We start from the raw sequence: 57,671 nt of genomic DNA, 5'->3' as shown, positions 1-57,671 counted from the left end.
TTCTGATATCAGAGCTGGCAACACTTTGTATTGGACTGCATCTATTGCGCATGTCACAGTCATAGGACAGCAGAGAACGAGCAGGAGTTCGCTATGGCCGCAGACAAAGTCATGACGATGCGCGACGCCGTCGCCACGTACGTGCAGGACGGGATGACGGTCGCCCTCGAAGGCTTCTCGCACCTGATCCCGTTCGCGGCCGCCCACGAGATCATCCGGCAGGGCCGCAAGGACCTGACGCTGTGCCGGATGACGCCCGACATCATCTCCGACCAGCTCATCGCCGCCGACTGCGTCTCGAAGCTGGTCGCGTCGTTCTTCGCGAGCGGCTCCGCCGGATCGCTGTACGAAATTCGTCGAAGCATCGAGAAGCACGACCCCGTGAAGCTCGAGGTCGAGGAGTACAGCCACTACGGGATGGTGTGCCGCTACCAGGCCGGCGCGGCCGGACTGCCGTTCTTCCCGCTGCGTTCCTACGCCGGCAGCGACCTGCCCGCTCTCAACCCGCAGATCCGCCTCGTCGACGACCCGTACGGCGAGGGCAGCATCTACGTTGTGCCACCGCTGAATCCGGACGTGACGATCATCCACGCGCAACGCGCCGACCGGTCCGGCAACGTCCAGATCTGGGGCATCGCCGGTGTCCAGCAGGAAGCCGTCTACGCGGCGAAGCACGCGATCGTCGTGGTCGAGGAGATCGTCGACGACGACGTGATCCGCTCCGACCCGAGCCGCACGCTCATCCCGTCCCACGCGGTGGATGCCGTCGTCGTGTGCCCGCGCGGCGCGCACCCGTCCTACGCGCAGGGCTACTACGACCGCGACTGCGCGTTCTACCGCCGGTGGACGGCGATCAGCAAGGACCCGCAGGCACTGCGCACGTGGCTCAAGGAGTGGGTGTTCGAACTCCCCGACCACGACGCCTACCTCGCCAAGCTCGGCGACGACTACTGGAGCGACCTCGAGGTCGCACCGCGCCATTCCGGTACCGTCAACTATGGGAGCCGAAAGTGACTGCTGCCGAAACCTTCTCCACGACAGAGCTGATCGTCTCGGTCGCCGCACGCGCCCTGGCCGGTAAGACCCGGGTCTTCGCGGGTGTGGGACTTCCGACACTCGCGGTGGACCTCGCGGCCCGCACGTCGAACCCCGACGTGGAGTTGATCTACGAATCCGGTGTGTGCGGTGCACATCCCGAAGCGATGGCCGAGGGGATCGCCGACTCGGTGGTGGTGTCCGGTGCCGAGTCCGTCGTCTCGATGGCGTCGCTGTTCGGATACGTGCTGCAGGGCGGCAACGTCGACGTCGGGTTCCTCGGCGCCGGCCAGATCGACCGGTACGGCAGCCTGAACACCAGCATGATCGGCGACTGGGACAAGCCAACCGTGCGATTGCCGGGGGCGGGCGGCGCCGCCGAGATCATGCCGAATGCGGGTGAGGTCTTCGTGGTGATGCGCCGGCACGACCCGAGCTCCTTCCCCGCCGAGCTCGACTTCTGCACGTCCCCGTCCCCGGTGCGCGCCCGCGAGGCCGGTGTCGGGATGATGCCGCGCGGCAGGGGCGTCACCAAGGTGTTCACGAGCCTGGGTGTGCTCTCCCGCAGCGGTCCGTTCGACGAACTCGAACTCACCAGCGTGCACGAAGGCGTCACCGTCGACGAGGTGCGCGCCGCGACCGGCTGGGATCTGAAGGTCTCGGACACCCTGACCGTGACCGAACCTCCCACCGCCCACGAGATCCATCTGCTGCGCGACGAGATCGACAAGGTGCGTCTCTACCTGCGCTGACCCTGCCCCTCGTGCGCGTTTTCGGTAGTTGCTGCTACCGAAAACGCGCACGGGTCAGGGGGCCACGGGGTAATGGCTTCGGACCGCGATGCGGTTCCACGCGTTCATGACGATCGCGAGCCACGTGATCGCGGAGACCTGCTCGTCGTTGAGCGAGCCGTCGTCCCATTCGTGACGACCGGGCTCCATGGGGTGCGTGACCTCCTCCGCGAGCGCGAGCGCGGCCCGCTCCTGTTCGGTGAAGTACTGCGACTCCCACCAGGCCGCGAGGACCGCAAGACGGTCCGTGGTCTCGCCCTTGTCGAGCGCATCGCGGGTGTGCATGCGCAGGCAGAACGCACATCCGTTGAGCTGCGACACCCGGATCTTCACCAGTTCGGCCAGCTTCGGATCGAGCCCGGCCCGCGCGACGGCCTCCTCGACCTCCTTGTTCAGCGCCAGCACGCTCTTGTACGGGGCCGGATGCTGCTTACCGAGATTCACGTGCGCCATCGTCGAGGTCCTTCCGGCGAGCGAAACCGGCCCGGATGCGACCGGCCGTTTCATTCTGCCAGTCGCACCCGGGCCGCCGGGGCAGCTACGCGGAACCTCCGGTGAGCAACGCCCACACGTCGCCGGACGCGACCGCGGTGTCGAGCAGTTCCGCGTCCCACGACGCGAGTGATCCGAATTCACTGCGCCACGACAGGATCCGGTTCGCGTGCCGGTGTAGTTCGTGTTCCATCGTGAATCCGATCGCACCGAGCGCCTGGTGTGCGTTCCGCGCGATCTTCCCCGCCGCATGCCCGGCACAGGACACCGCCGCGGCGATGTCGAATCGTGTTGCCGCGTCGTCGAATCCGCGTTCGACGGCGGAATCGACCGCGGCGTCGGCGGCAGCCCGTGCGAGTGCCGCCTCGGCGGCCAGATCCGACACCAGCGCCTGGACGGCCTGGAACTTGCCCAGGGCGCGTCCGAACTGCACGCGGGCGGTGGTGTGTTCGACGACCAGTTCGAGGATGCGGTCCATCGCGCCGGCCGACATCAGCGCGCGTGCCAGCGCGCCGCGGTACCGGAACTGCCCGGCGACGGTCTCGGATACCGGCGTGCCGGACAGTTCGGACAGATCGACACGCACGTGGTCGCGGGGTTCGGCCGCGAGGTTGACCGCTGCGGTCAACTCGATGCGATCGCGCGGCACGTCGGCCACCGACCATCCGTCGGTGCCCTGCCACAGCACGACGACGGCATCCGCGTAGCGCGCCCACGGCACGTACCGGGCCTGCCCGTCGGCGTCGAGCACCGCGGCGGTGCGCACCCCCTCCTCGACGGGAAGGCCGGCCTGTTCGAGCAGCCATCCGGCGAGCAGATCGTGTTCGGCGACGGGGACGGCTGCGGCGGCGCGCCCGGCCGCGGAGAGCAGCAGCGCGGCCTCGGTCCAGCCGGCGGCGCTGCCACCGCTGGCCTCGTCACCGGTGAGCCGGGTCAGGCCGAGCTCGGCGAGCGTGGTCCACAGCGGACGGTCGAGCTCGACGACCTCCCCGATCCGGTGGTCGTCGCCGGCGGTGAGGACCTCACCGAGCATCTTTTCGAAGTCCTGCAATTCGGTCGACTGCGTCATCTCAACCCCAATCCTCGTGCGATGACCCCGCGCAGGATCTCGCTCGTACCACCGCGCAGCGTGAAACCGGGTCGCTGCATCACACCCGCACGGACCAGCTGCGCGAGCTGGTCGTCGCCGGGGCCGTAGCCGACGAGTTCGTCGGCGAGGTCGGCGATGTCGCCTTCGAGCCCGGTGCCGAGCACCTTCACGACCGACGCCGACAGGGCCGCGTCCTCACCGCGCTGCAGCGATTCGGAGACGGCACGCGACATGCGGCGCAGCCCCGCGATCCGGCCGATCGACGCGCCGATCCGCGGATCGCGGTCGACGCTGCCGGCGCCCGCGCCGCGCACGAGCTCCTCGAGGAGACCGAACGTGGACAGGAATCGTTCCGGCCCGCTGCGCTCGAAGCCCAGTTCGCTGGTGACCTGCTCCCAGCCGGAGCCGATGGTGCCGAGCACCAGGTCGTCGGGAACGAACACGTCGTCGAGCAGCACCTCGTTGAAGTGGTGCTCACCGGACATCGACAGGATGGGGCGGATCGTCACACCGGGCGAGTCCAGCAGCACGATGAACTGGCTGAGCCCGTCGTGTCGGTGCGCCGGGTCCAGCGGCGCGGACCGGGCCAGGGCGAAGAACGCGTCGGCGTGATGCGCACCGGAGGTCCACAGCTTGGTGCCGCTGATGCGCCAGCCGCCGTCCACCTGCGTCGCCCGGGTCTTCACGCTCGCGAGGTCGGAACCGGAGTCGGGTTCGGACATGCCGATGGCCCAGCAGATTTCACCGGCCGCGATGCCGGGGAGGAACCGCCGCTTCTGCTCCTCGGTGCCGTACTTCAGCAGCGACGGCGCGGCCTGCCGGTCCGCAACCCACTGGGCCGCGACCGGGGCACCGACCGCCAGCAGTTCCTCGGTGACGACGAACCGCTCCATGAACGTGCGCCCGTGCCCGCCGTACTCGGTGGGGATCGTCATGCCGATCCAGCCCTTCGCGGCGAGCGACCGCGTGAAATCGGGATTCCACCGCGTCAGCCAGGTGTCGATGCCGGGGGTGAAGACCCCCTTCTCGATCTGCTCGTGCAGGAACTCCCGCACCTCGGCCCGCAGTTGCGCGAGCGTGGGATCGGGGGCGCCGGCCGGCGGCACCAGTTTCGTACTCATGTCCTAACCTTTCTTCCCGGCCGACGATTCCGGTATTTCCCCGGGGCACAGGAGGTTCAATGCCATCTCCGCGTACCGTTCGCCGAGTTCGGCGGGAGTGTCGGGTCCGTTCGGGTCGTACCAGTTCGCGATCGCGGCCGTCATCGCGAGAATCGACTTGCGGCAGTCGTCCGGGTACTTCGTCGTGAAGACCCCCGCCCCGACACCGTCGTCGATGATCGTGCGGATCCGCTGCCGCCCCACCCGTCGCCGCTCGTCGTAGAGCCGCGCACCCTCGGGTTCGAGGTTGCGGATCTCGGTGGCGATCATGCGCCCGTGTTCGGGGAACCGCGTGCGGAATTCGACGTTCGCGCGGACGAATGCGCGCAACTGCTCGACCGGATCGTCACCGGCGGCTTCCAGCGCCTTCTCCCACAGCGAGTCGTAGGTGTCGACGCCGTCCATGAGGATGGCGAGCAGCAGATCCTGCTTGTTCTTGTAGTGGTAGTACAGGGCGGACAGGCTCACGCCCGCCTCCTGCGCGATGGTGCGGATGGACGAGGAGCCGTATCCGTTGCGGACGAACTCCTTTCGCCCCACCTCGACGAACATCCGCTGCCGCGGTGACAGTGCCATCAGTGCGCCTCGGCATCCGCGTACGTGTCGATCAGCTCCCGCAACGCGCCCTTGACCATCTTGCCGGTGGGGGTGCGCGGCAGGTCGCCGACGAACCGCACCCGGCGAGGGCACTTGAACGACGACAGCCGGTCGCGGCAGTAGTCGATGATGTCGCGTTCGGTGTCGTCGCCGGTGGCCACACCGGGGACGAGGTGGACGAATGCCTCCACCCGTTCCCCGAAGTCGCGGTCCGGCACCCCGACCACCGCGACGTCGGCGACGGCCGGGTGCAGTGCGAGCAGGTTCTCGATCTCTTGAGGGTAGATGTTCACGCCACCCGAGATGATCGTGAAGTTGTCGCGTCCGGTCAGGAAGAGGAAGCCGTCGGCGTCGAGGTAACCGAGGTCGCCGGTCGTCATCCAGTCCTCGTGGACCGGATGCCGTGTGCGCGCCGTCTTCTCGGGATCCTTGTGGTACTCGAGCCGATAGTCCTGTCGCTCGAAGTACAGGACACCGATCTCCCCCGACGGAAGTTCGTTCCCCGCCTCGTCGCAGATGTGCGCGATGCCGAGTGTCCCCGGCCCGCCCGTCCGGCCGACGCTGCCCGGCTTGCGGAGCCACTCCTGCGGGGTGATCACCGTGCTGCCGATGGCCTCGGTGGACGAGAAGTACTCGTACACGATCTCACCCCACCAGCGGATGAGCGCCTGCTTGACGTCGACCGGGCACGGCGCCGCCGAGTGCAGCGCGTACTTCATCGACGACAGGTCGTATCGGTCCCGCACCTCCTGCGGAAGCCGCAGCATCCGAACGAAATGCGTGGGCACCCACTGGCTGTGGGTGACGCGGTACCGCTCGATGTACTCGAGGCAGCGCTCGGCGTCGAACCGGTCCGTGAGCACGACCGTTCCGCCGAGCGCCTGGGTCGACGCGCCGTAGCGCAGCGGCGCGGCGTGGTAGATCGGCGCCGGCGACAGGTAGACGGTGTTCTCGTCGAATCCGAAGCCCCGCACCGTGTTGAGCAGCGGGGGGCCCGGCTCGTCACCGACCTGTGCGCCGCTGAGGGGCGGCCGGATGCCCTTCGGGCGTCCGGTGGTTCCGGACGAGTACAGCATGTCGCTGCCGCGGGGCTGGTCGGCGGGCGGGACCGTCGGCAGGTCCGCCACCTCGTCCTCGTACACCAGGTGGCCGGGCACCGGACCTCCGAATGCCAGGCGGTGCGCCACCTTCGGCGTGAGCGGCACGATGTCGCGGGCGAGCTGCGCCAGCGGCGCGGACACGACGAGCACCTTCGCGTCGCAGTCGTCGACGATGTACGCCGCCTCGGCGGGTGCGAGGTGCGTGTTGACCAGGGTGATATACACACCCGAACGCACTGCGCCCCAGTACAGTTCGAACACCGTGGCGTCGTTGACGGTGAGGACGGCGATGTGGTCGCCGACCCCGACGCCGTGCCGGCGCAGCCAGTGCGCGAACCGTACCGACGCGTCCTCGAGCTCGCGATAGGTGATCACGCGTCCGGTCGCGGCCTCGTGTACCGCCGGACGGTCCGGGGTGGTGGCGGCGTAGCGACCCGGATACATTCCTACAGCCCCAGATCCTTGGAGATGATCGTCTTCATGACCTCGCTGGTGCCGCCGTAGATGCGGGTGACGCGGGTGTCCGCGTACAGGCGGGCGATGGGGTACTCGGTGATGTAGCCGTATCCGCCGTGCAGCTGCAGGCACTTGTCGATGACCCGCCCGGCGATCTCGGTGCACACGAGCTTCGCGCGCGCCGCGTCGGCGACCGTCAACTCCTTGCGGTCGAGCAGTTCGAGGCAGTGGTCGACGTAGACGCGGGCCATCTGGGTCTCGGCCGAGCACTCGGCGAGAACGAACTTGGTGTTCTGGAACGCGGCGACGGGCTTGCCGAACACCTTGCGGTCCGAGGTGTAGGCGATCGCGTGCGCGATCGCGGCCTCGGCGAATCCGACCTGGTTCAGGGCGATGCTCAGGCGTTCCTGCGGCAGGTTGTGGGTCAGGTACGAGAAGCCCTTGCCCTCCTCGCCGAGGAGGTTCTCGACGGGAACCTTGACGTCGCTGTAGGACAGCTCGGCGGTGTCCTGCTGGTGCAGCCCGATCTTGTTGAGCTTGCGTCCGACCGAAAAGCCTTCGTTCGCAGTCGGAACCGCGATGATGGAGAGGCCGCCACGCCGGTTCTCGGGGTCGAACGGCGAGGTGCGGCACACGGTGAGGATCAGGTCGGCGGTGGCGCCGCCGGTGATGAACGTCTTGGCGCCGTTGATGATGTAGTGGCTGCCGTCCTCGGACAGCTTCGCGGTGGTCGCGATGTTCGCCAGGTCGGAGCCGGTGCCGGGTTCGGTCATCGCGATGGCGGTCATGATCGAGCCGTCCGCGAAGCCGGGCAGCCAGCGCTTCTTCTGCTCCTCGGTGGCGTATTCGAGCAGGTACGGCAGGATCAGGCAGGCGTGAACTGTGTAGCCGCCGAAGGAGACTCCCGCGCGCGCGACCTCCTCGAACACGATGGTGTTGTAGACGAAGCTGGATTCGCCGCCGCCACCGAATTCTTCGGGGACCTGGATGCCGAGGATGCCGAGTTCGCCCAGGCGCTTGAAGAATTCGCGGGGCGGGTGGCCGATCTCGTCCCATTCCTCGCGGTGCGGTGCGACTTCACGTTCGATGAAGTCGCGCACCATCTTCCGGAACTGCTCGTGCTCTTCGGTGAGGATTGTGCGCTTCATGTCGTGGTCCTTTTCGAAAGTGTGGGCGGTGCCGGGGTCACTCGCCGGTGAAGTTCCCGGTGCGGCGTTCGAGGAAGGCGGACAACGCTTCCCGGTGATCGGCGGTGTGGTGGGACAGTGCCTGCAGCGAGGCGGAGAGCTCGAGCAGCGTGTCGAGGTCGACGCGCTGGCCTTCACGCAGAAGCTTCTTGGTCATACGCAGGGCGTTCGGCGGGTTGACGGCGACACGCTCGGCGAGTTCGTGGGCGGCGTCGAGCAGGTTCTCCGGCTCGACGACACGCGAAACCATGCCCCAGTCGAGGGCGGTGGCCGCGTCGACGCGGTCCCCGGTGAACGCCATCTCGGCCGCCCGGGCCGCACCGATCGCGCGCGGCAGCAGCCAGGCGCCGCCGTCACCGGGGATGATGCCGAGCTTGACGAAACTCTCGGCGAAGAACGCGGTGTTCGACGCAATCCGCATGTCGCACATCATCGCCAGGTCGCAACCGGCTCCGACCGCGGGGCCGTTGACAGCCGCGATGATCGGGACCTCGCAGTGGTAGATGGCCTTCGGCAGGCGCTGGATGCCGCGGCGGTAGCCCTCGCGCAGCGCGTGCGGCGCGCCGGCGAACATACCGGTGCGGTCGACCATGTCCTTGACGTTGCCGCCGGCGGAGAACGCGCTGCCGGCGCCGGTCAGGATCACGACGCGGGTCTCGATGTCGGCGTTCGCCTCGTCGACGAGTTCGACGAGGCGTTCGACGACGTCGTCGCCGGAGATGGGATTGCGCAGGTCCGGGAGGTTGATCGTCCAGGTGACGACGTTGCCTTTGCGGGTGCTGAGTACGACGTCGTTCGCGGTGCTCATGGCGAGGAGATCCCTTCCCGAAAAGTTTGAGTCGAACGATCGTTAAAATTAGGGGAGCAGGCGCGGCCTGTAAAGAGCCGCGAACGTTGTTGATCAGTCGGGCAGGCTAATGCCCGATTCGGCCGCGCCTATCGCCACGTCCTCCGGGAAGATGTTGCGGAACAGGTACAGGTCCTGGCCGAGCACCCAGCCCGGCGCCAGCGCCCGCGCATAACGCTCGAAGTACCCGAGCTGCTTGCCGAACAGCACCATTTCCTCCGGGCTCGCGACACCCCACCGTTTGCCGAGCCGGATCAGCGCCATGATCAGGTCGCTCAGCCGCAGTTCGCCCAGTTCCCGCCCCAGCAGCGGTGCGAGCGCCTCGGCGACCTCCATCCCCAGCGTCTCGTCGTCGAGATCCGTCCCGGTTCCGTAACCGAGTTCGCGGATCCCGCGCGCCACGCCGGCGAAATCGCCGTCGACGGCGGTGGCATGGAACAGATCCCGGAGGATCACCCGCCAGGGCTCGGGCAGCTCACCGACGATCCCGAAATCGAGGAGCGCGAGCCGGCCGTCGTCGAGCAGCCACAGGTTTCCGGCGTGGACGTCGCCGTGGAACGGGCCGTGCAGCACGACCGATTCGATCCACACCTTGACCCCGCGCCGGATCAGCAGCCGCGTGTCGACGCCACTGTCCGGATCGGCGGCGACGCGGTCCATCGGAATCCCGTACAGGCGTTCCATGCAGATCACCCGCGGACCGCAGTAGTCCCAGTACACCTCGGGGGTGGTGACACCCTTGTTGTCACCGAACGCACCGATCCGGTCCCGGAACCGCGATTGCCGGTCCGCTTCGACGGCACTGTTCAGTTCGGTCATGGTCGCGGAGTAGAGGTCCCGGATGATCGCCGGTGCATTCGCGATCCGGAAGAACTCGAAGACCTGCAACAGCCGCGCACCCGCATACGCGGCGCGCAGATCGACGAGCATGCGGTGACGGATGCCCGGCCGCTGGATCTTCACCACCGCGTGGCGCCCGTCCCGCAACACACACGCGTGCACCTGCGCGACCGAGGCCGCAGCGAGCGGGGTGTCGTCGAACTCGGCGAACAACTCGTCGATGCGGTGTCCGAGATCCTCCTCGAGCACCGCGCGAGCTTTCGCGGCCGGGACGGGCGGAACGTCGTCGAGACAACGCAGGCACGCGTCGGCGAGGGGCTTGGGGAACAGGCCCGACGACGACGCGACGAGCTGACCGAGCTTCACGAACGTCGGCCCGAGTGTCTCGAACGCGTCGACGACACCCTCGGCGGCCGCGTCGACGATCCCGCGACCGTCCGGCCGCATCGGCCAGGCCAGCACCTTCGTCAGCACGGCGACGACGATGACGACGACGACGACGACCGCGCGGCCGAGTTCGGCCGGGCCGAACCTGTCGAGCGGCGGCATGGCCACCTGCAGTGCCTCGGGCGGCGGTCCGCCGGCGTACGGGCCGACGGGATGCTGCTGCCCGTCACCGACGTGCGCTGCAACGTGCACGAAATCCCCCTCGTGTCCGGCGCCGGCGTCTTCGTAGTCCTGCGCAAGGTGCGACGGTACCCGGCGTGCACAGATACTTCGAGAGGCTGTTTCTGTCGGTGCCGCCGACTACCCTCGGTCGGGTAGCCGAGAACATTCGTGTCGACCGAGGCGGGCAGGGGCCATGACCGAACAGGCGCTCGACGTAGTACAGGACATTCCGGAGTCGGTGGACGGTGCCGACGAGACCGACTTCATGAGCCGCGCGGATCCGTATCGCCGGGAGCTGCTGGCGCACTGCTATCGGATGAGCGGGTCGATCCACGACGCCGAGGACCTCGTGCAGGAGACCTATCTGCGCGCGTGGCGCGGGTACGAGAACTTCGGGGAGCGGGCGTCACTGCGGACGTGGCTGCACCGGATCGCGACCAACGTCTGCCTCACGGCGCTGGAGGGCCGCTCACGCCGTCCGCTGCCCACCGGCCTGGGCGCACCCAGCTCGGATCCCACGGAGGATCTGGTCCAGCGCCCCGAGGTGCCGTGGCTCGAACCGATACCGGGCACCTTCACCGACGACGGCCACTCCGACGATCCGTCCGATCCGGCCGTGATCGTCACGTCGCGGGATTCGATCCGGCTGGCGTTCATCGCCGCGCTGCAGCACCTGTCGGCGCGGCAACGCGCGGTGTTGCTGCTGCGGGAGGTGCTGCAGTGGCGGGCGTCCGAGGTCGCCGCAGCGCTCGGCACGACGACCGCTGCGGTCAACAGCCTGCTGCAGCGTGCTCGCGCACAACTCAACGAAGCCGAGGTCACGCGGGACGAACTCGCCGAACCGGACAGCGCCGAGACCCGCGAACTGGTCCAGCGATGGGTGGACGGTTTCGAGAACTACGACATCGACTCGATCGTCAAGATGCTCACCGAGCAGGCGGTCTGGGAGATGCCGCCGTTCGAGGGCTGGTATCAGGGTGCGGAGAACATCGGCACGCTGATCCGGGTCAACTGCCCGGCGAAGGGTCCCGGCGACCAGATCCTGATCCCGACGGTCGCGAACGGGCAACCGGCGCTCGGGTTGTACATGCGCGGCGAGGACGGACAGCACCGTCCGTTCCAGTTACAGGTCCTCGACATCGTCGACGGCCGGGTCGTGCACGTGACCGTGTTCTTCGACGTCGATCTGTTCGAGAAGTTCGGGCTGCCGCCGACGCCGCAGGCACGCGACTGATACCTCAGCCCCGGTAGCGCACCGGTTCCCCGCGATCGACCCGCTCCCGTTGGGGCACGACGGTGTACTTCGGATCCTTCGCCGAGGCGATGCCGGCCTCGTAGACGCCGAGGCGAGTGCACAGCGAGCCAGCCATGAGCGCGGCACCGGAGACCATCGAGAGCACCCGACTGCGGTGTCCGGCAAGGGCACCCACGGCCCCTGCCGCAGTAAGGGCCTTGGCGGCCCCCATCAGCCGTCCTGCCCTCCCCCGGTGAAGCGTCTCGGCCGCAAGTCCCATCGACCGCTCCATCCGGTGCTCCGTCGCCAGTTCGACGAGCGCGCCGCCGACGGCGAAGGCGCGTGCAGGCCCGGCTTGGGCGACCGGTGCACCCAGAAGACCGAGACCGCCGGACGCTGCGGCAGCCGATCCGCAGAAGACGAACGGCAGCTCTTTGTAAGCGGAATGCCATGCAGGAGTAGCAGTGTCGGAAAGAAGTACCGCAGTGTAGGCGGCCACGGGCGGCGCGGTCACGGCCCCCACGATCCCGGCGGGCCGGCCGAGGGCGAGCAGAAGCCGGACCGGCCCCCGCTTCCACCGGGTGGGCAGCACTGCGGCCAGTTCCGCCGCGGCAGCGATACCGGCGAACGGACCGTGCAGAGACAGGATCCAGGTGCCCACCGACATCGGCGAGGTCGGCTTGGCCACCCGCAGCATGTTGAGGAAACGAGCCGGTTTGCCCAGGTCGCGAACGAGGGCGACGATGCTGACGAGCAGGGAGGCGAGCGAACCGAACCGGGCGACCCGGCGCAGCGCAGGGCGGCCGGTGAGATCCGCGCCCGCGGCCAGCAGCGAACTCCCGGCCGCCACGCCTCCGGAGAACAGGTAGACGGCGATGTCGTGTTCCCAGGGCGCCGGCTTCACGACCTGCCGCCCGTAGTAGGACTCGAAGGCGGCTTCCGGCACCATCACCCGGTCGCCGCCGCCTCCGGCTCCCGATCGGCGTGGGTTGCCTGGGCTGCCGCCGTGCTGCGTCTGCGTCACCCGCGCCTCCTCAGGAACGACACGGCCGCGCCAGTCAGCATCGCGACCGCCGCGACGGCGGCCCGGGTCCACATCTCCGGCAGGTCCTTGGTGGTCACCACCGGGTCCGGAGGCAGACCGTAGACCTCGGGCTCGTCGAGGAGCAGGAAGAAGGCACCGGTTCCGCCGACCCCGTCCTCGGGGTCGTTGCCGTAGAGCCGGGCGTCCGTGACGCCTCGCTCGCGCAACGACGCCAGCCGTTCCTCGGCCCGCGCGCGCAACTCCTCGACGTCGCCGAACTGGATCGACTGTGTGGGGCATGCCTGCGCGCACGAGGGGGTCTGCCCGTCGGTGAGCCGGTCGTAGCAGAGTGTGCACTTCTGGGCGATACCGACTTTCGGGTTCCCCTCCGGTCCCTTGCGGCGGTCGATGACGCCGTACGGGCAGGCGGCGACGCAGTAGCCGCAGCCGTTGCAGATGTCGTCCTGCACGACCACGGTGCCGAATTCGCTGCGGAACAGGGAACCGGTCGGGCAGACGTCGAGGCAGGCGGCGTGGGTGCAGTGCTTGCACACGTCCGAGGACATCAGCCACCGGAAGTCGGGTTTCTCCTCGTCCGGTCGGTCACCGGGCGCGGCTCCGACGGTGGGCATGCCCAGAGAAACCGGTTCCCGCTTCTGCGCCGGTCGCTCGATGAACGCGACGTGACGCCACTGGTTGGCGTTGAGCGAATGGCTGTTGTCGTAGGACGTGCCCAGCATCGCGAACACGTTCTCGGGGACGTCGTTCCACTCCTTGCAGGCGACCTCACACGCCTTGCAGCCGATACACACGCTGGTGTCGGTGAAGAAACCCTTCCGCGCCGGCGAATCCTCGTAACCGGCGTCGGGTGCGGGGTCGAGCGGTCCGAAGAAACTGTTGCGGCCGATCACTCGTCGTCCTCCTCGGGGGTGGATGCGCCGTCCGTGCCGGTGACGGTGACGATGGGCGGGTAGGTGCCGGTTACCCCGGCCCGGCGCGCGTACCCCTCGACGTACTTGCGCAGCGCCGCGCCGGTCGGCCGACGTCCGGCGCGGACGTCGCAGGTACCGACCTTGGTCTCCTGGATGAGCACGTTGGGGTCCAACGTGATCCCGAACAGGTCGTTCGCCGAATCGCCCTTCACCTTGCCGCCTGCGCCCCAGTGATACGGCAGCCAGATCTGGTGGACGGTCCTGCCCTCGACCTTCAGCGGACGCAACCGGTCGGTCACCAGCACCCGGCCCTCGACCACCGAGCGGGCGGTGACCACGTGGCACCAGCCCATGTGCTCGAGTCCGCGCTCGGCCGCCAGAACGGGCGAGACCTCCACGAACATCTCCGGTTGCAGTTCGGCGAGGTGCTCGAGATAGCGGCTCATCGCGCCCGCCGTGTGGTGCTCGGTGAGCCGGCTGGTCGTGAACACGAACGGGAAGACGTCGACGTGTTCCTCCGGCGGCGCGGGATTCATCCGGTTGTCGTCGCGGCGGTATTCCACGCGCGTCGGATTGGCCTGCTGCCCGTAGAGCAGGTTCCGGAACGGCGATTCGACCGGTTCGTAGTGGGTCGGCATCGGGCCGTCGACGAGTCCCTGCGGCGCGTACAGGGCACCCTTGCCGTCGCCCTGCATGATGAACGGATCGTTGCCCTCGATCGCCTCGACGCCCTGGGCACCGACCGGCGACCGGTAACTCGGTGGCTTGGTCTTCTCGAAGTCCGGCACGTCCTCGCCGGTCCACCGGCCGGTGTCGGCGTCCCACCACACGTAGGCCTTGCGTTCGCTCCACGGCCTGCCCTCGGGGTCGGCGGAAGCCCGGTTGTAGAGGATGCGACGGTTCAACGGCCACGCCCAACCCCACTCCGGCGCAACGAAAGACTGATCGTGGCGTGATTTTCGGCGGTTTGCCTGGTTGACGCCGTCGGCGAACACACCGGTGTAGATCCAGCAGCCACCAAGTGTGGAGCCGTCCGCCTTCATCTCGGTAAACGACGACAGCGGCCGGCGCGTCGCCACGCCGTAACCGTTGATCTCCATCAGCACCGCCTCGGCGCTGGGCTCGTCGTGCGTGCCGTGCACGGGGTAATCCCATGCCAGGTCGAGCAGTGGGCGGTCGCGCTCGTCGGTCGACCCGGCCAGCCGCTCCCGCATCATGCGCCCGAGATGGTAGAAGAACCACATCTCCGAGCGGCAGTCCTCCGGCGGCTCGACCGCCTTCTCACGCCACTGCAGCATCCGCTGGGTCTGCGTGAAGGTGCCTTCCTTCTCCGTGTAGGCGGCGGCGGGGAACAGGAACACCTCGGTACCGCACTCCTCGGGCACGATCTCACCGGTCTCGACCTCCGGTGAGTCCTTCCAGAAGCTCGCGCTCTCGATCTCGAACAGGTCGCGCACCACGAGCCAGTCGAGGTTCGCCATCCCGAGCCGCTGCGCCCGGCCGTGGGCGGACCCCACGGCGGGGTTCTGGCCGAGGAGGAAGTAGCCCTTGACCTTTCCGTCGATCATGTCGAGCACCGTGCGGTAGGTGCCGTGGTCTCCGGTGATCCTGGGCAGGTAGTCGAAGCAGAAGTCGTTGTCCGCGGTGGCAGCGTCGCCCCAGTAGGCCGCGAGCAGGCTGACGGCATACGCATCGGCCTTCGACCAGAAGCCCTTGCTGCCCGGGTTGCGGACGCTGTCGATCCAGTCCGACAGCGACCGGTGCCGGTCGGCGTCGGGCATCGGCAGGTAGCCGGGGAGGAGATTGAACAAGGTCGGGATGTCGGTGGAGCCCTGGATGCTGGCGTGCCCGCGGAGGGCCATGATGCCCCCACCGGGGCGGCCCATGTTGCCCAGCAGCAGCTGCAGGATCGCGCCGGTGCGGATGTACTGCACGCCCACGCTGTGCTGGGTCCAGCCCACGCTGTAGACGAGGGCGGTCGTCCGCTCCCGCCCGGAGTTCTCCGTCCACGCCCGGCAGACGTCGAGGAAATCCTCCTGCGAGACGCCGCACACCTGCTCGACCACCTCGGGGGTGTAGCGGGCGAAGTGCCGTTTGAGCACCTGATAGACGCAGCGCGGGTGCTGCAGGGTCTCGTCGCGCCTGGGATGCCCGGCGATCGGGATGCCGTGCGCCTCGTGCTGCAGACCCGCGGCGGTATCCCGATGCTTCGCGTGCTCCGCGGAGTCCGCGGCCTGGGACCGGTGCAGATCGCCCGGCTCGTCCTCCACGTCGTACTGCCAGCTGGTCGGGTCGTACGTCCGGGACTTGGGGTCGAAGCCCGAGAAGAGCCCGTCGAGGTCGTCGGTGTCAACGAACTTGTCGCTGACGAGCACAGGGGCGTTGGTGTAGTTGACGACGTACTCGCGGAAGTCCAGCTCGTTGCTCAGCACGTAGTTGACGATGCCGCCGAGGAAAGCGATGTCGCTGCCGACCCGGATGGGCACGTGTTTGTCCGCGACAGCGCTGGTGCGGGTGAATCGGGGATCCACGTGGATGACGCGTGCGCCACGCTTCTGGGCCTCCACGACCCACTGGAAGCCCACCGGGTGGGCCTCGGCCATGTTGGAGCCCTGGATGACGATGCAGTCAGCGTTGGCCAGGTCGGCTGTGTAACCGGTGGCGCCGCCGCGCCCGAAGCTGGTCCCCAGACCGGGGACGGTGGCGGAGTGTCATATGCGGGCCTGGTTCTCGATCTGGACCGCCCCCATCGCCGTGAACAGCTTCTTGATGAGGTAGTTCTCCTCGTTGTCCAGCGTCGCGCCGCCGAGACTGGCGATGCCCATCGTGCGCCGGACACGGCGGCCCTTCTCGTCGAGTTCCTGCCAGGTATCGCGCCGGGTCCGCAGCACGCGGTCGACGACCATCTCCATGGCGGTATCGAGGTCGAGGTCCTCCCATTCGGTGCCGTAGGGGCGCCGATACCGGACCCGGGTCTCGCGCAGATCGCTGGTGACGAGATTCTTGCTCGCCGAGCCCTTGGGGCAGAGCCGACCGCGGTTGACCGGGCTGTCTGGGTCCCCCTCGATTTGGACGATCCGCTCGTCCTTGACGAAGATCCGCTGTCCACATCCGACGGCACAGTAGGGACACACACTGCGCGCGACACGATCGGCGGTCGAGGTACGCGGTTCGACTGCGTCGGTACGCCGGGAGCGGACTGCCTTCCCGCGCCCGAGCGGATCCTTGCCGACGAGTTGGCGCAGCACGGGCCAGGGCAGGGAGGATCTCTTCTCCGCCATCGGGCCTCCAGGTGTGCGGTGCCGCCCGCCGGCACAGCGTCGTGCCGCGTGTTCCGAGCCTAGGTCAGGCCGTTCGGGTCGTCCACCGGCATGCACGGTCTCAGCGCACCCGAATCGCGTGCGCCGCCGCCGGAACCACCTCGCCGATCACCGGGTGGCCCGGCAACTCCCCTACGACCAGGAGGCCGCCGGACGTCTGTGCGTCGGCGAGCAGAAGCAGCTCGTCGTCGTCCACCGCGGACTCCACGTGGTCGCGGACCCACTCGAGGTTGCGCCGGCTCCCGCCCGGCACGAACCCCTCGGCAAGCGATTCCCTCGCCCCGCCGACATAGGGCACTCTCGCGGCGTCGATCACCGCAGTCGTCCCGCTGGCCCGCATCATCTTCATCAGGTGCCCGAGCAGACCGAATCCCGTCACGTCGGTGGCGGCACGGACCCCTGCTTCGTGGGCGAGCCGCGCCGCGTCACGGTTGAGGGTCGTCATCACCGCGATCGCCTCCTCGAACCACTCGCCGGTCGACTTGTGGCGATTGTTGAGGATGCCGAGACCGAGAGGCTTGGTGAGGGTGAGCGGTAGGCCGGGTTCGGCAGAGTCGTTGCGCAGCAATCGATCCGGATCTCCGAGCCCGGTAACTGCGAGCCCGTACTTCGGCTCCCGGTCGTCGATACTGTGCCCGCCGGCGAGGTAGGCGCCGGCCTCGGCGCATACGTCGGCACCGCCCCGCATCACCTCGGCGGCCAGCTCGAACGGGATGATCTCCCGCGGCCAGCCGAGCAGGTTCACGGCAACCACGGGCGTGCCGCCCATCGCGTATACGTCGGACATCGCGTTGGTGGCGGCGATCCGCCCCCAGTCGTAGGGGTCGTCGACGACCGGGGTGAAGAAGTCGGCGGTCACGATCAGAGCCCGGCCGCTCCCGTCGGGCGCCGAGTCGATCCGGACCGCGGCACCGTCGTCACCGTTCTCCACACCGACCAGCAGCTCCCCCGCCGCGCGGCCTCCCGGCAGGCCGCCGAGCACGCGTTCGAGCTCGCCGGGCGGGACCTTGCAGGCGCAGCCGCCACCGGCCGCGTACTGGGTGAGCCGGTAGGCGCGACCGGGCTGATCGACGTGTGCGGTCATGGCGCCAACATACGGCCGAGCCGCGACCTCGGGCGTGACTTCCGGTTAAGGTGGGCGCGGAGGCGGTTCTCGTCTGGTGACGGACGCGGTCTTCAAAACCGTTGTGGCCCAGCATCTGGGTCAGGCGGGTTCGATTCCCGTCCGCCTCCGCCAGATCGGTCACTCCGGGGACGAGGAGGCGCGTGCCGGATCCGAGACGGGACACTCCCCGCACCGACCAGATCCTCGCGGACCCACGGCTGCGTGAGGCCCGCGATCGGCTCGGCGCCCGCCTGGTCAAGGAGGCGGTGGCGGCGGCCCAGCAGCGGTGCCGCGCGGGTGAGATCGGTCCGGCGGACGTCGCCGACGAGGCGGTCGCGTCGCTGCCCGCCCGGGCGACCACCCTTCGGCGCGTAGTCAACGCCACCGGCGTGCTGGTACACACCAACCTCGGCCGCGCACCTCTTTCCCGGGCGGCGGTGGACGCCGTGAGCACGGCGGCGGGCGCGACCGACGTCGAGCTGGATCTGGACACCGGCCGGCGCGGCCGACGTGGGCGCGGCGCGCTCGAGGCACTCGCCGCGCAGGTGCCCGACGCCGGCGCCGTCCACCTGGTCAACAACGGCGCGGCCGCCCTCGCATTGGTCACCCGGGTGCTCGCGCGTGGTGGTCGCTCGATCGTCATCGCGCGCGGCGAGCTGGTCGAGATCGGCGACGGCTTCCGGATTCCCGAGTTGCTGGAGTCGGTGGGGGCCAGGTTGCGGGAGGTCGGTACCACCAATCGAGTGCGTCCGAGCGACTATGCCGCGGCGATCGACTCCGACACCGCATTCGTCCTCAAGGTGCACCCCTCGAACTTCACGGTCAGTGGCTTCACGTCGTCGGTATCGGTCCGGGAGCTGAAGGAACTGGGCGCTCCGGTCGTGGTCGACATCGGGTCGGGACTGCTGGCCCCTCATCCGCGCCTGCCGAACGAGCCCGACGCCACGAGTGTGCTGCGCGACGGCGCCGACCTCGTGACCGCCTCCGGCGACAAGCTGCTGGGTGGTCCACAGGCCGGCCTGATGCTCGGGGAGGCCCGGCTGGTGGAGCGGTTGCGACGCGACCCGTTCGCCCGCGCGCTGCGCGTCGACAAACTCACCCTGGCGGCGCTCGAGGCGACGCTGACCGGGCCGACTCCTCCGGTGCCGGCCGCACTGACCGGTCGCACGGACGACCTCCGTATCCGGGCCCGGACGATCTGCGCCGCGCTCCCGGCCTGGTTGGAGCCCGAATCGGTCGACGCCGACGGCGTCGTGGGCGGCGGCGGCGCTCCCGACGTGATCCTGCCCAGTGTCGCGATCGCTCTGCCCGAGCGCCTCGCCGGTCCCTTGCGTCGCGGCGATCCCCCGGTGGTCGGCCGCCTCGAGTGCGGCCGACTGCTGCTCGACCTGCTGGCGGTCGCCCCCGACGAAGACGGTGTCCTGATCGAGGCCGTCACGCGCGCCGCCGGTCGCGAGGAACGCTGATGCACGTCGTCGCGACCGCCGGCCACGTCGACCACGGCAAGTCCACGCTGGTCGAGGCGCTGACCGGGACCGACCCCGATCGGCTGGCCGAGGAACGGCGGCGAGGACTGACCATCGAGCTGGGCTACTGCTGGACCTCCTGGCCGGAGGTGGGAGAGGTTGCCTTCGTCGACGTTCCCGGACACGAACGATTCCTGACCACGATGCTCGCCGGGGTGGGACCGGTCCCCGCCGCCTTGCTCGTGGTGGCCGCCGACGACCCGTGGATGCCGCAGGCCGCCGAACACCTGGCCGCGCTCGACGCGCTCGGCGTGCGGCACGCGGTCGTCGCGGTGACCCGAGCCGATCTCGCCGACCCCGGCGCGGCCGCCGCACGAGCCGCCGCGGAGGTCGCCCGCACCGGTCTGACGGGGGCTCCCGTCGTCATTGTCAGCGGCCGTACCGGAGCGGGCCTCGACGATCTCCGCGCCGCCTTGACGACGATGGTCGCCGGCCTGCCGGACCCGGACCCGGACGCCGACGTCCGGCTCTGGGTGGACCGCCGGTTCACCGTGCGCGGGGCCGGGACCGTCGTCACCGGCACGCTGACCGCCGGGACGGTCCGGACCGGCGACACCCTGGCCCTGGGCGAAACACCGCTGCGGGTGCGCGGCATCCAGGCGCTCGGGCGCGACCGGGCGGCGGTGAGCGGCGTGGCCAGGGTCGCGCTCAATCTCACCGGCCCAATCGACGACGTGACCCGGGGCAGTGTGCTCGTGACACCCGGCGCATGGCATCACACCTCCGTGGTGGACGTCCGGCTCACCGGCGCGGACCGACCCCCGTCCTGTCCCGTACTGCACGTGGGGGCGGCGGACGTCGACGTCCACTGCCGGCCGTTCGGAGACGATCTCGTCCGGCTCACCCTCGCCCGCCCGCTGCCCCTACGAATCGGTGATCGCGCTCTGCTGCGCGACCCGGGCCGCCGGACGATCTGGCGCGTCGACGTACTCGATCCGGACCCGCCGCGATTCCGGCGCCGCGGCGCCGCGAAACACCGCGCCCTCCAACTCGCGAGTGCCGACGGTGTTCCACGGCTGGCCGACGAACTCGGCCGCCGCGGGATCCTGCACCGGGAGCGGTTGCGCCGGTTGGGTATTCCCTACGAGGAGGGCGACCACCTGACCGTCGGGCCGTGGCTCGTCTCACCGGCCTTCGCGGAGGCGGTCGGTGACCGGCTGCCCGCACTGGTCGAGGAGCACGCTCGCGCGCATCCGCTGGATCCCGCAGTCCCGCTGGGGGTCCTGGCCTCCCAGCTTCGGCTCCCCTCGCCGGACCTGATCCGGGCACTGGTGCGCCCGCCCTTGCGAGTGGCCGGAGGGCGGGTCGTCGATCCCGGGACCGACGCACTGCCGAACGACGTCCGGAAGGCCGTCGACGTGGTACGTCGCGAGCTTCTCGCAGCTCCGTTCGCCGCCCCGACCGCCGACCGGCTCCGCGAGCTCGGCCTCGATGACCGGGCACTGGGCGCTGCCGACCGCAGCGGGCAGCTGTGGCGGGTCGGCCCGGGGATCGTCCTGCTCCCCGACGCGGCCGACGAAGCGGTAGCACGGCTCCGCGAACTGGAGCAACCGTTCACGACCAGTGCTGCGCGCGAACGGCTGAAGACGAGTCGACGGGTGGTGCTCCCGCTGCTCGACCACCTCGACCGGGCCGGCCGCACGCGACGGCTTGCCGACGACCGGCGCGAGGTCACCCGGTAAGGGTCCGTGTGAACGCCGTGACTCCGGTGGTCAAGTCCGACATCAGCCGTTGTAGTGGAACAGAGCGCCCGGAGTCGGGCGGCGCCGACGGCCGCGACGGTTCAGGGCAGCCTGCAGTGTCACGGTGCTGCCGATACCTCCGGCAAGAACGAGCAGCAGCGAGGCGACATTGAGGTTCACGGGCACTCCTTCGACGAAAAGTGACTGAGGCGAGAAAGCCTGGTGCGGCACAGATCAGCGCGTCGTCCTCGAACGAGAGCGGCGTCCATCCGAGTCCTCCGCGTCGGTGTCACCGAACATGGCCGCGATTCGCGCCTTGATTTCCGCGGTGCTGATGGCACCCGGACGGGCGATGCTGCCGGTCGTCGAGGACGTCCTGGAGCCGGTGGCGATGGTCATTGTGCAGATTCCTGCTTTCTCGGTTCTCGTTGGAATTCTGTGTAGGTGAAAACTGTTGGGTCAGATCATGATCCAGGCGGTGGCGACCGTGAACAGGATCGCCAGCGTCGCTGCGAGAGCCACGCCCATCGATCCGGTGACGGCCCAGGAGGGAACGACCACACACGCGGCGGCGACGGTGCCGGCACGTGCACCCGATCCAAGCCGTCCGGCTTCGGATCGAGCCCGTGACCGGTTGCCGTCGCGGCCCGAGGCGCCGCCAGGGCGAACACCGCCGGTCGTGCGACGTACATCGGACGGTTCTACGGTGCTTGCGGCACGGACGATGCTCCCGGGACGGACAGCGAATCGATCGGCGACATCGGCCACAGCTTCAGCGCACAAACCTTCCGAACCCCTTCTGCTCCCGAGCGGCCGTCGGCAAGATTCCCCTGCCCGAACGGCGGCATCAAACGAAATAACCGCAAATCACTCCACAAACGATGTGATGTGAATCACGTCAACTCGCGTGGACGTTCTTTCTGCATGACAACGACCCGCCTCGGCCACTCGGACAGTCGTCCAACTTCATTGATGCACCCGGTGCCACCTGCGGCAATGCCCGGAACGAGGTCGTCGCGATCGGATATTTCCTGCGAGTTCTCCAGTACCTACAAATTGCACGTAATTTTCCGAAGTCGGGAAAGTCATTCGTGACAAGCCGCGTCGACATCGAACAATCGGCCCGACGCCGAGGTGGCACCCGGGCAAAATACCGACGCGAGTAATCGAAGGCCCCGAACCCGCCGACGAAGCCACCCGGATCCGGAAGAACCGAACCCTTGGCAGCCCCGTCCAGCGATCAACCGCCTAGGACTGCGCGGCGCCTTCCGCCTGCGGCCCCATCGCCGCTGCCGCCGCTTCGACGTCCATCCACGACACCTCCCACACGTGGTTGTCGAGGTCGCGGAACGCCCGGCCGTACATGAAATCGACGTTCATCTCCGCCGACCCCGGCGTGGTCCAGTCGGTTCCCCCGGCGGCGATCGCGGCGTCGACGAGGCGGTCGACGTCGTCGCGGCTGTCGGCGGAGACGGCGAGCAGCACCTCGCGGGCCTTGCCGGTGTCGCAGATGTCGTCGTTGATGAAGTTCCGGAACCGCGGTTCCTCGAGGAACATGATGTAGGTCTGCTCGTTGATCTCCATGCACGCGGTGTTCGCGTCACAGAACATCTCGTTGAACGTGAAGCCGAGAGTGTCGAAGAAGGCGCGCGTCGCGGCGACGTCCTTGACGGGGAGGTTGGCGAAGAGCATGCGGGACATGTGGGCTCCTGAGGTTCACGGCCGCGCTGGGGCCGGTCGGTGCGGTCACAGGGATCGACTCGCCGGCGCGGAGAAACTCATCGCACACGGCCCGGGAACATTCCGGCGACCGCCCGGGTTAGAGTAGTTGCACAGTCAATTACTTCGGGAGGAGCCCGCAATGCCTGCGGTCACCGTCGACAACATCCTGACCCTGCCCCGGATCGAGGCCCCGGCACCCGATCGTCCCGCGCGCCCGGTGCTCGGGGTGCGTACCGCTCCCGTCGGCTTCGAGGGCGAGGGCTTCCCGGTCCGCCGCGCGTTCGCGGGGATCGACCAGCGTTTCCTCGATCCGTTCATCCACATGGACCAGATGGGCGAGGTCGAGTACGCGCCGGGCGAGCCGAAAGGGACCCCTTGGCATCCGCACCGCGGCTTCGAGACCGTGACATACATGATCGACGGCATCCTCGAGCACAAGGACTCGAACGGCGGTGGCGGCACGATCACCGGTGGTGACACCCAGTGGATGACGGCCGGCGCCGGCATCCTGCATATCGAGGCGCCGCCCGAGCACGTGGTCGTGAGCGGTGGTTTGTTCCATGGGGTGCAGCTGTGGGTCAATTTGCCGCGCGACAACAAGATGGCCCAGCCCCGCTACCAGGACATCGCCGGCAGCAACGTGGCACTGGCGTCGTCGCCCGACGGCGGCACGTTGATCCGCGTGGTCGCCGGTGAGATCGGCGGCGTGCACGGTCCGGGTGTCACCCACACCCCGATCGCACTCGCCCACCTCACGATCGCGCCGGGCGCCTCGGTGACGCTGCCGTGGAACCCCGAGTACAACGCGCTCGCCTACATCCTGGCCGGCGACGGCACCGTCGGCGCCGAGCAGGCACCGGCTCGCACCGGTCAGACCGTGGTGTTCGGCCCGAAGGGCGACTCGATCACGCTGACCGCTTCCGCGACCCAGGATTCCCGCACCCATTCCCTCGAGGTGTTCCTCCTGGGAGGCAAGCCCATCCGCGAGCCGGTCGCGATGTACGGGCCGTTCGTCATGAACACGAAGGCCGAGATCATCCAGGCCTTCGAGGACTACCAGGCGGGCCGCCTCGGTTCGATCCCCGCCGAACACGAGCAGCACTAGTAATTACGCTGAAGCTCGCACCCCGAGAGGAACACCATGTCCCAGACCCCGCTGATCGACGTCCGCCGAGCAGCCGATCGGATGAAGACGAAGATCGACTGGCTGGATTCGAAGCACTCCTTCTCGTTCGGCCATCACTACGATCCGGACAACACCCACCACGGTCTGCTCCTCGTCAACAACGACGACATCGTCACGGCCGGAAAGGGTTTCGACACCCACCCGCATCGCGACATGGAGATCGTGACGTGGGTGCTACGCGGCAGCCTGGTGCACCAGGATTCGATCGGCCACTCCGGCGTCATCTATCCCGGCCTGGCCCAGCGGATGAGCGCCGGCACCGGGATCCTGCATTCGGAGAAGAACGACTCGTGGCGTCTCGACGGCGTCTCCGGCACGCACGCCGCCGAACACGCGACACCCGTGCGGTTCGTCCAGATGTGGGTGATGCCCGACGAGGCCGGCATCACCCCCGGCTACGAGCAGCTCGAGATCGACGACGAACTGATGCGCGGCGGTCTGGTGCCCGTCGCGTCCGGGATGGCGAAGGACCGCGACCACGCGGCGATCCGGATCCACAACAAGTACGCGCGCCTGTCGGTCGCGCGACTGCAGCCGGACAAGGCGGTGACCCTGCCCGAGGCGCCGTATCTGCACGTCTTCGTCGCCGAGGGCAGCGCCGAGCTCGAGGGTGTCGGTCCGCTCACCGAGGGCGACGCGGTGCGGCTGACGAACTCCGGCGGGCAGCGTCTGAGCACCACCACCGGAGCCGAGGTCCTCGTCTGGGAGATGCACGCGACGATCGGTCGCTGAGGGCCGCCACCCAGCCCTCACCGCTCACCCGTGATAGAGAGAACGGGTGAGCATCAGCACCCAGACCCTTCCGATCGACCGGCCCGTGACCGTCCTGGGCATCACGCGGGAAGGCTTCTCATCCGATCCCATGCGGATCGTCCAGACGCTCGGCCCGCGACTGCTCGATCATCGCGGTGAAATCACGATCGGGTCGCTGGGTGTGTTCACCGACGTCGTGGTGGGTGCCCCGGCCGCCGCCGCGCTGCGGGATCGGGCGGGCGAGCCGGTCGGTACCGTCCTCGCACAGTTGAGTGTGTCGGCGGCGAACCCGTTCCCCGCCGGCGGCACGATCGTCGGGACCGGCCGGGCCCTGCACACCGACGACGCAACGTCGCTGGCCGCGGCCGAGATCGTGGACGAATCGGGCAGTCTCGTCGCGCACGTCGTCGGCCGGGCCATGGCGGTCGGACGCGCAAGCATCGACGATCCGGAGGCACCGCCCACGGCAGTCGCACAGAGCATGCCGGAACCCGAGCCGTGGGACGGTCCGGAGTCCCTCGCCGGGCGGTCCGGGCTCGGCATCGTCGAGGGCATCGCCGACGGCACGATCGCCCGGGGACCGCTGGCCGCACTGCTCGGCCTACGCGTGCAGCAATCCGAGCGCGGACGCGTCGACGCCCTCGTCACCCCGGCCGAGTGGATGGCCAACCGGTACGGCTCGATCCACGGCGGCGTGCTCGTGTCCATCGCCGACACGATCACCGGACTCGCCGCCCAGACCCTTCCCGAACAGGGCGGGCAGTACCGGATCCTCAACCTCGGTATCGACTATCTGCGCTCCCCCGACGCTCCGGGACCCGACGTCCTTGCCCAGGCCGAGGTGGTCCGGGCCGGGCGCCGGCTGGCCACGATCGAAGCGCGGCTGACCGGTGAGGACGGCACGGTGTTCTTCCGTGCCCACGCGAACGCTCAACTGTTCGCCGCAAGCTCCGACTGAAACCCGCACACAGGAACCTCCCAGGAATCTCACGACCGGCGTCCAGGACCGCGCGCCACGATGGAGTCGAGATTTCGATATCGGGAGGAAGCGTGAACAAAGACGTGGAGCTCAGCCGCAGACGGGTGAGCCGCCGTCGGGCACTGGCGCTCGGCGGAACCATCAGCCTCGGCGGCCTGCTCGCGGTCGCGTGCGGCATCGACAACGGCAGCAGCACCGCGACGACCACGGCCGGCTCCGCGACGACGGACGCGACCGCGGCCGCCTCGGGCAGCATCGAGGAACAGCTCAGAGCGCTCCTCGACCAGGCCCCGAACTGCGTGATGACCAGCGAGGAGACGCAGGGTCCGTACTGGTTCGACGTCGACTCCATCCGCCGTGACATCCGGGAGGACCGTCCCGGCCTGGAACTGCAGCTCGCGCTCCGCGTGCAGGACCTGCAGAACTGCAGCGCCGACGGCTCCGCGAGCGCGGTCGCGAACGCGGTCGTCGAGATCTGGCACTGCGACGCCGGTGGCGGGTATTCGGGCTTCGAATCCGGGTCGATCGCAGCCAACCAGGGCGGCGGGCAGGGTCCGGGAGGCCCCGGCGGCACACCGCCGCCCGGTGGACCGGGTGGTCCCGGCGGACCGGGCGGACCGGGTGGGATGGCTCCACCCGAGGGCATGGAGTTCCCGGAAGGCATGGAACCACCGGAAGGCATGACCCCACCGAACGGTGGACCCGGTGGCACGGAAGGTTCGGGAGAGACCTCGGACGGTTCGTACAGCGTCGGCGACCAGGAAGCCACGACGACCGACGACGGCACCTATCTGCGGGGCGCCCAGGTGACCGATGCCGACGGCATCGCGTACTTCACGACCATCTTCCCGGGCTGGTACGTGGGGCGCACGGTGCACATTCATGTCAAGGTTCACATCGACAAGTCGACCGTGCTCACCACGCAGTTGTACTTCGACGATGCGCTCAACGACGAGATCTTCTCCACCGTCGACCCGTACACCGACCACACCGGGCGCGACACCCGCAACGACAACGACAACATCTTCGACGAGTCCGGCATGACGACCGTGTCGCAGCAGCCGGACCGGATCCTCGCTGCCGTCAATCTCGGTATCGATACCTGATTCGTCGGATCGCGCGGCGCGTCGGCAGTCAGGCGACGCGCCGCGCGATCGACACCGCCTCGGCGCCGAGTCGCGGGAATCGCGCGTCGGAGATCGTCGTCGTGAGGTTGCTGCCGAGCCGGTTCGTGACGAATGCGACGGACAAACCGGTGTCGGGGTCCGCGAACGCGCCCGACCCACCGAAACCGTAGTGCCCGACGGATCGTAAAGGCTGCTCCCGCAAGGCAACCCAGCCCGGGTGATAGCCGAGCCGCCAGTTCGGCCGGATGCCGAGCACGTAGTCGCGACGACGCGTCTGCACCTCGACGATCTGTTCGATCGTGTCTTCCTTGAGAAGCCGAACCCCTTCGAGCGCACCGCCGTTCGCGAGCGCGCCGTACATGCGGGCGAGCGCGCGGGCACTGAACACACCGTTCCAGCCGGGCATCACGGCGTCGTGCGCCGACGGGCTGCGCATCAACTCGTCGAAGCCTTCTGCCATGCCCGCTTCCGCGATGCCCCGGATTCCCGGCATCCGCGACATCACCCTTGCGGTGGTGCTCCACGACGAGGGCAGCGGGTTCACCTTGGGGAACACCGGGGCCAGGCGGCGCCGTTCGCTCTGCGGAACCCGGAACCAGAATTCGCGCAGGCCCAGCGGTCCGGCGAGTTCCTGCTCCACCAGTTCCGGGAATGTCCGATTCGTGACGCGGCAGGCGATCTCCGCGACGAGGTTGCCGTAGGTGACCGCGTGATATCCGGGCCCGGACAGTCTGCGCCGGTCGGGTGGGGTGGCGGCGAGCGCCTTCGCGACGGCCTCCGAATCCAGCAGGTCGAGGGGTCCGGGCACGAGTCCGCGAACGCGGTGCAGCCCCGCACGGTGCGACATCAGTTCGCGGATCGTGATCGTTTCCTTGCCGGCGGCACCGAACTCCGGCCAGTACGTGGCGACCGGGTCGTCGTATTTCACGAGGCCGCGTTCGGCGAGGCGGTGCAGCACCGTGCTGGCCACGCCCTTGCCGGTAGAGAAGGACAACGCAATCGTGTCGTGCGCCCACCGGCGGTCGCGGCTCGCCCACCCGGCCCAGATGTCGAGGACCGGCTCCCCGTACAGATAGACGGCCAGGGCGCCACCGCCCTGCGGCCGTGTACGGAACATCCGGAAGAATCGATCGGCGACCTGCAGGAATCGGGGATCGACGATCATCTCCGTCGACGGTACTGCATCCGCGGTCATGGCCGTGCTCTCCAGATCCTGCTCGTGTCGATGGCCCGTCCACGATCGTACGACCGGTATGCAACCGCCATCGGCGCCTTCGGTGCATCAACAGCCGCCGGTTGTGACAGCACCCGTCTGCACCGGTCCGCATTTCGGTGTAAGGATGAAGCTCATGAGCATCGCCCAGCACTCGGAGGCACGGCACTCCGGCATCGACCTCAGCCACGTCGACGAGGGCACCCGCGCCCAGGACGACCTGTTCGAGCACGTCAACGGCCGTTGGCTCGCCACCCACGAGATCCCCGCCGATCGCGCGCTCGACGGCGCCTTCCGCACGCTCGCCGACAAGGCCGAGGTCGACGTGCGGACGATCATCGAGGAGGCCGCCGCATCCGATGCCCCGGCCGGTACCGACGCCCGGAAGATCGGCGACCTGTTCACCAGCTTCATGGACACCGAGCGAATCGAGGCGCTGGGCCTCACCCCGATCGCCACCGAACTCGACGCGATCACCGGCGCGGCGGACCGGGCGGCCCTGGCCGCGGTCCTCGGACAGTTGCAGCGGGTCGGTGTGGGCGGCGCCGTCGGACACTACGTCGACACCGACTCGAAGAATTCCGAGCGCTATCTCATGCACGTCGCCCAGTCCGGCATCGGGCTGCCCGACGAGTCCTACTACCGCGAGGACCGCTACGCCGAGATCCGCGACGAATACGTCGCCCACATCGGCCGCATGTTCGCGCTCGCCGGTCTGGACCACGATCCGCAGCGGGTTCTCGCACTCGAGACGAAGCTCGCCGGCGGGCACTGGGACGTCGTCAAGCGCCGCGATGCCGACCTGACGTACAACCTGACCACGCTCGACGCGCTGCTCACCGAGCACGCCGGTTTCGACTGGTCCGGCTGGATCGCCGGCCTCGGTTCGACGCCCGCGCAGTGGGCCGAGATCGTGGTCCGGCAGCCGAGCTTCCTGGACGTGTTCACCCGGGTGTGGACCGAGGAGTCGCTCGACGACTGGAAGACCTGGGCGACCTGGAAGGTGCTGCGGGCCCGGGCCCCCTATCTCACCGAAGCGCTGGTGGACGAGAACTTCGCGTTCTCCGGACGCACCATGACCGGCGCGCAGGAGAACCGCGAACGCTGGAAGCGCGGCGTCTCGCTCGTGCAGGATCTGCTCGGCGAGGCCGTCGGCAAGCTGTACGTCGAGCGGCACTTCCCGGCCGAGGCGAAGGCACGCATGCAGGTGCTCGTGGAGAACCTGCAGGAGGCGTACCGGCGCAGCATCACCGATCTCGAGTGGATGAGCCCCGAGACGCGGACCGCCGCACTGAAGAAGCTCGACAAGTTCACGCCCAAGATCGGCTACCCGGACGTCTGGCGCGACTATTCGGCCGTCACCATCGACCCCACCGATCTCGTCGGGAACTACCGCAGCGGTTACGCCGCCGAGTACGACCGGGATCTCGCGAAACTCGGTGGCCCGGTGGACCGCAACGAGTGGTTCATGACGCCGCAGACCGTCAACGCGTACTACAACCCAGGAATGAACGAGATCGTGTTCCCCGCCGCGATCCTGCAGCCGCCGTTCTTCGACCTGCACGCGGACGACGCCGCCAACTACGGCGGGATCGGCGCGGTCATCGGTCACGAGATCGGCCACGGCTTCGACGATCAGGGCGCCAAGTACGACGGCGACGGCAACCTCGAGAACTGGTGGACCGATTCGGATCGTGAGGAATTCGGGAAGCGGACCGCCGCGTTGATCGCGCAGTACGACGAGTTCGAGCCGAAAGCCCTTCCGGGACAGCGGGTCAACGGCAGCTTCACGATCGGCGAGAACATCGGCGACCTGGGCGGTCTGTCGATCGCCTTGAAGGCCTACGAGATCGCGTTGGACGGCGAACCGGCGCCGATGATCGACGGACTGACCGGTCTCCAGCGGGTGTTCTTCGGGTGGGCCCAGGTGTGGCGCACCAAGGTTCGCAACGAGGAGGCGATCCGCCGGCTCGCCGTCGACCCGCACTCGCCGCCGGAATTCCGGTGCAACGGCGTGGTGCGGAACATCGACGCCTTCTACGAGGCGTTCGACGTGAATCCGGGAGACGCGCTGTATCTGGAACCGGAAGCGCGCGTGAAGATCTGGTGACATACGAACGACGACCGCCCCTCCTGTTGTGGAGGGGCGGTCGTCGTCTGTCCGGTCCGTGGATTCGCATTACCGCGAACACGGGATCATGGTGCGACGCTCAGCCGCGATTCGCTCCGGGGATCGGGATTCCGCGTGCAGCGAGCCACGGCGCGGGGTCGATCTTGGTGCCGTTGGCCTGCCACACCTCGTAGTGCAGGTGCGGGCCGGTGGACTGGCCGCGGTTGCCCATGGTGGCGATCTGCTCGCCGGCGCGGACCGGCTGCCCGGCCCGGACGAGCGACTGGTCGATGTGGCCGTAGACGCCGATCGTGCCGTCGTCCTGCTGGACGCGCACCCACAGTCCGAAGCCGGACGCGGGGCCGCTCTCGATCACGGTGCCGTCGGTGACGGCCCGGATCGGGGTTCCGATCGCGTTGGCGATGTCGACACCGTTGTGGTTGGTTCCCCAGCGGGGGCCGAAGCCGGACGTGAAGGTGCCGTCGGCCGGGAAGGACACTGCCGGACGACGCGCGGCCTCCTCGCGGGCGATGCGTTCGGCCTCTTCCCGCGCGTGGCGTTCCGCTTCCTCGCGGGCGATGCGCTCGGCTTCGGCCTTCTCCTGGGCGAGGCGCTCGGCTTCGCGCTGCGCGGCCTGCCCGAGCTGCTCGACGTAGACGGACAGATCGGTGCGGGGCACGGCGAGCACCTGCGGTGCGGTGACGCTCGCTGCAGCCGTCGGGCTCCATCCCGCAGCTTCGACGGACGCGGCCTTCGGGGTTGCGTTCGCCGCGACGGTCCCGGCGCCGAGGAAGGCACCGACGGCCAGCGGTATCGCGACGAGCCCACCGGCGACTCGGCCCTTCCGGGAACGGGCGGTGCAGGACTGGTTGTTGCTCGGGATGTAACGCAAAACGGATTCCTTGTGTCGAACGCCGATCTGGTAACAAACAGATCACGGTTTCGTCACAGGCTACAACGACTCCTGCGTTTTCGGCGTGGCGCGCTTGACAGCAACGAGTTTCAGAGTCCGATTTACCCCAAGTTTGACGCCACGTCGGTCACACTTGTCCCCTACGAGTCACAGAAGCAACACGAGATCGACCGTAGATGTGGTCGACGTCACAGCCTCATTACGGCCGATTTCGAGCCTTTCGTCCCGAAGCAGTCGACATCTGCTCACTTGCTCCGATTCAGAACCTTGTCGGCAGCCGCCCAGTGCTCGTCCTTCACCCACAGGTGTGCGAAGGCGGAGATCGCCTCCTCCGCCGACACCCCGGCCAGCACCCGCTTGATCTCCCCCGCCGGGTCGTTGGCGAGCGCGCGGGCGAGCGAACGCCAGCCCTCTTCGAACGCCGCGCGCGGCAGCACCCGGTCCAGCAGACCGAGCCGCTCGGCCTCGAAGGCGTCGAGCACGGCGCCCGAGCCGGCCAGCATGAGCGCTCGCCCGCGGCCGACCAACGCGGAGAGCCGCTCGGCGCCGCCCCACGCGGGCATGATCGCGAGCGACACCTGATTGAAGCCGATCTTGATGTCGTCGGCCGCGATCCGAATGTCGGCGGCCACCGCCACCTCGGCGCCACCGCCGAGCGCGTGACCGTTGAGCGCGGCGACGACCGGGGCAGGGAAGGTCGCGATCCGATCGCACACCGTCCGCATCTGCCGGGCCATCTCGGCCGCCTGCTCCACGGTCCGGAGCTTGCTCAGCTCCTTGAGGTCCCCGCCGGAGACGAACGCGCGGTCGCCACCCCCGCGGATCACGAGCGCCTTCGCGCCCTCGGCCTCGTCGAGGGCTTTCTCCAGCTGTTCCATCGTCTCCGGCGCGATCGCGTTGCGTGCCTCCGGCCGGTCGATGGTGATGACCGCCAGGCCCTGTTCAAGCTCGAGATCGACCATGCGCTGCTCTCCGTTGCGATATTGGCATTCTGATTTTCGGAGAATAACATGCTCGCACAGCTGAAAATCGATCGGACCGACGCCCGCCGAGGCTCCGTACAGCCCTCGGCGCGGCCCTGTCCCCGGGCATTGGAGCTCTCGCATGCGGCATATCCCCACCGAACTGGTCACGCGCTACGAACAGGAGGGGTGGTGGACGAACGACACGCTCGGGGACATGCTCGGCCGAGGTCTCGCCGCGGCACCCGATGTCGAGTTCCGGGTCCACTCGGCCGTGCGGCCGTGGTCGGGAACGCTGCGGGACGTCGAACTGGTCGCGCGCCGGCTGGCAGGCGGACTGCGGGCTCGCGGCGTCGGCCCCGGTGATGTGATCGCCTTCCAGTTGCCCAACTGGATGGAGGCGGCCGCCGTCTTCTGGGCGTCGTCCTTTCTCGGCGCGACCGTGGTCCCGATCGTCCACTTCTACGGACGCAAGGAAGTCGGCTACATCCTCGAGCAGACGAATCCCAAGGTGTTCATCGCCGTCGAGCAGTTCGGGCGGGCCGAGTTCCACCCCGACCTGTGCAAGCACGTCCCGATCGTCGGCGTGGTCGGCCGCGATTTCGACGACCTGCTGAGCGACGAACCCATGGAGGGCATCGTCACGGCGGATCCGGACGGAGCCGCGCTGATCGCGTTCACCTCCGGCACCACGCGAGCACCCAAGGGTGTCGTCCACAGCCATCGGACGCTCGGCTGCGAGACACGGCAGCTCTCGGCCCGCTACCCCGCGGACCGCGGCAAGCAGCTCACCGCCGCCCCGGTCGGCCATTTCATCGGGATGGTCAACGCCTTCCTCATCCCGGTGCTCGACGGTTCGCCCATCAATCTCGCCGACGTGTGGGACCCGGGTCAGGCTCTGGCCCTCATGAAGTCGGACGGCCTCACCGTCGGAGGCGGCGCGACGTACTTCGTGACCAGCCTGATCGACCACCCCGATTTCAGCGACGAGCACCTGCCGTTCATGCGGTATGCGGGCCTGGGCGGATCGTCCGTCCCCGCGACGGTGACCACGCGGCTCGCGAAGATGGGCATCTGCGTCTTCCGCGCCTACGGCAGCAGCGAGCACCCGTCGATCACGAGTTCGCTCTCGACCGCCCCCGAGGACAAGCGCCTGTTCACCGACGGCGCGCCGGCGCCGGGCGTCGAGATCCGGCTGGCCGAGGACGGCGAGATCCTCAGCCGCGGACCGGACCTGTGCATCGGTTACACCGATCCCGAGCTCACCGCCGCGGCGTTCGACGAGGACGGGTGGTACCACACCGGCGATATCGGGGTGCTCGACGACGACGGTTATCTGACGATCACGGATCGCAAGTCCGACATGATCATTCGCGGCGGCGAGAACATCGCGGCCCTCGAGGTCGAGGAAGTGCTGCTCACGGTCCCGGGTGTCGCCGAGGCCGCGGTGGTCGCGGTGCCGGACGACCGCCTCGGCGAACGCGCCGCCGCCGTCCTCCGCCTGCACGAGGGCGGGACGATGCCGACGATGGACGAGATCCGCGCCCACTTCGACCGCTCCGGAATGGCCAAGCAGAAGTGGCCCGAACAGTTGCACCGGGTCGACGAGTTTCCGCGCACCGCGAGCGGGAAGGTGCAGAAGTACCTCGTGCGCCAGGGCCTGAGGACCTCGTGAACAGGACCTCGCGAGTCTGGGCATTGCCACACCTCAAGAATGAGAATAGGATTCTCATACAAAGAAAGGGAGGATTCCATGGCACCGAAAGAGCTGCCGTATCAGCTGTTCGACGCTGACAACCACCTGTACGAGACCGAGGAGGCCCTGACCAAGTTCCTCCCCGACAAGTACAAGGACGCGATCAAGTACGTGCAGGTCGACGGCCGCACGAAGATCGCGATCCGCGGCCAGATCAGCGAGTACATCCCCAATCCCACCTTCGAGGTTGTCGCGCGACCGGGCGCGATGGAGGACTACTTCAAGAACGGCAATCCCGAGGGCAAGAGCAAGCGGGAGATCTTCGGCAAGTCGATGAAGTCGATCCCGGCGTTCCGCGAGCCGGCGGCGCGCCTGGAGCTGATGGACGAGCTCCAGATCGAACGCACCCTGATGTTCCCGACCCTCGCGAGCCTCGTCGAGGAGCGCATGCGTGACGATCCGGACCTGATCCACGCGGTCGTGCACTCGCTGAACGAGTGGCTGTACGAGACCTGGGGATTCAACTACAAGGACCGCATCTTCACCGTTCCGGTGATCAGCCTCCCGATCGTCGAGAAGGCGATCGAGGAGCTCGAGTGGTGTGTCGAGCGCGGCGCGAAGGCCATCCTGGTCCGCCCGGCGCCGGTCCCCGGCTTCCGTGGCCCGCGGTCGTTCGCCCTGCCCGAGTTCGACCCGTTCTGGAAGCGCGTCGTCGAGCTCGACGTGCTCGTCACCCAGCACTCCTCGGACAGCGGCTACGCCCGCTACAACCAGGAATGGGACGGCACCGGCTCCGAGATGCTCCCGTTCGTGACGAATGCCTTCCGCATGGTCAGCGAGTGGCGCCCGATCCAGGATGCGGTCGCGTCCTGGGTGTGCCACGGCGCGCTGTTCCGTTTCCCGGAGCTGAAGATCGCGGTCATCGAGAACGGCGCCTCCTGGCTCCCGCACGTGCTGGAAACCCTCCGGGACGTCTACAAGAAGGCACCCGAGGGCTTCGGCATGCAGGATCCGGTCGAGGCGATCAAGCGCAGCATCCACGTCAGCCCGTTCTGGGAAGAGGACTTCAGCAAGCTCACCGCCCTCATCGGCGCCGAGCGCGTGCTGTTCGGTTCCGACTACCCGCACCCGGAGGGCCTGGCCCAGCCGACGACGTACATCGACCACATCCAGCATCTGCCCTTCGAGGACCAGAAGCTGGTCATGGGCGGCAACCTCGCGAGGCTGCTCGGGGTATGACCTTCAGGACCATCCCCGAGATGGTCCTGAGCGTCGGCGACCGCTTCGGTGATGCCGAAGCGGTCGTCGACGGGGACCTCCGGATCACCTTCACCGAACTCGTCGACCGGGTGCGGCGCGCCGCCGGAGCATTCGCCTCCATCGGTATCGACAAGGGCGACCGCGTCGCGATCTGGGCACCGAACTCTGCGGAATGGATCGTCGCGGCATTCGGAATCCTCACCGCAGGAGGCATTCTCGTCCCGGTCAACACCCGGTACAAGACGCAGGAAGCGGACGACATCATCCGTCGCAGCGGCGCGAAGGCGGTCCTGGTCCAGAAGGGGTTCCTCGGCCTGGACTTCCAGGCTCCGGAGGACATCCCCGTGATCGATCTGAAATCCGGGTTCCTTTCCGGCGGAGCACCGTACGAATGCGCGGTCGACGGTGAGGACATCGCGGACATCATGTACACGTCCGGCACCACCGGACGACCCAAGGGCGTCATGATGAACCACGCCCAGACGCTCCGGATGTTCTCGGAGTGGTGCGATCTGGCCGACCTGCGCGAAGACGACCGGTATCTGATCGTCAACCCGTTCTTCCACATGTTCGGGTACAAAGCAGGTTTGATCGCATCCATGATCCGGGGCGCGACCGTTCTGCCGGTGCCGGTCCTCGACATCGACGAGGTACTGGCACTGGTGGAACGAGAGAAGGTCACCATGCTCCCCGGTCCACCCACGCTCTACCAGTCGCTGCTGTCCGCGCCGAGAGGACACGACCTGTCGTCCCTGCGCGCCGCGGTGACCGGATCCGCCGACATACCCGTCGAACTGATCCGGCGGATCCGCGACGAACTGCCCTTCGAAACGATCATGACGGGTTACGGACTCAGCGAGGGCGGAACCGCAACGGCATCGCGCTGCGGTGACAGCTTCGAGCAGATCGCGACGACCGTCGGCCTGCCGTGCGACGGCATCGAGGTGCGCATCGCCGAGGACGGCGAGGTGCTCATGCGCGGATACAACGTCATGCAGGGCTATTTCGAGGATCCTCGTGCCACCGCCGAGGCGATCGATGCGGACGGCTGGCTGCACACCGGCGATCTCGGGGAGATCGACGACACGGGCCGGCTCCGCATCATCGGCCGCAAGAAGGACATGTTCATCGTCGGCGGGTTCAATGCCTATCCCGCCGAGATCGAAGGCTTCCTGCTCACCCATCCGGCCGTCGACCAGGTTGCGGTCATCGGCGTCCCGGACGACCGTCTGGGGCAGGTGGGCAAGGCCTTCGTGGTACCGAAAACGACTGTGGCAGCGGAAGATCTGATCTCCTGGAGCCGTGAGCGCATGGCCGGCTTCAAGGTTCCGAGATTCGTCGAGTTCCTCGACGCCCTTCCCCTCAACGCCACCGGCAAGGTGATGAAGGACCAGCTGCGCTGACGCGCTCCCCTTAACACGTCGGCCGGGTGCGGTGACACCCGTTCCCCGCACCCGGCCGATCCCTAACCCCGCGAAGGAGGGACCCCCATGACCGACGAAACCGCGATACTCGCGTTCGCCACGAAATGGCGCCACTGGGACGGCGGCCCCGACGAGGACATCTTCGTCGAGTTCGGGGTCAGCCCCACCGTCTTCTTCCACCGGCTGCGGGCGATCCTGAACAGCCCGCGCTGGAGCCAGCTCACACCGTCCCTCGCGCAGCAACTCCGCGAGATCTGCGACAACCGGTTGCGCGGCCCCGAGATCCGCGCGAGCTGACCCGACCGGCCGGCCCCCGCATCGTCGCGGGAGCCGGCCGGCAGGGAACGATCGGTCAGTACTCCGTCACGCCCGCGTCGGGCGCGAGTTCGTGCGCGGTGATGTACTTCGACTCGTCGGACGCGAGGAACAGCACGGTGTCCGCAACGTCCTCGGGCTGCACGATGTCGACCGGCATCATGTTGATCATCATGGCGCCGAGCCGGGTGTTGCCCTCCAGCGCACGCGAGATCTGCCCGCCGAGGGCACCGTCGTTCACCATCGGCGTGTTGACACCCGTGGGATGCACGCTGTTGACCCGGATGTGGTGCTGTGCGAGTTCGGCGGCGAACGCCTTGGCCATCCCCCGCACCGCGAACTTGCTCGTGGTGTACGGAATCGCGAACGGCTGCACCTTGATTCCCGCGGCCGAGCTGATCAGGATGATCGACCCGCCGCCGGCTTCGACGAGGTGCGGCGCACCGGCCATGACCGTGTTCCACACTCCCGTGACGTTGGTGCCGATCGTGTCCTCGAAGATCTGCGGGGTCATTTCGTTCCACGGCGCGGCCGAGCAGATGGCCGCATTCGCGACCACCACGTCCAGGCGACCCAACTGCCGGACCGCATCGTCGACGATCCCGCGCAGCGCATCCAGGTCGCGCACATCCACGATCCCGGACACGACGCGGCGTCCGGTCTTCTCCACCAGCCGGACCGTCTCCTCGAGATCCTCGGGGGTCGCCGGTGCGTAGGCGACGTCCCCGACCTGGGCGCACACGTCCACGACGACGACGTCGGCGTCTTCCTCCGCGAGCCGGACCGCATACGCGCGGCCCTGCCCGCGCGCCGCGCCCGTGATCAATGCGACCTTGCCCGCTACCCGTCCGCTCATGCGACCGACACCTTCTCCTTCGAATTCGCCTCGGCCCCGCCGAGGGGGAAATGACATGCGACGAACCGACCGGACCGCACCTCCCGCATCTCGGGTTCTTCGTCGGCGCACCGGTCCTGCGCGATCGGGCACCGGGTCCGGAACCGGCACCCGGTGGGCGGCGCCAACGGCGACGGCACGTCCCCTTCCAGAGCCGGCCCGGCGAACGCCTTCTCCGGGTCGGTCAACGGAACCGAATCGAGCAAGGCCCGAGTGTACGGGTGTGCCGGGTCGTCGTACACCTCGACGGAATCCCCGAATTCGCACACCTTCCCGAGGTACATCACCATTACGTTGTCGCTGACCGTGCGGACGACGCCGAGGTCGTGTGCGATGAACACGACGGTCAGATCGAACTCCGCCTTGAGTTCCTCGAGGAGATTCAGGATCTGCGCCTGCACGGACACATCGAGAGCGGAGACGGGTTCGTCGCAGATGAGCAGGCGCGGATTCAGCGCCAGCGCGCGGGCGATCGCCACGCGCTGTGCCTGCCCACCGGACAACTGCCGCGGAAGCATGCCGGCGAAACGGTCGCTTCCGAGCCCGACCTGGCCGAGCACCGACGCCGACGTCGCGGCCCGCTCGTCCTTCGGGACACCCGCGACCGCAAGCCCTTCCACGACGATGTCCCCGACGCTGCGCCGCGGGTTCAGCGACGCCACCGGGTCCTGGAAGATCATCTGCATGTCGCGCCGTAGCGCGCGCATCTGTTTCTCGCCGGCCTCCTCGATCCAGTCGTCACCGAACCGGATACGTCCGGACGTCAACCGGTCCAGGCGCAGGACGGCTCGCCCCGTCGTGGACTTCCCGCAGCCGGATTCGCCCACGATGCCGAGGGTTTCGCCCGGCAGAACGTCGAAGCTGATCTTCGAGACCGCCTGCACCGTCCCGGACCCGGTCGGGTATTCGACGACGAGATCCTGCACGCTCAGCAGCGCCTGCTCACCGCGCAGGTGCGCGGAACCACTACCGGCCATGTCAGCGACCTCCCGAAAGTGCCGGTGCCGCAAGGGCAACCGGGTTCAGACACGCAACCAGATGATCCGCTCCCACGGATTCGAGATCCGGGCCGGCGGTGTCGCACTCGTCGAGGCGGTGTGCGCACCGGGGAGCGAATCGGCATCCTCCCGGTGGCGCCGTGGGGTCGGGCAACGAACCGTCGATCAACTGCAGCGGTGCGTGCCGAGTGTGGTCGATGGTCGGGGTCGCTCCCAGCAACGCGTGTGTGTAGCGATGCCGGGGCGCCTCGAACACCTCCCGGGTCGATCCGACCTCCGCGAGGCGACCGGCGTACATCACCGAGACCCGGTCGGTGCGACCGGCCACCACCGCCAGGTCGTGGCTGATGAGCATCATCGACATGCCGCGTTCGCGTTGCACGCGGCGCAGCAGATCGAGGATCTGGCGCTGAATCGTCACGTCCAGGGCGGTGGTGGGTTCGTCCGCGATGAGCAAGTCCGGTTCGCATGCGAGCGCGATCGCGATCATCACGCGTTGCCGCATGCCGCCGGACATCTCGTGCGGATAGTTGCGCAGCCGCCGCTCGGGGTCGGGCACCCCGACCTCCTTCAGGAGGTCGAGGGCCCGGCCCCGAGCCTCGGAGCTGCTGACTCCCAGATGCTTGCGCATGCCTTCGGTGAGCTGGCGCTCGACCCGCACCACCGGATTGAGCGAGCGCCCCGGGTCCTGGAAGACCATCGCGATCTGTTTGCCCCAGACCTCACGCTGCTCCTTCTTGCCCAGCGCGAGCAGGTCGCGGCCGCGGAAGATCACTTCGCCGGACCGCGCGGACCGGGGCGGCATCAGACCCATGACGGCCTTGGCCATCACGGACTTGCCGGAACCGGACTCGCCGACGACGCCCAGTGCCCGGCCTTCATCCAGGTCCAGGGACACGCGGTCCACGGCCCGGACGGTCCCTCGTGGTGTGCCGATGTAGGCACGCAGATTCCTCACCTGGAGGAGCGGCTGAGTGGTCATGGCACTCCGGCCCTTTCGCTGTCGTCGGCTGGTCGTTCCTCGCTGCGGCGGTCAGTGCCTAGGCGATCCACAGTTCCTCGGGCAGCGGCGAACCGAGCGTGTACAGCACGACGCCGTGCAGCTTCTTCCCGGACACGATCGCCGGGACCGCGCGGTAGTACCAGATGCCCGGGGTCACCTCCGCGAGTCGCTGCTGCACGATCTCGTAGGCCGCGGTCCGCTCCTCGGCCGACTGCGCGGACCGTCCGGCGTCGAGCGCCTCGCTGAGCTGCTGGTCCTGGATGCCGGTGAAGTTGCCGGGCGACTGGGCATGGAACGCCATCCACAGCGCGTAGTCCGGGTCCTGGACCACGGCGGACGAGATGACCATGTCGAAATCGCGCGCCCCGGTCCGTGCGGTCGCTGTGGCGTAGTCGACGACCTCGACCTTCGCCTCGACGTTGTCGTACGCGCTGAGCTGCGCCTGCAGTGCCTCACCGAGTGTCTTCGACTCGGTGGTGGGGTAGGACATGAAGCTGAACGAGACGGGCTTGCCTTCGGCGGCGAGCTCGTCGAACAACCGCTGGGCCTCCTCGGGGTCGTGGCGGTCGAGAGCGACATCCGCGTAGTAGGGCGATCCCTCTTCGAACAGTGTCCGCGGGATCTCACCGGCGCCGTTGTAGACGGCGACGTTGATGGCGTCCAGGTCCACGGCAAGCGAGACGGCGCGGCGGGCACGCTCGTCGTCGAACGGTGCGCGCCGCACGTTCATGCCCATGAACTGCCCGCCGCCGGTCGGAACGACCTCGTACGAGTAGCCGGCGGCCTCGATCTTGTTCAGGCTCTCCCAGTTGGTCTCCGACGCGAGGTCGGCACCGCCGGTGGTCATGGTGTTGACGCGCTGGTTGGTGTCGGAGACGGTGCGGATCGTGATGCCGTCCAGGTACGGTTTCGGTGCGTCCCAGTATCCGGGGTTGCGCTGGAGTTCGATGGAGTCCTGGCGCTTCCAGTCGACGAGCGTGAACGGCCCTGCTCCGATGGGATTCTCGTCGAACGCCGCCTGGCCCTGCTGCAGCGCCGCGGGCGAGGCGATCCAGTTGAGGGCGCCCGCGACGATGGCCTGTGCGAAGTGCGGGTTCGGTGCGGTCATCGTGACCCGGAGTGTGGTGGGATCGACAACCTCGGACTGCGCGATCTGCACGGCCTGCCGGATCGTCGTGGAACCGAGAGTGGGGTCCTTGAGACGGTCCCAGTTGAACTTCACGGCGGCGGCGTCGAGCGGTGTGCCGTCGCTGAACTTCAGGTCCGGCCGCAGTTTCAGGGTGAAGGTCGAGCCCCCGTCGGTGCTGGAGAAGTCGGTGGCCATCTTGTATTCGATCTCGAACGTGTCGAGGTCGTTGATCATCAAGGTTCCGTACAGCGCATTGGCCAGCACCGGCTGGTGCGCCCACGTGTTCGACAACGCTGCCGGGTCGAGGGACCGCGGTTCGCCGGTCTGCAGGACACGGGCTACACCACCGGACACCGGTTCGCCGGCATCGGCGGATCCTCCGTCACCGCCTCCCGAGCCCGAGCCACAGGCGGCGAGGAACATCGCCGCCGTACACACGGCGGCGGCCAAGCGCGGAAATCGTTTGCGTCGAAGCATCGTCGACCTTTCCAGGATGGGGGGCGATTGCGGACGATCAGTCCTGCAGCGTGCGGTCGTACTTGGTCCGCAGGTGGTCGCCGACCTGATTGAGAGCGAACACCGTGAAGAAGATGACGAGGGCGGGAACGAACACCAGGTGCGGATAGGTGGCGATGGCGTCCTTGCCGTCGCTGATCATTCCGCCCCAGCTGGGTTGCGGCGGAGGAATTCCCAGGCCGAGGAAGCTCAGGGAACCCTCGGCCACGATCAGCGCCGCCATGACGATCGGCAGGAACGCCGCCAGCGGAGCCAGAACGTTCGGGAGGATCTCGCGGAACAGGATCCGGCCGTGGCCGGCTCCCATGTTCCTTGCGGCACGGACGAATTCACGCGACGACCACGACATGGTGTTCGCCCGCGCGAGCCGGATGAACGACGGGACGACCATCACGGTGAGGCCGAGCAGCATCGTCGGGACACTGGGCGTCAGGATCGACGCCAGCGCGAGCAGCAGGATCAAGGGCGGGAAGGCGAGCATCGCGTCTGCGACGAGCGTGACGATCGAGTCGAGGCGGCCCCTGAAGTAGCCTGCGAGCAGGCCTGCCAGGGAACCGATTACGAATCCGATGAGCCCGGCGACCGCTCCTACCACCAGCGAGACACGGGCGCCGTAGACGATACGGGAGAGCATCGACCGGCCGAGAGTGTCCGTGCCGAGCAGCAGGTCGAGGGAGCCGAGCTGGGGCCCGGTGCGCGGGGTGCCCACGGGGGTGGCATAGGAGGCGAGAGGAAGGAGGTCGGCGAACACCGCGGCGGTGATCAGCACGACCAGCCACACGACCGACAGGTACACCAGGATCGGACGCTTCTTCTTGGGCGCCGGGACCACCGGCACCGTGTCCACCGCCGCATCGACCGCGTGTTTCGTGAGGACGGTGTTCTTCGTCGCGATCTCGGTCATGCGGTCGCCACCTTTCCGACCCGCGGGTCGATCACCTGATAGCCGAGGTCCACGAGGGTGTTGATGCACACGTAGACCACGGCGATGAAGACGACGATCCCCTGCACCATGATCACGTCACGGGACGTGATCGACGACGCGACGAGCTGCCCCAGACCCGGTAGCCCGAACAGGGTTTCGACGATGACGGTGCCGCCGATGAGCCGTCCGAGATTGATTCCCGCGAGCGTGATGAGGGAGAACGACGACGGGCGCAGCGCGTGCCGGAACATGACGTACCGCGCCGAGAGCCCCTTGGCGCGGGCCGCCGCGACGAAGTCCTCGCGCAGCGTGCCGAGCAGATCCGTGCGCAGGAGCCGGTGGAATGCCGCGATCTCGGTGAGCGCGATCGCGATCGCCGGGAGCAGGGCGGTGCGCAGGTTCTCCCCCAGCCCCTCACTGATCCGGGACCATCCCATCACCGGGAATATCTGCAGCTTGATGGCGAAGAAGTAGATCAGGATCGGGCCGGCGATGAAGGCCGGGACGGACAGGAACACCGCGGAGACCGCATTGATCGTACGGTCCAGCGCGCTGCCCGGACGCGACGCCGACGCGATGCCCATGCCGATCGCGACGATCAGCGCGATCGTCAGCCCCATGACGGCGAGCTGGAGGGTCACCGGAAGTCGCTCGGCGATCGCCTCGCTCACGGATTGTCCGGTGAGCGGGGAGGTTCCGAGATCTCCTCGTACGGCGTTGCCCAGCCAGGTGAGGTACTGCGACCAGAACGGCGCGTCCAGGCCCAGTTCGGCATTCATGGCCGCGACAGCTTCCGGGGTCGCGTTCTCCCCCAGGATCACCTGGGCGACCGAGCCGGGGGCCAGGCCGAGCAGCGCGACCACCGCGACCGTCACCAACAGGATGACGAGGATACTGCGACCGATTCGGTTCACGACAGTGAGAATCATCCAACTCGACTTTCATCGGGGGATCGGATGTCGACGTCGACCGTGTGTACGAGCGAGCGCCTGTGTGCACGAACGAGCAAGAGCTACAAGAAATTACGATGACTCGGTTCACATCGAAGGTTCGATTGTGACCTACGCAATATATGCGACTGCGGCGGTTGTGACAAGAACCTGACCCGCGAGTCTTGTTTTTTCGAATTATCCCGGCGTACACCGACTTCGGACACGCCGACGCCCGCGTCGCGTGGTGCGACGCGGGCGTCGGCGCTGCCTGCAGGCGTATGCGGTGGTAGGCAGTGGTGGACGAAACCGGGCGGACTGGACCGTCAGGAACCGGAGCCCTCGAGGATCGTCACCGCCGATACGGCAGTCGGTCCACCGATATTGTGTGCCAAGCCGATTCGTGCACCGTCGACCTGGTTGACGGCGTTGCCGCGCAACTGCTCGAACAGCTCGACACACTGGGCGACACCGGTGGCACCCGGCGGATGCCCCTTGGAGATCATGCCGCCGCTGGGATTCACCGGGAGGGTCCCACCGATGGCGGTGGCCCCGGATTCGATCAGCTTGTAGGCCTCGAACCGGTTCGCGAAGCCGAGATCCTCGTAGCTGATCAGTTCGATGCCGGTGAAGAAGTCGTGGACCTCCGCGACATCGACATCGGAGGGCGTCAGGCCGGCCATCCCGAACGCCTGCTTCGCAGCCCGGACGGTCGCCGGGAAGCTGGTCATGTCCTTCTTGTGCTGGTGCATCACCGAATCCAGGCCGATACCGACACCGCGGATCCACACCGGGCGATCGGTGTAGCGGTCCACGACGTCCTCGGCGGCGAGCACCAGCCCGGCGGCACCGTCGCTCTGCGGCGCGCAGTCGTAGACACCGAACGGCGTCACCACGGTCTGCGCGTTCAGCGCCTCCTCCACGGTGATCTCGAAGCGCCGGAACGCCTTCGGATTGTTCAGACCGTTCAGATGGTTCTTCACCGCGACCATGGCCATGTGCTCGCGGGTCGCCGGCGACTCGTGCAGGTAGCGTCGCACGTGCAGCGCGAAACCGGCCTGCGCGAGACCGAGCGGGTAGTCCCACGCCATGTCACGCGTGAGAGCTTCCCATTCCCAGATCATGTCCTTCGACGCGGTCTCGCGGACCTTGTCGGCGCCCATCACCAGCGCCACGTCGAACGCTCCGGAAGCGATCCCGAACAGGGCGTTCCGGATGGCGTCGTGCCCGGTGGCACAGGAGTTCTCGACGCGTGTCACCGGAATCTCCGGGAGACCGAGGGTGTCGGCGAGGATCCCGGCGGGGAACCCGTCGGTGGTCCCCATCGCACCGAACCACGCGGCCTGCAGGTCCGAGGTGCGGATGCCATTGTCGACCGTCGCCGCACATTCGGCGTACGCCATCGGCAGCAACTCGCGGATGCCGAGGGAGAAATGTTCGGCGAAGGGCGTCATTCCCGCACCGACGATCGCGACTTTCCTCATGACGCCTCACTTTCGGGATGGAACGCGTAGCCGTAGTCCGGAACCCCGGACCGCACCGCGACGCGGCGCAGCACCATGCGGCCGCGATCGCCGATGTCGACGGTGCCCGGCTCCACACCGGTCACCTTGACCAGTGCCCGCACGTCGACGTCGTCGAGTTCGACGAGGACGAGCGAGTACGGGGTGTCCAGACCGGGGACCGGAACACGGACGGTGACCTCGGTGTAGACGCTCCCGGTTCGCGGCAAGGGAACGAACTCGTAACTGCTGCCCAGTGTTCCGTCCTCCCCCACCCGATATCTCGGTGGGAAGTCCAGGTCGTCGGAGCCGGGATGGCGGCCCGCTTCCCAGCGGACCTTGGCTTCGAACGCCCGCTCGTATGCCGCGAGCGAGATCGGGATGTCCGGGCCGGGCACGTGAACCGGCGCGGTGCGCTCCCGCGCCGGCGGTTCGTGACGACGGATCTCGGTGACGCCGTCGGCGACGGTGATCGCCGACAGGCTCGCCTGTTCCACTCCCACCAGTGGACCCTTCGTCTCCGATTCGGCCATCGCCGCGAGCGCGAACAACGGCGAACTCGCGCCCGTGGTGGGAAGTTCCACCGGCGGGGCGGCGCACAGGTCCGCCGCGTATCGGGGTTCGACGCCGGCGACGGTCACCGGGTCGTCGACCCACGACGAGGCAAGGGACGCAAGGAAACCGCGCTGTTTGACCAGGCGCGGATCCCCGTAGTCGTGCACCATTCCGTTCTCGGTGCGGGTGCGGACCGGGAGGCTGCGGGAGACGCGCGCCGCGGTGCGCACCTGCAGGCCCTGGTCCGCGGTGAGCGCCGCCGCCGCCCCGGCGGGGGCAAGGTCCACGCCGATCACCAGGGTCCGCGGTCGCGCGGAACCGAGCGCATCGAGTGTTGCCGGTGCACCGCCGAGGCGTTCGGTGACCTCGATCTCCGGATCGAGTCCGAGTCCCGCGAGCAGCACTGCGGCGTTGCTGCTCTCGAGCAGTGGCAGGTCCCGGCTGACCAGGACCACGTACTGAACCGAACCCGTCTCGGCCACGGCGGCGCGGCCCGCTTCGACAGCGAGTGTGATCGCGTCCTCGTCGTCACCGGGCACGCGGGCCCCGGGTGATCCCCAGCACGGCAGGTAGGTACCTATCGAAGCGATGTATGGCATGAGATTCTCCGGTGTTCTCTCGCGGTCGCAGTCCTAGGTGACTGCGCCCGCCGTCTTCAGCGCGATGATGCGATCCCAGTCGAGACCGAGTTCGAGCAGCACCTCCTCGGTCTGCGCAGCGAATTCGGGTGCGGGACCGGTCTCCGGTGCGGTGACGTCGAACTGGACCGGGTTGGCGACCAGCTCGAGTTCGCCTGCCTTGACGATGTATTCGTTCGCGCGGATCTGCGCGTCGTCGGAGACCTGGAGCGAGTCCTGCACCGGCGCCCACGGGCCGGCGAGAGTCGCGAACCGTTCGGTCCACTCGGCGAGGGTCCGCTTCCCGATGGCCTCGCGCAGAATCGCCACCGCTTCTTCGGTATTGGCGGCAATCTGCTGGGCATCGGCGAACCGCGGATCGTCGATGAGGTCGGGCCGGTCGATGTGACGGCACACATCCGCCCAGAACTTGCCGGGCTGGAGCATCACGAACGACAGGTAGCGGTTGTCCGACGTCGCGTACAGGCCCGACAGCGGATTCGTCGGTGCGCCATGGGCTCCCGGCACGGGGGCGACCATGTGCTCGTCGAGATGCAGCGACAGTGCGACGCCGTGCCCCATCGCCCAGAGGCCGCTGCCGAGCAGCGACACGTCCACCACCGACGTCTCCCCGGTGCGTTCGCGCTTGAAGAGCGCGGCCGCGATGCCGCCGGCGAGGTTGGTGCCGGAGATGGTGTCGCCGAACGCCGGTCCGGGCGGAGCGATCATGCCCTCGACGCCGGGCGGGGTGATGGTCGCGGCGATGCCGCCGCGCGCCCAGAACGCGGTCATGTCGTAACCGCCGCGGTCGGATTCGACGCCGCGCGGGCCGAGTGCACTGCCGCGCGCGTAGACGATCGACGGGTTGACGGCGCGGATGTCGTCCACGTCGATCCCGAACTTGGTGCGGGCCTGCGGCAGGAAGCTGGTCAGGAACACGTCCGAGCGGCGGGCCAGCTCGAGCAGGACCTCCCGGCCCTCCTCGCTTCCCATGTCGAGACCGATGCTGCGCTTGCCACGGTTGGCGTGTTCGACGTTCGGGTTCGGATCGCCCTCGACCCGCATCCGGCCGACCTGCCGCAGTCCGCGTTGCGGGTCGCCGGTGACCGAATGCTCGACCTTGACGACGTCGGCGCCCCACTCGGCGAGCACGGCGCCCGCCGACGGGACGAAGCCGTACATCGCGACCTCGAGGACGCGGATCCCTTCGAGGGGCTTCACTTGACGACCGCCGCGAAGGACTTGATCTGCTGGAACTCGTGCAGACCGGCGACGCCCATCTCGCGGCCGATGCCGGACTGCTTGTATCCGCCGAACGGCACCTCGGGCGTGAAGTAGTTGCCGCCGTTGATGCTGAACGTGCCGGTGCGGATCCGGCGGCCGATCGCCGTGGCGCGCTCGTCGTCGGCGCTGAGCACACCGCCGGACAGGCCGTAGATGGAGTTGTTGGCGATGCGCACGGCATCGTCGTCGTCGTCGAACGGGATGACGGCGAGGACCGGGCCGAAGACCTCTTCCTGCGCGATCTCGCTGTCCGGGTCGACGTTCGCGAGCAGCGTCGGCTTGTAGAAGAAGCCGGGGTCGACCTTCTCGCCGCCGGTGACGAGGGTCGCGCCCGCCTCGACGGCCCGCTTGACCATGCCGTCGATCTTCTCGCGCGACTTCTCGTTGATGACCGGGCCCATGTAGATCTTCGGGTCGGACGGATCACCGAACGGGACGTTGCTCATCATCGCGCCGACCGCGGCGACGATCTCGTCGTGCTTCTCCCGGGGCACGAGCAGGCGCGTGGTGAGGGCGCAGCCCTGGCCGGCGTGCGAGCAGATGCTGAACGCCGCGAACTGCGCGGCGGTCGGGATGTCGGCGTCGTCGAGCACGATGAGCGCGGACTTGCCGCCGAGCTCGAGGAAGACGCGCTTGAGGGACTCGGAGGCCGCGGCCATGATCTTGCGGCCGACGACGGTGGAGCCGGTGAAGGTGACGACGTCGACGTCGGGGTGGGTCGTCATGATCTCGCCGGTCGACACCTGGGTGGAGGAGAGAATGTTGACGACGCCGGCGGGGATGTCGGTGTGGTTGGCGATAATCTCGCCGAGCGCCTGCGTGACGAGCGGGGTGTCGGGCGCGCCCTTGAGGACGATCGTGCAGCCGGCGGCGAGCGACGGTGCGAGCTTCGCGAGCGCGAGCTGCGTCGGGTAGTTGTAGGCGACGATCGCGGCGACGACGCCCGCGGCCTCGCGCTCGATCCAGCGGCGGTGCTTCTGCCCGCGGATCTCGACCTCGCCGAGGTCCTCGGTCAGCGGGTACTTGCGGAGGAGGTCCGCGTAGTAGCGGACGATGTTGATCGGGGCGTCGAGCTGGTTGCCGTAGGTGAGAAGGCGCGGTGCGCCGACCTCGGCGATGGTGAGTTCGCGCAGTTCTTCGGCGTTGTCGAGCAGTGCCTGGTGGAGCTGGTCGAGGCACTTGATGCGGAATTCGACGTCGGTGGACCACGTCGTGGTGTCGAAAGCGCGGCGCGCGGCCTCGATGGCGGTTTCCGCCTCGGCGACACCGGCATCCGGGGCGTAGCCGACGAGCTCACCCGTCGCGGGGTTGAACGACGGGAAGGTCTGCTCGGTCGTGACGAGCTGCCCGTCGATGAGCAGGCGCTTGTGCACCTCGGTCCCGGCCTCGGCCTGCACGGTCTCCTGCGTTGACATCCGGTTCTCCTCACTGTGTGGAAATACGATTCTCACTATCGAGAATTCAGTCCCCGTATTGGTGTGAATGTAGCAATCAGAGCCTGGTTCGCATACCCCGAATCGAAGCCTGAATTGTCCCGACCAGCGGCTGATCCGGCCTTGCGGGCAACTCGACGCGGAGAGTATGGTTCTCGAAAACTGGAAGGGAGCTTCTTGTGATCAAGACTACAGCAATCACCCCGGCACTGGGAGTAGAGGTCAGCGGAGATGTCGACCTCGAGAACCCCGAGGTGATCGGCAAGCTGACCGAGGCGCTGAAGTGGCGCGGCGTGCTGCTGTTCCGCGGCCTGAACCTCGACGACGAAGGTCAGCTCGCCTTCAGCCGCAAGCTCGGGCAGCTCGTCCAGCCGGTCCCCGGCCAAGAGATCTTCACCGTCTCGCTCGACCCGGCGAAGTCGCCGTCGGCCGAATACCTCAAGGGCACCTTCAGCTGGCACATCGACGACACCACCAACGACATCCCGGCCAAGGCCACGGTGCTCAGCTGCCGCCATGTCGCCGCCGTCGGCGGTGGCACCGAGTTCGCGAACACCTACGCCGCCTACGAGAACCTCTCCGAGGCGGAACGCAAGCGCTACGACGGCCTGCGCGTCGTCCACAGCTTCGAGGCCGCGCAGCGCAAGGTCTACCCGGACCCGACCGAGGACCAGGTCGCGCGCTGGCGTCAGCTCCCGACGCACGAGTCCTCGCTCGTGTGGGAACGCCGCGACGGCCGTCGCTCGCTGGTCATCGGCGCCACCGCCGACCACATCGTCGGCATGGAGCCCGACGAGAGCCGCGCGCTCATCGACGAACTGCAGGACTGGGCCACGCAAGAGCGCTTCTGCTACGCCCACGACTGGGAAATCGGCGACCTGGTCGTGTGGGACAACACCGGCATGCTGCACCGGGCACTGCCCTACGACCCGTCGTCCGAGCGCCTCATGCGCCGCGTGACCATCGTCGGGGACGAGGCGTGGCAGTGACAGCAGGAACAGCAGCTTCCACCGCCCGGACCGCCGTCGTCACCGGGGGCGGTTCGGGAATCGGCGCGGCCATCGCCGAGCGCTTGCGCAACGACGGCCACCGGGTCGCGATCCTGGACATCAATCCGTCCGACGCCAAGTTCTCCTATGTCGCGGACGTGTCCGATCGCGCCTCGGTCGACGCCGCGCTCGAGGAGGTCCGAAAGGAACTCGGCCCGATCACGATTCTGGTGAATGCGGCGGGCCGGGAACTGTACAAGCGCTTCCACAACATCGACATCGAGACCTGGAACCAGATCATCGCGGTCAACTTGAACGGTGTCTTCCACTGCGTCCAGGCGGTGCTCCCCGACATGCGCGAGGCGCAGTGGGGCCGCATCGTGAACATCTCGTCGTCGAGTGCGCAGTCCGGGCAGCAGTTCATGACCGCCTACGTCTCGTCCAAGTCCGGTGTCAACGGGCTCACCAAGTCGCTCGCCCTCGAATACGGCCCCGACGGAATCACCGTCAACGCCGTCCCGCCCGGATTCGTCGATACCCCGATGCTGCGCAACTCCGAAAGCAAGGGCCTGCTCGGCGGAACCATCGAAGAACACATCCAGCGGACCCCGGTACGCCGGGTGGGCCGCCCGGAGGACATCGCCGCGGCATGCGCATTCCTCGTTTCGGAGGAAGCCGGCTACATCACCGGCCAGATCCTCGGCGTCAACGGCGGACGCAACACCTGACCCGACCGTCCGCGAATCTCCCGACAGCGAAAGTTAGCGAAAGGAAACAACAGTGGGGCGTGTAGAAGGCAAGGTCGCGTTCGTCACCGGTGCCGCTCGCGGGCAGGGCCGCAGCCACGCGGTCCGTCTGGCCGAGGAAGGCGCGGACATCATCGCGATCGACCTGTGCGAGGACATCCCGTCCATCGGATACCCGATGGCCACCCCCGAGGACCTCGAGGAGACGGTGCGCCTCGTCGAGAAGCAGGGCCGCCGCATCGTCGCGGTCAAGGCCGACGTGCGTGTGGCCTCGGAGGTGCGCGCCGCTCTCGAGCAGGGTCTCGCCGAGTTCGGCAAGCTGGATGTCGTTGTCGCACAGGCCGGTGTCGCCGGAATGAAGGGCGAACCACAAACTCAGGCGTGGTCCGATGTGGTCAATACCAATCTCGTCGGCACGATCAACGCCGTGCAGGAAGCGTTGCCGCACCTGACCGCCGGCGCATCGATCATCGCGACGGGCTCGACCGCGGCCCTGATGGACGTCGCCAAGGTCGACCAGCCGGGCAAGGACCTCGGTGGTGTCGCGTACGTGTACTCGAAGCGTGCGTTGTCACAGTTCATCCACGAACTCGCAACGCATCTGGCGCCCCGCAGCATTCGCGCCAACGTGCTGCACCCGACCAACTGCAACACCGACATGCTGCAGAGCGAGCCGATGTACCGCTCCTTCCGCCCCGACCTCGAACACCCCACCCGCCAGGACGCGGAGCCGGCATTCGGTGTGCAGCAGGCCATGCCGATTCCGTACATCGAGCCCCAGGACTCCAGCAACATGGTGCTTTTCCTGGCTTCCGACGAATCACGGTACGTCACCGGCATGCAGATGCGCGTCGACGGAGGCGGCTACCTGAAGTGGTACGACTACCACATCTGATCCCGAATCCCGTCGCTGCTACCGTCCCCGGAGGATTCCGGCGAAAGGGATCCGAACCACCCCGGCTACAACGGAAGTCTGGAGGAGAATTTTGAAGGTCCGCGTCGATCCCGACAAGTGCCAGGGCCACACGCTCTGCGCCATGGCCGCACCGGACGTCTTCGAGCTCAGTGAGATCGACGGTCACGCGTCGGTCGCGAACGAAGAGGTGCCCGCCGACCAGGAGGAAGCGGTGAAGGAGGCCGCCCGCTCGTGCCCCGAGCAGGCGATCACCATTTTCTGATCTGCCGTTTCGAACAGCCCCCCAAAGCTCGACGTGCAAGAGAGGACAACGCCGTGAGCGTTGACGACGTCGTCACCGACGACAGCCGCAAGGCGAACAGATTCGATTTCGACCGCCATGCCGCCGACTACCGAGACAACTTCCTGCCGATCACGCAGGAGATGCACGCCAAGTGTCCGATGGCGTGGTCCGAGACCCACGGTGGCCACTGGGTGGCCGCCGGCAGCAAGGAGGTGTTCGCGCTCGCCCGCTCGGCAGACGTGTCCACCGACCACGACATCCACGGAAAACGCCGTGGCTACAAGGGAATCGCGATCCCGACGATGGAACGTGCGTCGGGCGTGCGCGGCGGCATCCTGGAGATGGACGACCCCGAGCACCACGAGTTCCGCGCCCTGCTCAACCCCTACCTGTCCCCCGCTGCGGTCAAGCGGTGGACGCCGTTCATCGACGAGATCGTGCGGGCCAGCATCGACGAGAAGATCGAGACCGGCCGCATCGACTTCGTCGACGACCTGGCGAACATCGTGCCCGCCGTGCTCACCCTGGCGATGATGGGCATCCCCATCGCCAAGTGGACCATCTACAACGAACCGGTCCACGCCGCGGTCTACACGCCGCCGGACTCGCCGGACATCCCGCGCATCGCCGAGATGCACCGGACGATGGGCATCGACCTGCTCACCAACCTGTTCGAGATCCGGGAGAATCCCCGTCCCGGCCTGATCAACGCGCTCGCCCAGGCCACCGTGCTCGGCGAGAAGCCCGACGACATGGAGTTGCTCGGCATCCTGAGCCTGCTCATCGGCGGCGGCTTCGACACCACGACGGCGCTGACCGCCCACTCGCTCGAATGGCTCGCGCACAATCCCGACAAGCGCACGATCCTCAGCGAACAGCGTGACACGCTGCTCGATTCGGCGACCGAGGAGTTCCTGCGGTACTTCACACCCGCACCGGGTGACGGCCGCACGTTCTCGGCGGACTGCTCGTTCGACGGCACCGAATTCAAGGAAGGCGAGCGCCTCTGGCTGTCCTGGGCGATGGCCAACCGCGACCCGGAACTGTTCGACGATCCGAACGAGGTCGACCTGGAGCGTCGCGGAAACCGGCACTTCAGCTTCGGACTCGGCATCCACCGGTGCATCGGCTCGAACATGGCCCGCCAGGTGTTCAAGCGCATGCTCGTCGCCGTGCTCGACCGCATACCGGACTACAAGTGCGATCCGGCGGAAGCAGTGCACTACGACTCGATCGGCGTCATCCAGGGCATGCGGCATCTGCCGGCCACGTTCACGCCCGGACCGCGCCTCGGCGCGGGTCTCGACGAGACGCTCGAGAAGCTCCAGAAGATCTGCGACGAGCAGCGTCTCGCGGAGCCCATCACGGTGAAGAGGTCGGAGGCACAGATCGGTGACTGATTCAGCGGTGGTCGACCCCGAGGACACGGAGAAGGGCAAGGCGCCGAAATCGGGTCGTCCCCTTCCCCAGGTGACCGAGCAGAACCGGTTCTTCTGGACCGCCGGTGCGGACGGGATCCTGCGCATCCAGGAATGCGAATCCTGTTCTGCGCTGATCCATCCGCCGCAACCGGTGTGCCGGTACTGCCGCGGTCACCGGATGGGCGTGCGCGAAGTGTCGGGCACTGCCACGCTCGCCGGCTTCACGGTCAACCACCGATTCGGTCTCCCCGGCCTGCCGCCGCCCTATGTGGTAGCGCAGGTCGCGATCGACGAGGATCCCCGGGTGCGGTTGACGACCAACATCGTCGACTGCGATCCGGAGACCCTCGAACTCGGCCAGCGGATGGAGGTCGTCTTCCAGCAGGACGACGACGTCTGGCTGCCGCTGTTCCGTCCGGCAGCCGAGCAGGTCGCGCCTGCTCGGCTGCCGGCCGACGGGATCGAACCCGAGGACTTCCGGAAGCACGTGCGGCCCATGGCTTCTCGTGAGAAGTTCGAGGACCGGGTGGCGCTCACCGGAGTCGGGATGTCCGAGATCGGGCGTCGGCTCATGCGCTCCCCACTGGGCCTGACGATCGAGGCGTGCGAACGCGCCGTCGCCGACGCCGGTCTCACGCTCGACGACATCGACGGGATCGCCAGCTACCCCGGTGCCGGCCAGGTCGGCGGCTTCGGCGAGGGCGGTGTCCTGACCGTCGAGGCCGCACTCGGGCTCAACCCGACCTGGCACAACGGCGGCATCGAAACCTTCGGCCCCGGTGGCTCGGTCATCGCCGCGATGATCGCGGTCTCCAGCGGACTCGCGCGGCACGTGCTGTGCTACCGCACCCTGTGGGAAGCGACCCACGGAGAACTGATGAAGCGCGGCGAGATCCGCCCGTCGGGCGGACGCACCACGAGCTGGATGATGCCGTTCGGTGGTATCTCCGCCGCGCACACCCTCGCCCAGAACGCCCAGCGTCATTTCCATCGCTACGGCACCACCCGCGAGACCCTCGGCTGGATCGCGCTCAACCAGCGCGCCAACGCCGCGCTGAATCCGACGGCGATCTACCGCGATCCGCTGACGATGGACGACTACCTGAACGCGCGGGCAATCACGACCCCGTTCGGCCTGTACGACTGCGACGTTCCGTGCGACGGTTCGGTCGCGGTGATCGTCTCGGCGGTCGACGCGGCCCGCGATCTGGCCAAGCCACCCGTGCTCGTCGAGGCGGTGGGTACCCAGATCATCGAGCGGATCGAATGGGACCAGAGCACCCTCACCCACGAACCGCAGGTGCTCGGCCCCGCCGCCCACCTGTGGTCGCGCACCGACCTGCGGCCCGAGGACGTCGACGTCGCCGAACTCTACGACGGATTCACGTTCAACTGCCTGTCGTGGATCGAGGCCCTCGGCTTCTGCGGTATCGGCGAGGCCAAGGACTTCCTCGACGGCGGCCACAACATCGCCCGCGACGGCGTGTTGCCGCTCAACACCCACGGCGGTCAGCTCTCGCACGGCCGCACCCACGGCATGGGACTGATCCACGAGGCCGTCGTGCAGTTGCGCGGTGAAGCCGGAGACCGGCAGGTGGCCGGCGCCCGCGTCGCGGTCGCCGCGACCGGTGGCCTGTCCCCCGGCGGTGCCATGCTCCTGCGGGCCGACTCGTGACGACGATCGAATCCGCACCCGCCGCCCGCGTCGCCGAGATCGACGGTGTTCCGATGTCGGGGCTGCTCGCGGTCGCCGAGCAGCCGCGCGCCGTTGTCGTCGCGCTGCACGGCGGCGCAACGGACTCCGCGTACTTCGACTGCCCGGGCCATCCCGAACTGTCCCTGCTGCGAACCGGTCCCGCGCGCGGATTCACCGTCCTCGCGCTCGACCGTCCCGGGTACGGCGCCTCCCGCCCGCTCATGGACGAATTCACCCGGCCCGAGCGGCGGGTCGACGCCGCCCTCGCCGCGATCGACGCGCACCTGGACTCGCTCGATCTCGGTGCCGGGATCTTCCTGTGGGGCCATTCGCTCGGATGCGAACTCACGATGCGCCTGGCCGTCGAGCCACGCGAACGGTGGCGTCGCGCGGCTCGCCGCGACAGGGGCCTGCTCGGGATCGCGCTGGCCGGCACCGGCCGCGAGCATCACGCCGACGCCTGCGGAATCCTCGGCACGGAAGCGCAATACGCCGACCCCAAGGGCGTCTACGGGCTGATCTGGGCGCATCCTGAGATCTATCCGCCGGAACTGGTCGGCGGCGCGCCGATCGCCTCACGCACCCCCTCCTACGAGGCGACGGTGACCGCGTCGTGGCCGCACACCGAATTCCCGCAGCTCGCCGCACGAGTCGAGGTCCCGGTGCACTTCACCGCCGCCGAACACGAGAGGGTGTGGCGCGGCGACCCGGAGGCCCTCGACGACATCGCGGCGATCTTCACCGCCGCGCCCCGCGTCGAGCTGCACACGCAACCGGACGCCGGGCACAATCTCGCCCTCGGCTACGCGGCCGCGTCGTACCACGCGACCGTGCTGTCGTTCGTGCAGGAATGCATCGACAATCGTTCGGCTGACCGAATATCCGATACCACAAAATGATTCGACGGAGCCGCACAGCGGCAAGGAGGTGAAGCGATGGACCCCACCGATGTTGCGCTACTCCTGGTGCGTCTGGTGCTCGGTGCGACGATGATCGCGCACGGCGTCAACCACTGGGTGGGCGGCGGCCGTATCGCCGGTACCGCACGCTGGTTCAGCGGACTGGGCCTGCGCAACGGCACGTTGCAGGCATGGATCAGCGTCGTCGTGGAGATCGGCGCCGGCGTGCTCGTGATTCTCGGCCTGCTCACTCCCCTCGCATGTGCCGCGGTCATCTCGATCATGCTCGTCGCCGGCCTGCTCGCGCACCGCCCCAACGGCTTCTTCGTGTTCAAGGAAGGCTACGAATACGTCCTCGTGCTCGGCGTGGTCGCACTGGCGCTGGCCATGATCGGACCCGGCGAGATCTCGATCGATTCGGCCACCGACATCGCGATCGTCGGCTGGTCCGGCGGCGCGATCGCGCTCGGCGTCGGCGTCGTCGCGACCGCGGGTCTGCTCGCCACGTTCTGGCGGCCGCAGAAGCAGGAAGCCGCAGCATGACGATCGCACCACTCGGAGTCGTACTGATCGGATCGGAGGAGCACTGATGCGTGTCGGTTTCATCGGGCTCGGCAGCCAGGGCGGGCCCATGGCGCGCCGGATCGTCGAGTCGGGATACGAGCTGACCCTGTGGGCGCGGCGACCCGAGTCGCTCGAGCCGTACGCGGACACCGCGGCGAAGACCGCACAGACGCCCGCCGAACTCGCCGCCGCGAGCGACCTCGTCTGCATCTGCGTCGTCGCCGATGACGACGTGCGACAGGTCGTCACCGGCGAGAACGGCGTGCTGTCGGGCCTGCAGCCCGGCGGAATCATCGCGATCCACAGCACCGTCCATCCCGACACGGTTCGGGAACTCGCCGAGCAGGCGCGCGAGTCCGGGGTCGCGGTCGTCGATGCCCCGGTCAGCGGCGGCGGCATGGGAGCCGCTGCGGGTACCCTGCTGGTCATGGTCGGGGGCGATACCGAGATCGTCGAGAAGATCCGGCCGGTCTTCGAGACCTATGCGAATCCCGTGATCCACCTGGGCGACGTCGGAGCCGGGCAGGTTGCCAAGCTCCTCAACAATCTGCTGTTCACCGCGAATCTCGCAACCTCCGTGACCACGCTGCAACTCGGTGAGTCGCTCGGTGTCGATCCCGCGAAGCTCGGCGAGGTCATCACGCACGGATCGGCGAACAGCTTCGCGCTCGGCCGGGTCGTGGCGGGCGGCGGCACACTCGACAGCATCGCGAAGCATGCCGGTCCCCTGCTGCGCAAGGACGTCGGACACGTGGCGGGTCTCGCGGACGCGGCGGGCGCGACGCCCGGCGTGGTGCTCACCGCGGCCGACTCCACCCTCGCCCTGATGGAGCACCCGCGGTGACCCGGGTCGGATTCATCGGGGCCGGCCGTATGGGCCTGCCTATGGTGCGCAAGCTTGCCGAGGCCGGACACGAGGTCCGCGCGCTGGGCCGATCGTCGGAAACCCGTGCCGCCCTGACGGGTGCGGGCGTCACCGCGGTGACGGAGGCGTCCGAGACCGGCGTCGGCGCCGAGCTCGTCCTCGTCTGCGTGTTCACCGACGACCAGGTCCGCGAGGTGTGCCTGAAGAGCGCCCTTCTCGAGAAGATGCCGCGCGGCTCCGTGCTGGCGATCCACACGACCATCAGCCCCCGGACGATCGAACAGATCCGGGACGACGCGGCGAGCCACGGCATCGACGTGATCGACGCTGCGGTCAGCGGCGGGCCGCACGACATCGCGGCCGGAAGTCTCACGCTGTTCCTCGGAGGCGACGCCGACGCCGTCGAGCGCGCCACACCGGTGCTGCGCAGCTACGGCGATCCGGTACTCCACGTCGGGAAGGCCGGAAACGGACAACGCGTCAAGCTGGTCAACAACGCGTTGTTCGCGGCACAGATCGGTCTGATCTCCGAGGCCGTGGCCCTCGGTGCGCAACTCGGCGTCGAGGAATCGGCTCTGCTCCAGGCGCTTCCGCACGGCAGCTCTGCCAGCAAGGTGATGGGTAACATCGCCGCCCGCGGATCCGTCGCCGGATTCACCAGCGCGGTAAAGGAATTCCTCACCAAGGACGTCGCCGTGGTGCGGGATACCGTCGCCGAACTCGGGGGCGATCTCGGAGCGCTCGACGTCGCCATCGACGCCGGCTGAGGGGGCCTTCGCCCCGGTGTGCCTTTGTGGCGGCCCTGACCGCCACAAAGGC

At 68.1% G+C, this 57,671-nt stretch carries 52 protein-coding genes and 1 tRNA gene; 25 read left to right on the top strand and 28 right to left on the bottom strand.

Translation table 11 applies throughout. The features are described from left to right. The first annotated feature begins 93 nt into the window (after positions 1 to 93). Entirely contained in the window at positions 94 to 1,014 is a 921-nt protein-coding gene (locus ACWDTS_RS23255) for a CoA transferase subunit A (RefSeq protein WP_450119111.1), read from the top strand. Further along, positions 1,011 to 1,787: a CoA-transferase subunit beta gene (locus ACWDTS_RS23250; RefSeq protein ID WP_450119110.1), complete on the top strand. Its 777-nt coding sequence runs from the start codon at positions 1,011 to 1,013 to the stop codon at positions 1,785 to 1,787. The genes ACWDTS_RS23255 and ACWDTS_RS23250 overlap by 4 nt, the downstream gene beginning before the upstream one ends. A 54-nt stretch (positions 1,788 to 1,841) precedes the next feature. On the opposite strand, the gene ACWDTS_RS23245 is transcribed toward ACWDTS_RS23250, so the two are convergent. From ACWDTS_RS23245 to ACWDTS_RS23210, 8 genes are all read right to left on the bottom strand, one after another. After that, positions 1,842 to 2,279 carry a carboxymuconolactone decarboxylase family protein gene (locus tag ACWDTS_RS23245; RefSeq protein ID WP_197252238.1) on the bottom strand — a complete coding sequence of 146 codons (438 nt, stop codon included), beginning with the start codon at positions 2,277 to 2,279 and terminating at the stop codon, positions 1,842 to 1,844. Between the two features lie 85 nt (positions 2,280 to 2,364). Further along, a complete protein-coding gene (locus tag ACWDTS_RS23240) occupies positions 2,365 to 3,387 on the bottom strand; it encodes an acyl-CoA dehydrogenase family protein (protein WP_450119109.1) in 1,023 nt (340 codons plus the stop codon). Further along, positions 3,384 to 4,529: an acyl-CoA dehydrogenase family protein gene (locus ACWDTS_RS23235; RefSeq protein ID WP_197252236.1), complete on the bottom strand. Its 1,146-nt coding sequence runs from the start codon at positions 4,527 to 4,529 to the stop codon at positions 3,384 to 3,386. Before ACWDTS_RS23235 ends, ACWDTS_RS23240 begins: the two co-directional genes overlap by 4 nt. A gap of 3 nt (positions 4,530 to 4,532) precedes the next feature. After that, the gene (locus tag ACWDTS_RS23230; protein WP_450119108.1) at positions 4,533 to 5,144 is read right to left on the bottom strand and encodes a TetR family transcriptional regulator; all 612 of its coding nucleotides are present in this window, start codon (positions 5,142 to 5,144) and stop codon (positions 4,533 to 4,535) included. Further along, the gene (locus ACWDTS_RS23225) at positions 5,144 to 6,709 is read right to left on the bottom strand and encodes an acyl-CoA synthetase (RefSeq protein ID WP_450119107.1); all 1,566 of its coding nucleotides are present in this window, start codon (positions 6,707 to 6,709) and stop codon (positions 5,144 to 5,146) included. The genes ACWDTS_RS23230 and ACWDTS_RS23225 overlap by 1 nt, the downstream gene beginning before the upstream one ends. A 2-nt stretch (positions 6,710 to 6,711) precedes the next feature. Further along, on the bottom strand, positions 6,712 to 7,869 hold the full coding sequence (locus tag ACWDTS_RS23220) for an acyl-CoA dehydrogenase family protein (RefSeq protein WP_450119106.1): 1,158 nt from the start codon (positions 7,867 to 7,869) through the stop codon (positions 6,712 to 6,714). Between the two features lie 37 nt (positions 7,870 to 7,906). Next, the gene (locus ACWDTS_RS23215) at positions 7,907 to 8,716 is read right to left on the bottom strand and encodes a crotonase/enoyl-CoA hydratase family protein (RefSeq protein ID WP_450110531.1); all 810 of its coding nucleotides are present in this window, start codon (positions 8,714 to 8,716) and stop codon (positions 7,907 to 7,909) included. Positions 8,717 to 8,809: 93 nt separating this feature from the next. After that, entirely contained in the window at positions 8,810 to 10,144 is a 1,335-nt protein-coding gene (locus ACWDTS_RS23210) for an ABC1 kinase family protein (RefSeq protein ID WP_450119115.1), read from the bottom strand. Between the two features lie 253 nt (positions 10,145 to 10,397). On the opposite strand from ACWDTS_RS23210, the gene ACWDTS_RS23205 reads away from it, so the two are divergent. Then, positions 10,398 to 11,438 (top strand): sigma-70 family RNA polymerase sigma factor, encoded by a 1,041-nt coding sequence (locus ACWDTS_RS23205; protein ID WP_450119105.1) that lies wholly within the window; start codon positions 10,398 to 10,400, stop codon positions 11,436 to 11,438. Between the two features lie 4 nt (positions 11,439 to 11,442). On the opposite strand, the gene nrfD is transcribed toward ACWDTS_RS23205, so the two are convergent. From nrfD to selD, 4 genes are all read right to left on the bottom strand, one after another. Beyond that, positions 11,443 to 12,462 (bottom strand): NrfD/PsrC family molybdoenzyme membrane anchor subunit, encoded by a 1,020-nt coding sequence (nrfD, locus tag ACWDTS_RS23200; RefSeq protein WP_450119104.1) that lies wholly within the window; start codon positions 12,460 to 12,462, stop codon positions 11,443 to 11,445. Next, positions 12,459 to 13,373, bottom strand: a complete 915-nt coding sequence (locus ACWDTS_RS23195; protein WP_450119103.1) for a 4Fe-4S dicluster domain-containing protein — start codon at positions 13,371 to 13,373, stop codon at positions 12,459 to 12,461. The genes nrfD and ACWDTS_RS23195 overlap by 4 nt, the downstream gene beginning before the upstream one ends. Beyond that, positions 13,370 to 16,675 (bottom strand): formate dehydrogenase, encoded by a 3,306-nt coding sequence (gene fdh / locus ACWDTS_RS23190; RefSeq protein WP_248673383.1) that lies wholly within the window; start codon positions 16,673 to 16,675, stop codon positions 13,370 to 13,372. The genes ACWDTS_RS23195 and fdh overlap by 4 nt, the downstream gene beginning before the upstream one ends. Positions 16,676 to 16,775: 100 nt before the next feature. After that, positions 16,776 to 17,798: a selenide, water dikinase SelD gene (selD, locus tag ACWDTS_RS23185; protein WP_450119102.1), complete on the bottom strand. Its 1,023-nt coding sequence runs from the start codon at positions 17,796 to 17,798 to the stop codon at positions 16,776 to 16,778. A gap of 58 nt (positions 17,799 to 17,856) precedes the next feature. Here selD and ACWDTS_RS23180 point away from each other — a divergent pair. The 3 genes from ACWDTS_RS23180 (at position 17,857) to ACWDTS_RS23170 (ending at position 21,027) form a co-directional block, all read left to right on the top strand. Beyond that, positions 17,857 to 17,951 (top strand) — tRNA-Sec (locus ACWDTS_RS23180). Between the two features lie 29 nt (positions 17,952 to 17,980). After that, positions 17,981 to 19,285, top strand: a complete 1,305-nt coding sequence (gene selA / locus ACWDTS_RS23175) for an L-seryl-tRNA(Sec) selenium transferase (protein ID WP_248673384.1) — start codon at positions 17,981 to 17,983, stop codon at positions 19,283 to 19,285. Continuing rightward, a complete protein-coding gene (locus ACWDTS_RS23170) occupies positions 19,285 to 21,027 on the top strand; it encodes a SelB domain-containing protein (protein WP_450119101.1) in 1,743 nt (580 codons plus the stop codon). Before selA ends, ACWDTS_RS23170 begins: the two co-directional genes overlap by 1 nt. Before the next feature lie 42 nt (positions 21,028 to 21,069). Here ACWDTS_RS23170 and ACWDTS_RS23165 read toward each other — a convergent pair whose 3' ends face one another. The 3 genes from ACWDTS_RS23165 to ACWDTS_RS23155 all read right to left on the bottom strand — a co-directional run bounded on the left by ACWDTS_RS23165 (position 21,070) and on the right by ACWDTS_RS23155 (position 22,728). Beyond that, on the bottom strand, positions 21,070 to 21,207 hold the full coding sequence (locus tag ACWDTS_RS23165) for a hypothetical protein (RefSeq protein WP_450110537.1): 138 nt from the start codon (positions 21,205 to 21,207) through the stop codon (positions 21,070 to 21,072). Between the two features lie 54 nt (positions 21,208 to 21,261). Beyond that, positions 21,262 to 21,426 (bottom strand): hypothetical protein, encoded by a 165-nt coding sequence (locus tag ACWDTS_RS23160; protein ID WP_248673385.1) that lies wholly within the window; start codon positions 21,424 to 21,426, stop codon positions 21,262 to 21,264. An 849-nt stretch (positions 21,427 to 22,275) separates the two neighbouring features. Beyond that, complete coding sequence (locus tag ACWDTS_RS23155) at positions 22,276 to 22,728, bottom strand: VOC family protein (RefSeq protein ID WP_450110539.1); 453 nt, start codon at positions 22,726 to 22,728, stop codon at positions 22,276 to 22,278. A gap of 160 nt (positions 22,729 to 22,888) precedes the next feature. Here ACWDTS_RS23155 and ACWDTS_RS23150 point away from each other — a divergent pair, with 160 nt between their 5' ends. The 4 genes from ACWDTS_RS23150 to ACWDTS_RS23135 all read left to right on the top strand — a co-directional run bounded on the left by ACWDTS_RS23150 (position 22,889) and on the right by ACWDTS_RS23135 (position 26,773). Then, positions 22,889 to 23,854, top strand: coding sequence for a pirin family protein (locus ACWDTS_RS23150; RefSeq protein ID WP_197257614.1), 966 nt, complete (start codon positions 22,889 to 22,891; stop codon positions 23,852 to 23,854). A gap of 36 nt (positions 23,855 to 23,890) precedes the next feature. After that, positions 23,891 to 24,667: a pirin family protein gene (locus ACWDTS_RS23145; protein WP_450119100.1), complete on the top strand. Its 777-nt coding sequence runs from the start codon at positions 23,891 to 23,893 to the stop codon at positions 24,665 to 24,667. Between the two features lie 46 nt (positions 24,668 to 24,713). Further along, positions 24,714 to 25,646, top strand: coding sequence for a hotdog fold thioesterase (locus tag ACWDTS_RS23140; protein WP_450119099.1), 933 nt, complete (start codon positions 24,714 to 24,716; stop codon positions 25,644 to 25,646). A gap of 92 nt (positions 25,647 to 25,738) precedes the next feature. Continuing rightward, the gene (locus tag ACWDTS_RS23135) at positions 25,739 to 26,773 is read left to right on the top strand and encodes a protocatechuate dioxygenase (RefSeq protein ID WP_450110543.1); all 1,035 of its coding nucleotides are present in this window, start codon (positions 25,739 to 25,741) and stop codon (positions 26,771 to 26,773) included. Between the two features lie 28 nt (positions 26,774 to 26,801). On the opposite strand, the gene ACWDTS_RS23130 is transcribed toward ACWDTS_RS23135, so the two are convergent. Then, on the bottom strand, positions 26,802 to 27,989 hold the full coding sequence (locus tag ACWDTS_RS23130; protein ID WP_248673391.1) for a serine hydrolase domain-containing protein: 1,188 nt from the start codon (positions 27,987 to 27,989) through the stop codon (positions 26,802 to 26,804). A 154-nt stretch (positions 27,990 to 28,143) separates the two neighbouring features. Here ACWDTS_RS23130 and ACWDTS_RS23125 point away from each other — a divergent pair, with 154 nt between their 5' ends. Beyond that, positions 28,144 to 30,117, top strand: a complete 1,974-nt coding sequence (locus ACWDTS_RS23125; RefSeq protein ID WP_450110544.1) for a M13 family metallopeptidase — start codon at positions 28,144 to 28,146, stop codon at positions 30,115 to 30,117. Positions 30,118 to 30,217: 100 nt separating this feature from the next. Here ACWDTS_RS23125 and ACWDTS_RS23120 read toward each other — a convergent pair whose 3' ends face one another. Together ACWDTS_RS23120 and ACWDTS_RS23115 are read right to left on the bottom strand one after the other, a co-directional pair. Further along, entirely contained in the window at positions 30,218 to 31,000 is a 783-nt protein-coding gene (locus ACWDTS_RS23120; RefSeq protein WP_450110564.1) for a M23 family metallopeptidase, read from the bottom strand. Between the two features lie 275 nt (positions 31,001 to 31,275). After that, positions 31,276 to 31,992 carry an enoyl-CoA hydratase/isomerase family protein gene (locus ACWDTS_RS23115; RefSeq protein ID WP_450110545.1) on the bottom strand — a complete coding sequence of 239 codons (717 nt, stop codon included), beginning with the start codon at positions 31,990 to 31,992 and terminating at the stop codon, positions 31,276 to 31,278. A gap of 142 nt (positions 31,993 to 32,134) precedes the next feature. On the opposite strand from ACWDTS_RS23115, the gene ACWDTS_RS23110 reads away from it, so the two are divergent. From ACWDTS_RS23110 to ACWDTS_RS23095, 4 genes are all read left to right on the top strand, one after another. Continuing rightward, positions 32,135 to 33,667: an AMP-binding protein gene (locus tag ACWDTS_RS23110; RefSeq protein ID WP_450119098.1), complete on the top strand. Its 1,533-nt coding sequence runs from the start codon at positions 32,135 to 32,137 to the stop codon at positions 33,665 to 33,667. 78 nt (positions 33,668 to 33,745) lie between these two features. After that, entirely contained in the window at positions 33,746 to 34,927 is a 1,182-nt protein-coding gene (locus tag ACWDTS_RS23105) for an amidohydrolase family protein (protein ID WP_248673395.1), read from the top strand. Beyond that, positions 34,924 to 36,351: a FadD3 family acyl-CoA ligase gene (locus ACWDTS_RS23100; RefSeq protein ID WP_450110547.1), complete on the top strand. Its 1,428-nt coding sequence runs from the start codon at positions 34,924 to 34,926 to the stop codon at positions 36,349 to 36,351. The genes ACWDTS_RS23105 and ACWDTS_RS23100 overlap by 4 nt, the downstream gene beginning before the upstream one ends. A gap of 87 nt (positions 36,352 to 36,438) precedes the next feature. Then, entirely contained in the window at positions 36,439 to 36,669 is a 231-nt protein-coding gene (locus ACWDTS_RS23095) for a DUF3263 domain-containing protein (protein WP_450110548.1), read from the top strand. Between the two features lie 55 nt (positions 36,670 to 36,724). Here ACWDTS_RS23095 and ACWDTS_RS23090 read toward each other — a convergent pair whose 3' ends face one another. From ACWDTS_RS23090 to ACWDTS_RS23045, 10 genes are all read right to left on the bottom strand, one after another. Continuing rightward, a complete protein-coding gene (locus ACWDTS_RS23090) occupies positions 36,725 to 37,543 on the bottom strand; it encodes a mycofactocin-coupled SDR family oxidoreductase (protein WP_450110549.1) in 819 nt (272 codons plus the stop codon). Then, positions 37,540 to 38,559 (bottom strand): ABC transporter ATP-binding protein, encoded by a 1,020-nt coding sequence (locus ACWDTS_RS23085; protein ID WP_450119097.1) that lies wholly within the window; start codon positions 38,557 to 38,559, stop codon positions 37,540 to 37,542. Before ACWDTS_RS23085 ends, ACWDTS_RS23090 begins: the two co-directional genes overlap by 4 nt. Before the next feature lies 1 nt (position 38,560). Next, positions 38,561 to 39,562, bottom strand: coding sequence for an ABC transporter ATP-binding protein (locus ACWDTS_RS23080; protein WP_197257588.1), 1,002 nt, complete (start codon positions 39,560 to 39,562; stop codon positions 38,561 to 38,563). 58 nt (positions 39,563 to 39,620) lie between these two features. Next, positions 39,621 to 41,189 (bottom strand): ABC transporter substrate-binding protein, encoded by a 1,569-nt coding sequence (locus ACWDTS_RS23075; RefSeq protein WP_450119096.1) that lies wholly within the window; start codon positions 41,187 to 41,189, stop codon positions 39,621 to 39,623. Positions 41,190 to 41,226: 37 nt separating this feature from the next. Beyond that, entirely contained in the window at positions 41,227 to 42,132 is a 906-nt protein-coding gene (locus ACWDTS_RS23070; protein ID WP_450110553.1) for an ABC transporter permease, read from the bottom strand. After that, positions 42,129 to 43,082, bottom strand: coding sequence for an ABC transporter permease (locus ACWDTS_RS23065; protein ID WP_282581809.1), 954 nt, complete (start codon positions 43,080 to 43,082; stop codon positions 42,129 to 42,131). The genes ACWDTS_RS23070 and ACWDTS_RS23065 overlap by 4 nt, the downstream gene beginning before the upstream one ends. A gap of 326 nt (positions 43,083 to 43,408) precedes the next feature. After that, positions 43,409 to 44,566, bottom strand: a complete 1,158-nt coding sequence (locus ACWDTS_RS23060; protein WP_450110554.1) for a thiolase C-terminal domain-containing protein — start codon at positions 44,564 to 44,566, stop codon at positions 43,409 to 43,411. Continuing rightward, positions 44,563 to 45,738: an OB-fold domain-containing protein gene (locus tag ACWDTS_RS23055; RefSeq protein ID WP_248673404.1), complete on the bottom strand. Its 1,176-nt coding sequence runs from the start codon at positions 45,736 to 45,738 to the stop codon at positions 44,563 to 44,565. Before ACWDTS_RS23055 ends, ACWDTS_RS23060 begins: the two co-directional genes overlap by 4 nt. A 33-nt stretch (positions 45,739 to 45,771) precedes the next feature. Then, complete coding sequence (locus tag ACWDTS_RS23050) at positions 45,772 to 46,977, bottom strand: CaiB/BaiF CoA transferase family protein (RefSeq protein ID WP_197257571.1); 1,206 nt, start codon at positions 46,975 to 46,977, stop codon at positions 45,772 to 45,774. Then, positions 46,974 to 48,455, bottom strand: coding sequence for an aldehyde dehydrogenase family protein (locus tag ACWDTS_RS23045; RefSeq protein WP_197257569.1), 1,482 nt, complete (start codon positions 48,453 to 48,455; stop codon positions 46,974 to 46,976). Before ACWDTS_RS23045 ends, ACWDTS_RS23050 begins: the two co-directional genes overlap by 4 nt. A gap of 197 nt (positions 48,456 to 48,652) precedes the next feature. On the opposite strand from ACWDTS_RS23045, the gene ACWDTS_RS23040 reads away from it, so the two are divergent. The 10 genes from ACWDTS_RS23040 (at position 48,653) to ACWDTS_RS22995 (ending at position 57,619) form a co-directional block, all read left to right on the top strand. Next, positions 48,653 to 49,462 (top strand): TauD/TfdA dioxygenase family protein, encoded by an 810-nt coding sequence (locus ACWDTS_RS23040; RefSeq protein ID WP_197257567.1) that lies wholly within the window; start codon positions 48,653 to 48,655, stop codon positions 49,460 to 49,462. Then, entirely contained in the window at positions 49,459 to 50,190 is a 732-nt protein-coding gene (locus ACWDTS_RS23035) for an SDR family NAD(P)-dependent oxidoreductase (RefSeq protein WP_197257637.1), read from the top strand. Before ACWDTS_RS23040 ends, ACWDTS_RS23035 begins: the two co-directional genes overlap by 4 nt. A gap of 52 nt (positions 50,191 to 50,242) precedes the next feature. Further along, positions 50,243 to 51,103, top strand: coding sequence for a mycofactocin-coupled SDR family oxidoreductase (locus ACWDTS_RS23030; protein ID WP_197257565.1), 861 nt, complete (start codon positions 50,243 to 50,245; stop codon positions 51,101 to 51,103). 91 nt (positions 51,104 to 51,194) lie between these two features. Next, complete coding sequence (locus ACWDTS_RS23025) at positions 51,195 to 51,386, top strand: ferredoxin (RefSeq protein WP_197257563.1); 192 nt, start codon at positions 51,195 to 51,197, stop codon at positions 51,384 to 51,386. Positions 51,387 to 51,439: 53 nt separating this feature from the next. Then, positions 51,440 to 52,807 carry a cytochrome P450 gene (locus ACWDTS_RS23020; protein WP_197257561.1) on the top strand — a complete coding sequence of 456 codons (1,368 nt, stop codon included), beginning with the start codon at positions 51,440 to 51,442 and terminating at the stop codon, positions 52,805 to 52,807. Continuing rightward, the gene (locus ACWDTS_RS23015; RefSeq protein ID WP_197257559.1) at positions 52,800 to 54,503 is read left to right on the top strand and encodes a thiolase C-terminal domain-containing protein; all 1,704 of its coding nucleotides are present in this window, start codon (positions 52,800 to 52,802) and stop codon (positions 54,501 to 54,503) included. The genes ACWDTS_RS23020 and ACWDTS_RS23015 overlap by 8 nt, the downstream gene beginning before the upstream one ends. Next, complete coding sequence (locus tag ACWDTS_RS23010) at positions 54,500 to 55,423, top strand: alpha/beta hydrolase (protein WP_450119095.1); 924 nt, start codon at positions 54,500 to 54,502, stop codon at positions 55,421 to 55,423. Before ACWDTS_RS23015 ends, ACWDTS_RS23010 begins: the two co-directional genes overlap by 4 nt. A 36-nt stretch (positions 55,424 to 55,459) precedes the next feature. Beyond that, complete coding sequence (locus tag ACWDTS_RS23005) at positions 55,460 to 55,966, top strand: DoxX family protein (RefSeq protein ID WP_248673406.1); 507 nt, start codon at positions 55,460 to 55,462, stop codon at positions 55,964 to 55,966. A gap of 46 nt (positions 55,967 to 56,012) precedes the next feature. Further along, positions 56,013 to 56,831: an NAD(P)-dependent oxidoreductase gene (locus ACWDTS_RS23000; protein WP_248673407.1), complete on the top strand. Its 819-nt coding sequence runs from the start codon at positions 56,013 to 56,015 to the stop codon at positions 56,829 to 56,831. Further along, the gene (locus ACWDTS_RS22995) at positions 56,828 to 57,619 is read left to right on the top strand and encodes an NAD(P)-dependent oxidoreductase (RefSeq protein WP_450119094.1); all 792 of its coding nucleotides are present in this window, start codon (positions 56,828 to 56,830) and stop codon (positions 57,617 to 57,619) included. The genes ACWDTS_RS23000 and ACWDTS_RS22995 overlap by 4 nt, the downstream gene beginning before the upstream one ends. Positions 57,620 to 57,671: the final 52 nt, after the last annotated feature.

This window comes from Rhodococcus sp. NPDC003383 (assembly GCF_053589115.1).
This window is presented reverse-complemented; position numbering and strand designations above follow the sequence as displayed.

Coding starts and splice junctions, on each gene's coding strand:
- ACWDTS_RS23115 (WP_450110545.1), bottom strand. CDS start 31,992: ATGGTCGATCTCGAGCTTGAACAGGGCCTGGCGGTCATCACCATCGAC.
- ACWDTS_RS23075 (WP_450119096.1), bottom strand. CDS start 41,189: ATGCTTCGACGCAAACGATTTCCGCGCTTGGCCGCCGCCGTGTGTACG.
- ACWDTS_RS23145 (WP_450119100.1), top strand. CDS start 23,891: ATGTCCCAGACCCCGCTGATCGACGTCCGCCGAGCAGCCGATCGGATG.
- ACWDTS_RS23245 (WP_197252238.1), bottom strand. CDS start 2,279: ATGGCGCACGTGAATCTCGGTAAGCAGCATCCGGCCCCGTACAAGAGC.
- ACWDTS_RS23130 (WP_248673391.1), bottom strand. CDS start 27,989: ATGACCGCGGATGCAGTACCGTCGACGGAGATGATCGTCGATCCCCGA.
- ACWDTS_RS23230 (WP_450119108.1), bottom strand. CDS start 5,144: ATGGCACTGTCACCGCGGCAGCGGATGTTCGTCGAGGTGGGGCGAAAG.
- ACWDTS_RS23160 (WP_248673385.1), bottom strand. CDS start 21,426: ATGACCATCGCCACCGGCTCCAGGACGTCCTCGACGACCGGCAGCATC.
- ACWDTS_RS23100 (WP_450110547.1), top strand. CDS start 34,924: ATGACCTTCAGGACCATCCCCGAGATGGTCCTGAGCGTCGGCGACCGC.
- ACWDTS_RS23215 (WP_450110531.1), bottom strand. CDS start 8,716: ATGAGCACCGCGAACGACGTCGTACTCAGCACCCGCAAAGGCAACGTC.
- ACWDTS_RS23125 (WP_450110544.1), top strand. CDS start 28,144: ATGAGCATCGCCCAGCACTCGGAGGCACGGCACTCCGGCATCGACCTC.
- ACWDTS_RS23155 (WP_450110539.1), bottom strand. CDS start 22,728: ATGTCCCGCATGCTCTTCGCCAACCTCCCCGTCAAGGACGTCGCCGCG.
- ACWDTS_RS23210 (WP_450119115.1), bottom strand. CDS start 10,144: ATGCCGCCGCTCGACAGGTTCGGCCCGGCCGAACTCGGCCGCGCGGTC.
- ACWDTS_RS23095 (WP_450110548.1), top strand. CDS start 36,439: ATGACCGACGAAACCGCGATACTCGCGTTCGCCACGAAATGGCGCCAC.
- ACWDTS_RS23080 (WP_197257588.1), bottom strand. CDS start 39,562: ATGACCACTCAGCCGCTCCTCCAGGTGAGGAATCTGCGTGCCTACATC.
- ACWDTS_RS23220 (WP_450119106.1), bottom strand. CDS start 7,869: ATGAAGCGCACAATCCTCACCGAAGAGCACGAGCAGTTCCGGAAGATG.
- ACWDTS_RS23205 (WP_450119105.1), top strand. CDS start 10,398: ATGACCGAACAGGCGCTCGACGTAGTACAGGACATTCCGGAGTCGGTG.
- ACWDTS_RS23055 (WP_248673404.1), bottom strand. CDS start 45,738: ATGCCATACATCGCTTCGATAGGTACCTACCTGCCGTGCTGGGGATCA.
- ACWDTS_RS23005 (WP_248673406.1), top strand. CDS start 55,460: ATGGACCCCACCGATGTTGCGCTACTCCTGGTGCGTCTGGTGCTCGGT.
- ACWDTS_RS23065 (WP_282581809.1), bottom strand. CDS start 43,082: ATGATTCTCACTGTCGTGAACCGAATCGGTCGCAGTATCCTCGTCATC.
- selD (WP_450119102.1), bottom strand. CDS start 17,798: ATGACCGCACACGTCGATCAGCCCGGTCGCGCCTACCGGCTCACCCAG.
- ACWDTS_RS23225 (WP_450119107.1), bottom strand. CDS start 6,709: ATGTATCCGGGTCGCTACGCCGCCACCACCCCGGACCGTCCGGCGGTA.
- ACWDTS_RS23110 (WP_450119098.1), top strand. CDS start 32,135: ATGCGGCATATCCCCACCGAACTGGTCACGCGCTACGAACAGGAGGGG.
- ACWDTS_RS23085 (WP_450119097.1), bottom strand. CDS start 38,559: ATGGCCGGTAGTGGTTCCGCGCACCTGCGCGGTGAGCAGGCGCTGCTG.
- ACWDTS_RS23070 (WP_450110553.1), bottom strand. CDS start 42,132: ATGACCGAGATCGCGACGAAGAACACCGTCCTCACGAAACACGCGGTC.
- ACWDTS_RS23045 (WP_197257569.1), bottom strand. CDS start 48,455: ATGTCAACGCAGGAGACCGTGCAGGCCGAGGCCGGGACCGAGGTGCAC.
- ACWDTS_RS23105 (WP_248673395.1), top strand. CDS start 33,746: ATGGCACCGAAAGAGCTGCCGTATCAGCTGTTCGACGCTGACAACCAC.
- ACWDTS_RS23240 (WP_450119109.1), bottom strand. CDS start 3,387: ATGACGCAGTCGACCGAATTGCAGGACTTCGAAAAGATGCTCGGTGAG.
- ACWDTS_RS23150 (WP_197257614.1), top strand. CDS start 22,889: ATGCCTGCGGTCACCGTCGACAACATCCTGACCCTGCCCCGGATCGAG.
- ACWDTS_RS23235 (WP_197252236.1), bottom strand. CDS start 4,529: ATGAGTACGAAACTGGTGCCGCCGGCCGGCGCCCCCGATCCCACGCTC.
- ACWDTS_RS23255 (WP_450119111.1), top strand. CDS start 94: ATGGCCGCAGACAAAGTCATGACGATGCGCGACGCCGTCGCCACGTAC.
- ACWDTS_RS23170 (WP_450119101.1), top strand. CDS start 19,285: ATGCACGTCGTCGCGACCGCCGGCCACGTCGACCACGGCAAGTCCACG.
- ACWDTS_RS23060 (WP_450110554.1), bottom strand. CDS start 44,566: ATGAGGAAAGTCGCGATCGTCGGTGCGGGAATGACGCCCTTCGCCGAA.
- ACWDTS_RS23090 (WP_450110549.1), bottom strand. CDS start 37,543: ATGAGCGGACGGGTAGCGGGCAAGGTCGCATTGATCACGGGCGCGGCG.
- ACWDTS_RS23000 (WP_248673407.1), top strand. CDS start 56,013: ATGCGTGTCGGTTTCATCGGGCTCGGCAGCCAGGGCGGGCCCATGGCG.